General features: G+C 62.2%; 57 protein-coding genes (2 of these 57 cut by a window edge). 34 read left to right on the top strand and 23 right to left on the bottom strand.

Going from position 1 to position 56797, the window contains the following annotated elements:
* Nucleotides 1–378: the 3' portion of an agmatine deiminase family protein gene (locus AC3WQS_RS22175; RefSeq protein WP_042953257.1), read on the top strand. The gene continues 738 nt to the left of window position 1, outside the view; only the last 378 of its 1116 coding nucleotides appear in the window; its start codon lies off the left edge, out of view; the stop codon is at nt 376–378.
* A gap of 36 nt (nt 379–414) precedes the next feature.
* On the top strand, nt 415–987 hold the full coding sequence (locus tag AC3WQS_RS22180; RefSeq protein WP_046379538.1) for a TetR/AcrR family transcriptional regulator: 573 nt from the start codon (nt 415–417) through the stop codon (nt 985–987).
* Nucleotides 988–990: 3 nt separating this feature from the next.
* Here AC3WQS_RS22180 and AC3WQS_RS22185 read toward each other — a convergent pair whose 3' ends face one another.
* Nucleotides 991–1647 (bottom strand): TetR/AcrR family transcriptional regulator, encoded by a 657-nt coding sequence (locus tag AC3WQS_RS22185; protein ID WP_070795473.1) that lies wholly within the window; start codon nt 1645–1647, stop codon nt 991–993.
* 167 nt (nt 1648–1814) lie between these two features.
* Here AC3WQS_RS22185 and AC3WQS_RS22190 point away from each other — a divergent pair, with 167 nt between their 5' ends.
* Genes AC3WQS_RS22190 through AC3WQS_RS22215 form a run of 6 tightly spaced genes read left to right on the top strand, consistent with a single transcriptional unit; the run spans nt 1815 to nt 9592 of the window.
* On the top strand, nt 1815–3203 hold the full coding sequence (locus tag AC3WQS_RS22190; protein WP_492711812.1) for a flavin-containing monooxygenase: 1389 nt from the start codon (nt 1815–1817) through the stop codon (nt 3201–3203).
* Complete coding sequence (locus AC3WQS_RS22195) at nt 3200–4354, top strand: serine hydrolase domain-containing protein (protein WP_492711813.1); 1155 nt, start codon at nt 3200–3202, stop codon at nt 4352–4354. Before AC3WQS_RS22190 ends, AC3WQS_RS22195 begins: the two co-directional genes overlap by 4 nt.
* Nucleotides 4351–5391 (top strand): NAD(P)-dependent alcohol dehydrogenase, encoded by a 1041-nt coding sequence (locus tag AC3WQS_RS22200; protein ID WP_492711815.1) that lies wholly within the window; start codon nt 4351–4353, stop codon nt 5389–5391. The genes AC3WQS_RS22195 and AC3WQS_RS22200 overlap by 4 nt, the downstream gene beginning before the upstream one ends.
* A gap of 19 nt (nt 5392–5410) precedes the next feature.
* Nucleotides 5411–7072: a steroid-24-oyl-CoA synthetase gene (gene casG, locus AC3WQS_RS22205; protein ID WP_492711816.1), complete on the top strand. Its 1662-nt coding sequence runs from the start codon at nt 5411–5413 to the stop codon at nt 7070–7072.
* Entirely contained in the window at nt 7069–8814 is a 1746-nt protein-coding gene (locus AC3WQS_RS22210; RefSeq protein WP_428691157.1) for an N-acyl-D-amino-acid deacylase family protein, read from the top strand. The genes casG and AC3WQS_RS22210 overlap by 4 nt, the downstream gene beginning before the upstream one ends.
* On the top strand, nt 8804–9592 hold the full coding sequence (locus AC3WQS_RS22215) for an SDR family NAD(P)-dependent oxidoreductase (protein WP_492711818.1): 789 nt from the start codon (nt 8804–8806) through the stop codon (nt 9590–9592). Before AC3WQS_RS22210 ends, AC3WQS_RS22215 begins: the two co-directional genes overlap by 11 nt.
* A 2-nt stretch (nt 9593–9594) precedes the next feature.
* On the opposite strand, the gene AC3WQS_RS22220 is transcribed toward AC3WQS_RS22215, so the two are convergent.
* The 3 genes from AC3WQS_RS22220 to AC3WQS_RS22230 form a co-directional block, all read right to left on the bottom strand.
* The gene (locus AC3WQS_RS22220; RefSeq protein ID WP_046379544.1) at nt 9595–10074 is read right to left on the bottom strand and encodes a carboxymuconolactone decarboxylase family protein; all 480 of its coding nucleotides are present in this window, start codon (nt 10072–10074) and stop codon (nt 9595–9597) included.
* Nucleotides 10071–11195 (bottom strand): NAD(P)H-dependent amine dehydrogenase family protein, encoded by a 1125-nt coding sequence (locus tag AC3WQS_RS22225; protein ID WP_492711820.1) that lies wholly within the window; start codon nt 11193–11195, stop codon nt 10071–10073. Before AC3WQS_RS22225 ends, AC3WQS_RS22220 begins: the two co-directional genes overlap by 4 nt.
* Nucleotides 11196–11256: 61 nt before the next feature.
* Nucleotides 11257–11937 (bottom strand): NUDIX hydrolase, encoded by a 681-nt coding sequence (locus AC3WQS_RS22230; RefSeq protein ID WP_492711822.1) that lies wholly within the window; start codon nt 11935–11937, stop codon nt 11257–11259.
* A gap of 78 nt (nt 11938–12015) precedes the next feature.
* On the opposite strand from AC3WQS_RS22230, the gene AC3WQS_RS22235 reads away from it, so the two are divergent.
* The 6 genes from AC3WQS_RS22235 (at nt 12016) to AC3WQS_RS22260 (ending at nt 22064) form a co-directional block, all read left to right on the top strand.
* Nucleotides 12016–13953, top strand: a complete 1938-nt coding sequence (locus AC3WQS_RS22235; RefSeq protein ID WP_492711824.1) for an O-acetyl-ADP-ribose deacetylase — start codon at nt 12016–12018, stop codon at nt 13951–13953.
* Between the two features lie 270 nt (nt 13954–14223).
* Nucleotides 14224–15366, top strand: a complete 1143-nt coding sequence (locus AC3WQS_RS22240) for an Ig-like domain-containing protein (protein ID WP_182261584.1) — start codon at nt 14224–14226, stop codon at nt 15364–15366.
* A gap of 29 nt (nt 15367–15395) precedes the next feature.
* Complete coding sequence (locus AC3WQS_RS22245; RefSeq protein WP_153212914.1) at nt 15396–17141, top strand: Ig-like domain-containing protein; 1746 nt, start codon at nt 15396–15398, stop codon at nt 17139–17141.
* 104 nt (nt 17142–17245) lie between these two features.
* Nucleotides 17246–19369, top strand: coding sequence for a phosphocholine-specific phospholipase C (locus tag AC3WQS_RS22250; protein WP_492711826.1), 2124 nt, complete (start codon nt 17246–17248; stop codon nt 19367–19369).
* A gap of 80 nt (nt 19370–19449) precedes the next feature.
* Nucleotides 19450–20919 carry a cellulase family glycosylhydrolase gene (locus AC3WQS_RS22255; RefSeq protein WP_172933167.1) on the top strand — a complete coding sequence of 490 codons (1470 nt, stop codon included), beginning with the start codon at nt 19450–19452 and terminating at the stop codon, nt 20917–20919.
* Nucleotides 20920–21002: 83 nt separating this feature from the next.
* Complete coding sequence (locus AC3WQS_RS22260; protein WP_492711829.1) at nt 21003–22064, top strand: alpha/beta hydrolase; 1062 nt, start codon at nt 21003–21005, stop codon at nt 22062–22064.
* Nucleotides 22065–22071: 7 nt separating this feature from the next.
* On the opposite strand, the gene AC3WQS_RS22265 is transcribed toward AC3WQS_RS22260, so the two are convergent.
* Nucleotides 22072–22398: a winged helix-turn-helix transcriptional regulator gene (locus tag AC3WQS_RS22265; protein WP_019745900.1), complete on the bottom strand. Its 327-nt coding sequence runs from the start codon at nt 22396–22398 to the stop codon at nt 22072–22074.
* Nucleotides 22399–22454: 56 nt separating this feature from the next.
* Here AC3WQS_RS22265 and AC3WQS_RS22270 point away from each other — a divergent pair, with 56 nt between their 5' ends.
* On the top strand, nt 22455–23339 hold the full coding sequence (locus AC3WQS_RS22270; RefSeq protein ID WP_492711831.1) for an SDR family oxidoreductase: 885 nt from the start codon (nt 22455–22457) through the stop codon (nt 23337–23339).
* A 60-nt stretch (nt 23340–23399) separates the two neighbouring features.
* On the opposite strand, the gene AC3WQS_RS22275 is transcribed toward AC3WQS_RS22270, so the two are convergent.
* Together AC3WQS_RS22275 and AC3WQS_RS22280 are read right to left on the bottom strand one after the other, a co-directional pair.
* Nucleotides 23400–23528: a hypothetical protein gene (locus AC3WQS_RS22275; protein ID WP_003943237.1), complete on the bottom strand. Its 129-nt coding sequence runs from the start codon at nt 23526–23528 to the stop codon at nt 23400–23402.
* Nucleotides 23529–23707: 179 nt separating this feature from the next.
* The gene (locus AC3WQS_RS22280) at nt 23708–24280 is read right to left on the bottom strand and encodes a TetR/AcrR family transcriptional regulator (protein ID WP_021333326.1); all 573 of its coding nucleotides are present in this window, start codon (nt 24278–24280) and stop codon (nt 23708–23710) included.
* Nucleotides 24281–24333: 53 nt separating this feature from the next.
* Here AC3WQS_RS22280 and AC3WQS_RS22285 point away from each other — a divergent pair, with 53 nt between their 5' ends.
* Nucleotides 24334–24771 carry a DUF2867 domain-containing protein gene (locus AC3WQS_RS22285; protein ID WP_021333325.1) on the top strand — a complete coding sequence of 146 codons (438 nt, stop codon included), beginning with the start codon at nt 24334–24336 and terminating at the stop codon, nt 24769–24771.
* On the opposite strand, the gene AC3WQS_RS22290 is transcribed toward AC3WQS_RS22285, so the two are convergent.
* Genes AC3WQS_RS22290 through AC3WQS_RS22300 form a run of 3 tightly spaced genes read right to left on the bottom strand, consistent with a single transcriptional unit; the run spans nt 24772 to nt 28671 of the window.
* Nucleotides 24772–26400 (bottom strand): cation:proton antiporter, encoded by a 1629-nt coding sequence (locus AC3WQS_RS22290; protein WP_259118166.1) that lies wholly within the window; start codon nt 26398–26400, stop codon nt 24772–24774.
* Between the two features lie 37 nt (nt 26401–26437).
* The gene (locus AC3WQS_RS22295; protein ID WP_019745905.1) at nt 26438–27103 is read right to left on the bottom strand and encodes a YoaK family protein; all 666 of its coding nucleotides are present in this window, start codon (nt 27101–27103) and stop codon (nt 26438–26440) included.
* 14 nt (nt 27104–27117) lie between these two features.
* The gene (locus AC3WQS_RS22300) at nt 27118–28671 is read right to left on the bottom strand and encodes an MBL fold metallo-hydrolase (protein ID WP_021345977.1); all 1554 of its coding nucleotides are present in this window, start codon (nt 28669–28671) and stop codon (nt 27118–27120) included.
* Nucleotides 28672–28915: 244 nt separating this feature from the next.
* Here AC3WQS_RS22300 and AC3WQS_RS22305 point away from each other — a divergent pair, with 244 nt between their 5' ends.
* Entirely contained in the window at nt 28916–29893 is a 978-nt protein-coding gene (locus tag AC3WQS_RS22305) for an ABC transporter substrate-binding protein (protein ID WP_060937769.1), read from the top strand.
* A 2-nt stretch (nt 29894–29895) separates the two neighbouring features.
* Here AC3WQS_RS22305 and AC3WQS_RS22310 read toward each other — a convergent pair whose 3' ends face one another.
* Entirely contained in the window at nt 29896–30774 is an 879-nt protein-coding gene (locus tag AC3WQS_RS22310; RefSeq protein ID WP_153212912.1) for an alpha/beta fold hydrolase, read from the bottom strand.
* 100 nt (nt 30775–30874) lie between these two features.
* Here AC3WQS_RS22310 and AC3WQS_RS22315 point away from each other — a divergent pair, with 100 nt between their 5' ends.
* The gene (locus tag AC3WQS_RS22315) at nt 30875–32815 is read left to right on the top strand and encodes an AfsR/SARP family transcriptional regulator (protein WP_153212911.1); all 1941 of its coding nucleotides are present in this window, start codon (nt 30875–30877) and stop codon (nt 32813–32815) included.
* A gap of 10 nt (nt 32816–32825) precedes the next feature.
* Here AC3WQS_RS22315 and AC3WQS_RS22320 read toward each other — a convergent pair whose 3' ends face one another.
* Nucleotides 32826–34400, bottom strand: a complete 1575-nt coding sequence (locus AC3WQS_RS22320) for a carboxylesterase/lipase family protein (protein ID WP_492711835.1) — start codon at nt 34398–34400, stop codon at nt 32826–32828.
* A gap of 112 nt (nt 34401–34512) precedes the next feature.
* Nucleotides 34513–35841: a diacylglycerol/lipid kinase family protein gene (locus AC3WQS_RS22325; RefSeq protein ID WP_046379558.1), complete on the bottom strand. Its 1329-nt coding sequence runs from the start codon at nt 35839–35841 to the stop codon at nt 34513–34515.
* A gap of 154 nt (nt 35842–35995) precedes the next feature.
* Here AC3WQS_RS22325 and AC3WQS_RS22330 point away from each other — a divergent pair, with 154 nt between their 5' ends.
* Genes AC3WQS_RS22330 through AC3WQS_RS22345 form a run of 4 tightly spaced genes read left to right on the top strand, consistent with a single transcriptional unit; the run spans nt 35996 to nt 37971 of the window.
* On the top strand, nt 35996–36430 hold the full coding sequence (locus tag AC3WQS_RS22330; RefSeq protein ID WP_492711836.1) for a hypothetical protein: 435 nt from the start codon (nt 35996–35998) through the stop codon (nt 36428–36430).
* Nucleotides 36427–36690 (top strand): hypothetical protein, encoded by a 264-nt coding sequence (locus tag AC3WQS_RS22335; protein ID WP_019745914.1) that lies wholly within the window; start codon nt 36427–36429, stop codon nt 36688–36690. The genes AC3WQS_RS22330 and AC3WQS_RS22335 overlap by 4 nt, the downstream gene beginning before the upstream one ends.
* Entirely contained in the window at nt 36678–37322 is a 645-nt protein-coding gene (locus tag AC3WQS_RS22340; protein WP_020909606.1) for a TetR/AcrR family transcriptional regulator, read from the top strand. Before AC3WQS_RS22335 ends, AC3WQS_RS22340 begins: the two co-directional genes overlap by 13 nt.
* Before the next feature lie 10 nt (nt 37323–37332).
* On the top strand, nt 37333–37971 hold the full coding sequence (locus tag AC3WQS_RS22345; protein WP_113682776.1) for a DUF5701 family protein: 639 nt from the start codon (nt 37333–37335) through the stop codon (nt 37969–37971).
* Here the strand turns inward: AC3WQS_RS22345 and AC3WQS_RS22350 are convergent.
* Nucleotides 37968–39401, bottom strand: coding sequence for an amidase (locus AC3WQS_RS22350; RefSeq protein WP_492711839.1), 1434 nt, complete (start codon nt 39399–39401; stop codon nt 37968–37970). The two genes, AC3WQS_RS22345 and AC3WQS_RS22350, sit on opposite strands and share 4 nt — an antisense overlap.
* 68 nt (nt 39402–39469) lie before the next feature.
* Here AC3WQS_RS22350 and AC3WQS_RS22355 point away from each other — a divergent pair, with 68 nt between their 5' ends.
* From AC3WQS_RS22355 to AC3WQS_RS22365, 3 genes are read left to right on the top strand one after another with little or no spacing between them, the layout of a single operon-like run.
* On the top strand, nt 39470–40102 hold the full coding sequence (locus AC3WQS_RS22355; RefSeq protein ID WP_021345987.1) for a TetR/AcrR family transcriptional regulator: 633 nt from the start codon (nt 39470–39472) through the stop codon (nt 40100–40102).
* Entirely contained in the window at nt 40099–40953 is an 855-nt protein-coding gene (locus tag AC3WQS_RS22360; protein WP_492711841.1) for an alpha/beta fold hydrolase, read from the top strand. The genes AC3WQS_RS22355 and AC3WQS_RS22360 overlap by 4 nt, the downstream gene beginning before the upstream one ends.
* 50 nt (nt 40954–41003) lie before the next feature.
* Nucleotides 41004–42308 (top strand): HNH endonuclease signature motif containing protein, encoded by a 1305-nt coding sequence (locus tag AC3WQS_RS22365; RefSeq protein ID WP_492711843.1) that lies wholly within the window; start codon nt 41004–41006, stop codon nt 42306–42308.
* Nucleotides 42309–42408: 100 nt separating this feature from the next.
* Here the strand turns inward: AC3WQS_RS22365 and AC3WQS_RS22370 are convergent, their stop codons facing one another.
* The 4 genes from AC3WQS_RS22370 to AC3WQS_RS22385 all read right to left on the bottom strand — a co-directional run bounded on the left by AC3WQS_RS22370 (nt 42409) and on the right by AC3WQS_RS22385 (nt 45757).
* Nucleotides 42409–43107 (bottom strand): type 1 glutamine amidotransferase domain-containing protein, encoded by a 699-nt coding sequence (locus tag AC3WQS_RS22370; protein WP_492711845.1) that lies wholly within the window; start codon nt 43105–43107, stop codon nt 42409–42411.
* 153 nt (nt 43108–43260) lie between these two features.
* On the bottom strand, nt 43261–44694 hold the full coding sequence (locus tag AC3WQS_RS22375; RefSeq protein WP_492711847.1) for a lipase family protein: 1434 nt from the start codon (nt 44692–44694) through the stop codon (nt 43261–43263).
* Between the two features lie 144 nt (nt 44695–44838).
* Nucleotides 44839–45510, bottom strand: a complete 672-nt coding sequence (locus tag AC3WQS_RS22380; protein ID WP_081051136.1) for a TetR/AcrR family transcriptional regulator — start codon at nt 45508–45510, stop codon at nt 44839–44841.
* Nucleotides 45511–45586: 76 nt separating this feature from the next.
* Complete coding sequence (locus tag AC3WQS_RS22385) at nt 45587–45757, bottom strand: hypothetical protein (RefSeq protein WP_175470379.1); 171 nt, start codon at nt 45755–45757, stop codon at nt 45587–45589.
* Nucleotides 45758–45909: 152 nt separating this feature from the next.
* On the opposite strand from AC3WQS_RS22385, the gene AC3WQS_RS22390 reads away from it, so the two are divergent.
* On the top strand, nt 45910–46323 hold the full coding sequence (locus AC3WQS_RS22390) for a hypothetical protein (RefSeq protein ID WP_046379562.1): 414 nt from the start codon (nt 45910–45912) through the stop codon (nt 46321–46323).
* Between the two features lie 15 nt (nt 46324–46338).
* Here AC3WQS_RS22390 and AC3WQS_RS22395 read toward each other — a convergent pair whose 3' ends face one another.
* The 3 genes from AC3WQS_RS22395 to AC3WQS_RS22405 all read right to left on the bottom strand — a co-directional run bounded on the left by AC3WQS_RS22395 (nt 46339) and on the right by AC3WQS_RS22405 (nt 48798).
* On the bottom strand, nt 46339–47613 hold the full coding sequence (locus AC3WQS_RS22395) for an RNA polymerase sigma factor (RefSeq protein ID WP_492711850.1): 1275 nt from the start codon (nt 47611–47613) through the stop codon (nt 46339–46341).
* A 3-nt stretch (nt 47614–47616) separates the two neighbouring features.
* Nucleotides 47617–48045, bottom strand: a complete 429-nt coding sequence (locus tag AC3WQS_RS22400) for a YciI family protein (protein ID WP_007735729.1) — start codon at nt 48043–48045, stop codon at nt 47617–47619.
* A 159-nt stretch (nt 48046–48204) separates the two neighbouring features.
* Nucleotides 48205–48798: a hypothetical protein gene (locus tag AC3WQS_RS22405; RefSeq protein ID WP_336503869.1), complete on the bottom strand. Its 594-nt coding sequence runs from the start codon at nt 48796–48798 to the stop codon at nt 48205–48207.
* 93 nt (nt 48799–48891) lie between these two features.
* Here AC3WQS_RS22405 and AC3WQS_RS22410 point away from each other — a divergent pair, with 93 nt between their 5' ends.
* Nucleotides 48892–49863: an alpha/beta hydrolase gene (locus tag AC3WQS_RS22410; protein WP_492711854.1), complete on the top strand. Its 972-nt coding sequence runs from the start codon at nt 48892–48894 to the stop codon at nt 49861–49863.
* A gap of 9 nt (nt 49864–49872) precedes the next feature.
* Complete coding sequence (locus AC3WQS_RS22415; protein ID WP_223257964.1) at nt 49873–50952, top strand: helix-turn-helix domain-containing protein; 1080 nt, start codon at nt 49873–49875, stop codon at nt 50950–50952.
* A gap of 22 nt (nt 50953–50974) precedes the next feature.
* Here the strand turns inward: AC3WQS_RS22415 and AC3WQS_RS22420 are convergent, their stop codons facing one another.
* Nucleotides 50975–51874, bottom strand: a complete 900-nt coding sequence (locus tag AC3WQS_RS22420; RefSeq protein ID WP_046379565.1) for a LysR family transcriptional regulator — start codon at nt 51872–51874, stop codon at nt 50975–50977.
* Nucleotides 51875–52015: 141 nt separating this feature from the next.
* On the opposite strand from AC3WQS_RS22420, the gene AC3WQS_RS22425 reads away from it, so the two are divergent.
* Genes AC3WQS_RS22425 through AC3WQS_RS22440 form a run of 4 tightly spaced genes read left to right on the top strand, consistent with a single transcriptional unit; the run spans nt 52016 to nt 55130 of the window.
* A complete protein-coding gene (locus tag AC3WQS_RS22425; protein ID WP_141488170.1) occupies nt 52016–53431 on the top strand; it encodes an FAD-binding oxidoreductase in 1416 nt (471 codons plus the stop codon).
* A gap of 15 nt (nt 53432–53446) precedes the next feature.
* The gene (locus AC3WQS_RS22430; RefSeq protein WP_182261832.1) at nt 53447–54088 is read left to right on the top strand and encodes a histidine phosphatase family protein; all 642 of its coding nucleotides are present in this window, start codon (nt 53447–53449) and stop codon (nt 54086–54088) included.
* Entirely contained in the window at nt 54088–54480 is a 393-nt protein-coding gene (locus AC3WQS_RS22435) for a DNA glycosylase AlkZ-like family protein (RefSeq protein WP_492711859.1), read from the top strand. The genes AC3WQS_RS22430 and AC3WQS_RS22435 overlap by 1 nt, the downstream gene beginning before the upstream one ends.
* Entirely contained in the window at nt 54477–55130 is a 654-nt protein-coding gene (locus AC3WQS_RS22440) for a helix-turn-helix transcriptional regulator (RefSeq protein ID WP_492711861.1), read from the top strand. The genes AC3WQS_RS22435 and AC3WQS_RS22440 overlap by 4 nt, the downstream gene beginning before the upstream one ends.
* Here the strand turns inward: AC3WQS_RS22440 and AC3WQS_RS22445 are convergent.
* Nucleotides 55118–55495, bottom strand: a complete 378-nt coding sequence (locus AC3WQS_RS22445; protein ID WP_031331446.1) for a VOC family protein — start codon at nt 55493–55495, stop codon at nt 55118–55120. The two genes, AC3WQS_RS22440 and AC3WQS_RS22445, sit on opposite strands and share 13 nt — an antisense overlap.
* Before the next feature lie 97 nt (nt 55496–55592).
* Here AC3WQS_RS22445 and AC3WQS_RS22450 point away from each other — a divergent pair, with 97 nt between their 5' ends.
* Together AC3WQS_RS22450 and AC3WQS_RS22455 are read left to right on the top strand one after the other, a co-directional pair.
* Nucleotides 55593–56318 carry a TetR/AcrR family transcriptional regulator gene (locus tag AC3WQS_RS22450; protein WP_021333291.1) on the top strand — a complete coding sequence of 242 codons (726 nt, stop codon included), beginning with the start codon at nt 55593–55595 and terminating at the stop codon, nt 56316–56318.
* Between the two features lie 333 nt (nt 56319–56651).
* Nucleotides 56652–56797 carry the 5' portion of a hypothetical protein gene (locus AC3WQS_RS22455; protein WP_020971272.1) on the top strand. 91 nt of this gene lie beyond the right edge of the window, so 146 of the gene's 237 nt are visible here — the first part of the coding sequence; the start codon lies at nt 56652–56654; the stop codon falls past the right edge of the window.

Genomic DNA, 56797 nt, shown 5'->3' on the forward strand with positions numbered 1-56797 from the left:
CGACCAGGCGTCGTGGTCGCAGGCCTCGACACGGATCCGGAGTCCTTCGACCACGACGTGACCGCACGCCACCTCGAGATTCTCGAGAACGCGACCGACGCCCAGGGGCGGAAGCTGGAAGTGGTTGTTCTCGAGGCACCTGTTTCGATCAGGCCGCAGTTCGAATCAGATGATTTCGCAGCCGGATACATCAACTTTTACGTGTGCAACGGAGCAGTCATCGCCCCTGAATTCGGTGATCCCGAGGCCGACCAGGCTGCCAGAAGTGAATTGGAGCGCCTCTTCCCCGACCGTCGCGTCGTGCAGATCAACATCGACGCCATTGCCGCCGGTGGTGGCGGCATTCACTGCACCACCCAGCAGGAACCTGCGGACTAGAAGCCCGTCCCGACCACCCTCGTAGAATTCGGACTCGTGTCGAACCGTCAAACGGAAATCTTGGAAGCGGCAGTCCGCGTCATCGCCCAGCACGGCGTGCGCGGGCTGAGGGTGGAAACGCTCGCCGCCGAGGCGGGGGTGTCGACCGCGCTGATCTACTACCACTTCCAGAACCGCGCCGGTGTGCTGCGCCGGGCCCTCGATCACATCAACGATCGCGCCGCGCTGTACACCGAGGATGCCTTCACGGAAACAGACCCGCGCGCGCAGCTCGACCAGATGCTCCTGCTGGAGTTTCAGAACTCGCCGAAGATTCGCGAAAACAGCATTGCATGGGGCGAACTTCGGGCAAGCGCCGTCTTCGCAGACGAGCTACGCGAATCACTACGTACCACAACGCAGAAATGGGCAGACGACGTCGAATCCTTGATCCGGCAAGCTCAGGACGTCGGCCTCGCTGATCCGAAGGCAAGCCCGGCCGACGCCGCCGAACGACTCACTGCACTGGTCGAAGGCCTGAGTGAACGCTGGCTGAGCGGCTCGATTTCCATCGAACGAGCAAGAGAACTCCTCATCGGTGCGATCAGCGTGGAGATCGATCCGAGCTAGCCCCTACCGCTCGTCGCCGCCCCTGGATTCCGGCGACAGGGCCGGGAACCAGATGTCGGTCAGAACCTCGGCCGCCTGCATCCGAGTCACATCGATCGTCCCCTGCACGGCCCAGCGAGTGAAGAATCGCTCCAGCTGGCTCACGAGCAATTCGACGCGCAACCTCGCCTCGTCATGCTGTTCCACCGGCCACCGACCCAGATACTTGGGCATGGCATTCGGTAGTTCGGTCATACCGTCTCGCGCTGTCTCGCGGAACTCCGGTTCGAGTGCCACGGCCTCGTCCCACGCCGGCAGCAGGCGCTTGTTCTCGTCGAACCAGTCGAAGGCACGTTCCAGCCATGCGGTGAACTCCACGCGAGAGTTCGTGTCGAGGACCCGATCGAGATCGATGTAGAAAGCGAACGCACTCGCCGCCATCCCGGCCGCGCCGATCGTCTTGAGCATCTCCACCTTGCTGGCGAAATGCACGTAGAACGTGGCTCTACTGCATCCGACGACCGAGGAGATGTCGTCGACCGTGACAGCCGCGTATCCCCGTTCCTCGAACAGAGTGCGTGCGGCGTCCACGAGTTTGGCCCGCGTCGCGCGTTTCTGCTCGTCGCGAAGTGTTCCCCGCCTGTTCTTCGGGCCATCGGTAGTCGTGCTCACGTCGCCCACCTTGCTCGCATTTCGACTTCCTGGCAAATCACCGACTCACCGTCATCAAAAAACATTGCGTCATTCATTGACACATCGTCAGCGAATGGCGCACTATGACTCAAGTCACTTCTCGGGCTTCGATTCTTCTTCGCGCACGCCCGAGACAGAACAGAAAGCGATGGCGAATGAGCCCCTCCCCCTTGCCGAGCGTCTGCATCATCGGCGCCGGGCCTACCGGAATCACGACGGCCAAGCGAATGAAGGAATTCGGAATACCCTTCGACTGCTACGAAGCGTCCGACGAGGTCGGCGGAAACTGGTACTACAAGAACCCCAACGGAATGTCGGCCTGCTACCAGAGCCTGCATATCGACACGTCGAAGTGGCGCTTGGCATTCGAGGACTTCCCGGTCTCTGCCGACCTTCCCGATTTCCCCCACCATTCCGAACTCTTCCAGTACTTCAAGGACTACGTCGAGCATTTCGGCCTGCGTGAGTCGATCATCTTCAACACCAGTGTTGTTGCTGCAGAGCGTGATGCAAACGGACTGTGGACCGTCACGCGCTCGGACGGCGAAGTCCGTACCTACGACGTCCTGATGGTCTGCAATGGTCACCACTGGGATCCCAATATCCCGGATTACCCGGGTGAGTTCGACGGCGTCCTCATGCACAGCCACAGCTACAACGACCCGTTCGATCCGATCGACATGCGCGGCAAGAAAGTTGTCGTGGTCGGAATGGGGAACTCAGGCTTGGACATTGCTTCCGAACTGGGGCAGAGATACCTCGCCGACAAGCTCATCGTCTCGGCGCGCCGCGGCGTGTGGGTGTTGCCGAAATACCTGGGCGGCGTGCCGGGAGACAAACTGATCACCCCGCCCTGGATGCCTCGGGGGCTGCGCCTGTTCCTGAGTCGTCGATTCCTCGGCAAGAACCTGGGAACCATGGAGGGCTACGGACTACCCAAGCCGGACCACCGCCCCTTCGAGGCACATCCGTCAGCCAGTGGCGAGTTCTTGGGACGCGCCGGGTCCGGCGACATCACCTTCAGGCCGGCGATCACCAAACTCGACGGAAAGCAGGTTCATTTCGCCGACGGCACCGCCGAGGACGTCGACGTGGTCGTCTGCGCCACCGGCTACAACATCAGCTTCCCCTTCTTCGACGACCCGAACCTGCTGCCGGACAAAGACAACCGTTTCCCACTCTTCAAACGCATGATGAAGCCCGGAATCGACAACCTCTTCTTCATGGGACTGGCTCAGCCCATGCCGACGCTCGTCAACTTCGCCGAGCAGCAGAGCAAGCTCGTTGCCGCCTACCTGACCGGGAAATACCAACTGCCGTCCGCGAACGAGATGCAGGAGATCACCAAGGCCGACGAGGAGTACTTCCTCGCCCCCTATTACAAGTCACCGCGCCACACCATTCAGCTCGAGTTCGACCCGTACGTCCGCAACATGAACAAGGAAATTGCCAAGGGCACCAAGCGTGCCGCGGCCTCGGGGAACAAACTACCTGTTGCGGCGCGTGCAGCAGCACACGAACTCGAGAAGGCGGATCGCGCATGAGCACGGTGAACGGTCACTGCAACAACGAGTTCGAAGCCGTCCGCACCGCCTTCGAGGCGCAACTCGAATCCGGTGAGGAGTTGGGTGGCTCCATCGCCATCACCGTCGACGGAGAAGCCGTAGTAGACATCTGGGGCGGATACGCCGACGAATCCCGTACCACTCCTTGGGGTCCGGACACCATCGTCAACACCTTCTCCATCACCAAGACCATGACGGCTCTGTGTGCGCTCCTGCTGGTCGAACGCGGCCAATTGGACGTGTACCAGAAGGTTGCTCACTACTGGCCCGAATTTGCGGTAAACGGCAAGGAGGACATCGAAGTTCGCCACCTCCTGTCGCATACGTCTGGCGTCTCCGGTTGGGAGCGCCCGATCGAACTGACGGACATCTACGACCTCGAGACGTCCACCGCTCGCCTCGCTACCCAGAAGCCTTGGTGGGCCCCAGGTACGGCGTCGGGCTATCACGCGATCAACTACGGCCATCTCGTCGGTGAGGTCATTCGTCGCATCGACGGTCGGACCCTCGGCAGGTTCTTTGCCGAAGAGCTTGCCGGTCCACTGGGAGCCGACTTCCACATCGGCACGTCCGGAGAGCATTTCGGTCGAATAGCCACCATGGTTCCGCCGCCCGCGTTGGAGTTCGACCTGTCCACGCTCGACCAGGACAGCATCTTCATCAAGACCCTGACCTGCCCACTGCTCGACTACCCCGAGGTCAACACCGCGCCCTGGCGGGAGGCCGAGATCGGCGCAGTCAACGGCCACGGCAACGCACGTTCTATCGCTCGGATCCAATCCGTGATCTCGAACGGTGGTGTGCTCGACGGCCAGAAGCTGCTCTCGCAGAGCACCATCGACCTGATCTTCGAGATCCAAGCCGACGGTATCGACCTCGGGATCATGACTCCGCTCAAGTTCGGCATCGGATACGGACTGCCGCACCCGGATACCGCACCCCTGGTTCCCGACGGACGCGCCTGCTGGTGGGCCGGTATCGGCGGCTCGATGCTGGTCAACGATTTGGACCGTCGGATGACTTTCGCCTACGTCATGAACAAGATGGCACCCGGTCTGATCGGGTCCGACCGCAGCAACGCCTATCTGAGCGCTGCGTACAACTCCGAGATCAGCGAGGTCAGTTCATGAAGGCAGCTCAGCTCATGGGGCCTGGTCTCCTCGAGATCAACGACGTGCCGATCCCCGAGATCAGTCCATCGGAACTGCTGATTCGGGTGGGCGCAGCGGGAATCTGCCACTCCGATCTGCATCTCCTGCACTTTCCGTACAAGATGCGCGAAGAACCGCTGACCATCGGCCACGAAATTGCCGGAACGATCGAAGCCGTCGGGAGTGGCGTCGACGGCCGTTCCGTCGGAGAGCGTGGCGTCGTCTACCTGTGCTGGTCCTGTGGACAGTGCCGAGAATGCATGAGCGGCAACGAGAACATGTGCCTCGCCGCTGGACGCACCGCGATGCCGCCCTGCCCCGGGCTCGGTCCCGAAGGCGGAATGGCCGAGTACGTCAAGATCCCGGCTCGCTCATTCGTACCCATCGGAGACCTCGACTTCCTGCAGGCCGCACCGCTCGCCGATGCAGCACTGACGAGCTACCACGCCATTCGCGGCGCACGCGAACATCTCCAGCCCGGTGCCACCGCCGTCGTGATCGGCGTCGGCGGACTCGGTCACGTTGCAGTACAGATACTTCGCGCAACCAGTGCCGTGCGCATCATCGCCGTCGATGTCGGACAGGATCAACTCGATCTCGCCAAACGTTGCGGCGCCGACATCACGCTCGAATCGGGACCGGACACCGCGCAGCACATCCTCGACCTCACGTCGGCCAGAGGCGCAGAAGTCATCTTCGACTTCGTCGGTATCGACGCAACTGCACAGATGTCCGTTCAAGCGGTTGCGCCGAACGGCGCGTATCGCATGGTGGGTCTCGGAGGTGGAAACCCCGGAATCACTGCCGAAGCTGCCGGCGGACCTGGCTGGCCGTGGGGCGCATCGGTCCGGAAGTCCTATGGCGGCAACAGAAACGACCTCGTCGATTCCATCGCCCTGGCACAGGCCGGTCTGGTAACGGTAGAAGTAGCCCGCTTCGACCTCGCTGATGCCCGCGACGCACTCGACCGTCTCGAACACGGCAAGGTCACCGGACGCGCAGTGCTCGTACCCTAATCTTCGAAAGGCACTTCACGTGACTACTTCCGCTGATACACAAGCATTCATCGCGTCCGTCATGGCCGGGCTGACCGGCCCCGGTGGTCCTTTCGAGATGCAAGTCGAGGATGTACTCGGCAGCTCGATGCCCGTCATGAAGAACCGTGACAAGGCACTCGGCGACGTGCTCGCCTCATCCTTCGATTATGGATCACGCGACTACCTGGTGACCAAGGCCCGACGCTTCAGCTACCTCGAGCACGGCGAGGCCGTAGCAGCATTGGCCACGGCGCTGCGCGAGCGGTATGGCGTCCGCAAGGGCGATCGGGTGGGCATCCTCGCCGCCAATACGCCGGAATGGGTGATGACCTTCTGGGCGGCTCAGTCGCTTGGCGCCATCGCCGTCGGGTTCAACTCGTGGTGGGTGGCCCGTGAAGTGCAGTACGGCATCGATCACACCACTCCCACCGTGGTGATCGCCGACGCCAAACGCGCACAAGTTCTTTCCGAAGTGAACACCGATGTTCCCGTGCTCACGATGGAAGAAGATCTACCGGCCTTGATGGAGAAGTATTCGGGTTCGGCACTGCCCCGCACGTCCGTCGACGAGGACGATCCGGCCGTCATTCTTTACACGAGCGGAACCAGCGGCCGCCCCAAGGGAGCCGTTCACACTCATCGAAACGTGTTGGCCGTCATCGACTACCACCGCTACAGCGATCGCCTCGCTGCGGCGTTCACCGGCCGACCCAGTGACGGCCGACCCAGTGACTTGCGGTATCTGCTGACCGCGCCGCTGTTTCACATTGCAAGCCTGCATAACCTGGCGATCCCACGACTCGCAACGGGCGGAGCGGTGGTCATCCATCAGGGCGCCTTCGACGTCGACGAAGTCCTTTCCCTTGTCGAACGCGAGAAGGTCACCAACTGGGCGGTGGTCCCCACCATGGCAACCCGTCTCCTCGAACATGGCAGTCTCGAGAAGTACGACCTGACCTCACTGAGCGCCTTTGCACTCGCGTCTGCGCCGTCATCTCCGGCCTTGCAGGACCGCCTGCGCGCACGACTGCCTTTTGCGCAGCACACCTTGGTCGACAGTTACGGGCTCACCGAATCCTCCACCGGCATTTCGGTTGCCACGCCACCAGAACTCGCCGCGTTCCCCGGAACTCTCGGACGGCCCATCATCGGTGTGAGTGTGGAGGTCCGTGATCCATTCGGTGTTGCGGTTCCCGACGGCGAGGAGGGCGAAATCTGCGCTCGCAGTCCGTATGTGATGTCGGGATACTGGAACGACGAGACTGCAACTGCTGCCGCCATCGGTCCCGACCGATGGCTCCGAACCGGCGACTTCGGAGTTCTCGAAGACGGCCGACTCCGCCTGACGGGCCGCCGGTCCGATCTGATCCTGCGCGGCGGCGAGAACGTCTACCCTCTCGAAATCGAGCAGACTATCGACGAGCATCCCGCGGTACTCGAATGCGCTGTGATCGGCATTGATTCGGCAGACCTCGGTCAAGAAGTGGCGGCCGTTGTCGTTCTTCGCAGCGAGCGAGCGGCGACCGAAGAAGAACTACGCGACTATGTCGCCGAACGACTGGCCTACTTCAAGGTGCCGGTGAAGTGGAAACTGAGCACAACTCCTCTGCCTCGCAATGCAACCGGGAAGACGATACGCGCAAAGGTGGCTATCTCATGACCTACGACGCCGTGATCAACAACGGTCTGTGGTTCGACGGCACCGGGGCGAAACCAGCTGTCCGCAATCTGGGTATCAGCGGCGGGCTGGTCACTGCCATCTCCCTCGATCCACTCGACGAAACCGACTGTCCCCGTGTCATCGACGCGCGGCGCAAGTGGGTGATCCCGGGCATCGTGGACATCCACACTCACTACGACGTCGAGATCCTCGAAGGCCCGGCGCTGAGCGAATCTCTCAGACACGGGGTCACGTCGATCTTTGTCGGATCGTGTTCCCTGTCCACCATTCACGCCAGCCCGTCGGACGCCGGCGACCTTTTCGGCCGCGTCGAAGCTATTCCACGCAAGCACGTCGTCGAAGCACTCACGCGGGCCAAGACCTGGAACTCCGCGAGAGAGTATGTTGCTGCGCTCGAGGCGCTTCCGCTAGGTCCCAATGTTGCAGCCTTCATCGGACACTCCGACATGCGAGCCGCCGAGATGGGACTGGATCGTGCTACCAGGAAGGACGTGCACCCCACCGACACCGAACTCGCGTCGATGGAAGCACAGTTGACCGAAGCTCTCGACGCAGGATTCGTCGGGATGTCCAGTCAGCAATTGTTGTTCGACAAACTCGACGGTGAGACCTGCCGCTCACGCACGCTGCCGTCGACGTATGCAACCACGAAAGAACGACGCCGACTCAATGCGATCCTGCGCCGCCGAGGACGGGTATTTCAGGCCGGACCTGACCTCTCCAACCCGATGAGTACCGGAGCTATGGCGTTCTCCAGCGCGGGTATCTGGCGTAAGCGACTCAAGACGAGCATGCTTTCGGCGGCCGACATCAAGTCCAACAAGTTGGCCGTGGTGATCCTCGGCCCACTGGCACACTTGGTCAATCGACTCGGCGGCGACCTGCGCTGGCAGCACCTGCCAGTTCCCTTCGAGGTATATGCCGACGGCATCGACCTGGTTGTCTTCGAGGAGTTCGGATCCGGCGCTGCAGCACTGCATCTGACCGACGAGATGGAACGCAACGTCCTGATGCAGAGTGAGAAGTACCGTCGACAGTTCCGCAAGGACTACGATCAAAAATTCGGCGTCAAAGTCTGGCACCGCGACTTCTTCGACGCCGAAATCGTTTCCTGCCCCGATGAATCCCTTGTCGGCAAGAGCTTCGGGCAGGTCGGCGTCGAACGAGGCGGCCTCCACCCTGTCGATGCATTCCTGGATCTGGTCCTCGAACACGGCACGAAAGTGCGTTGGCGCACAACCATCTCGAACCACCGGCCGGAGATTCTGGACAAGTTCGCCCAGGACAACGGCGTCCAACTCGGGTTCTCCGACGCCGGAGCGCATTTGCGCAACATGGCGTTCTACAACTTCGGCTTACGACTACTACGACGTGTCTACGATGCCCAAAAGGTCGGCCGTCCCTTCATGACCGTCGAGGCAGCGGTGCATCGCCTCACCGGCGAACTCGCCGAGTGGTACGACGTCGATGCCGGGCACCTTCGATTAGGTGACCGCGCCGATCTGGTTGTGATCGATCCCGCCCATCTCGACGATTCACTCGAGACGTACGCCGAAAGTCCGGTCGCGGAGTACGACAACCTCTCCCGCATGGTCAATCGCAACGATCAGACCGTCACCGCAGTGTTCGTCGGCGGCGAGTACGTCTTCGGCGACGGAGAAGCAGCACCCGTTCTCGGCAACCGCCGAACCGGAAAGTTCTTGAAAGCAGGTGCCCATTAACACGTCCAGATTTGCCGGCAAAACCGCGGTTGTCACCGGCGCAGCATCAGGTATCGGTGCAGCCATCGCACTACGACTTATCGGCGAAGGCGCACAGGTAGCCGGAATAGACATCGATGCAGAGGGTTTGAAGGAGATAGCCTCCCAGCACGGCGCGTCTTTCCTCGCCGTTCCCGCTGACGTCACCAAGGAATCCGATGTTGCCGAGGCTATTGCCGCTGCGGCTGCGGAATTCGGCGGTATCGATCTGGCTTTCAACGTTGCCGGGGCGTCGAGGGTGGGGCAGATCGTCGACCTCGACGAGGCCGACTGGGACTTCACCATCGACCTGGTACAGAAGGGTGTCTTCCTCTGCACCAAACATGAAGCGCGGCATATCCGAGAGCACGGTCGCGGTGGTGCGATAGTCAACGTGTCCTCATTGAACGCGCACGTCCCGAGCCCCTACGGGAGCGCGTACGCGACCGGCAAAGCCGGGGTCGAGATGTTCAGCAAGAATGCCGCGATCGAACTCGCTGCGTCGGGGATCCGGGTCAATGCCGTTCTACCCGGCCTGGTCGACACGCCACTGGTCGCGCCGGTCATGAACTACGAACCCGCCCGCGACATGTTTCTCAGCCGAATCCCCATGTCCCGAGCGGCAACTCCCGAGGAGATCGCGGGCCCCTGCCTCTATCTCGCCAGCGACGACGCCTCGTACATCACCGGAACCAGTCTGGTCGTCGACGGCGGCTGGGAGGTCTCGAACTACCCGGATCTGACGACGCTGGGCAACTAGGTTCAGTTGCCGGGCAACACGCATTGAGTATCGAGGCCGAGGACGTGGTTGAGCCGGCCGAAAGCCAACCACGATCCGAGGCACATGCTCAATTCGACGATTTCTCGCTGGGAGTAGTGAGCTGTCATGCGTTCCCAGAACTCGTCGTCGAGCCCGTGGTGGTCGAGGGCGTATCTCTCGGCGTATTCGGCAGCGAGGCGCGTCCTGACGTCGAACGCATCTGTGGTGCGCCAGTCGGTGACAGCCTGATCGAAAGTCGACTCCACAGTCTCGCCGTCACGCTCGGTGCGCCAGTCCTGACAGAAGATGCACCCGTTGATCTGAGCGATCCGAAGCCTGGCCGCCTCGAACTCGCGGAGTCCGAGAGTGCCGTCCGTGTAAACCTTTTGGGAGAACCCGGCGGCCGCGGGCCCGATGCCGGGGACCATCTCTCCCCACACGTAGCCGATCGGGTTCTTACCTTCGGGTATGTCGATATTCATGTGAGTACCTCCGAGTTTCGGGCACCGAGCTTGCCGACGCCGGGTGTGAGCGGAACGTCCAGCGCGTCGTATAGGCCGGGTTCAGCCTGACGTAGCCACGGAATTGCGTTGACGAGACGTCCTACGGCCGTGGCATTTCCACCGGCCGCGCGGTTTCCACCTTCATCGGTGGCTTCGACGTTGATCTCGATTCGTGGTCGCCCTTCGACGATCACCTTGTGCGCGCCGTCGCCTCCGTCGGGCGGGAGCGGCCAGTCGCGGGCACAGGACGGATGAATACGCGTGACGTGTTCGATCACGATCAGGGGTTCCCCGCCGACGATTCCCTGAACCTCGAATCGCAGTGCGCCTTGGGTGCCGGCCGCGAACTCCCCCATATGTTCGGTCGACACGGTTTCCTCGAGCGGGCGGCGCAGCAAGGTCTCGCGGATCTCGTCGAGTTCCACCCCGAGCGCTCGGGCGATGAGCCGAATCTGCCCGCCCCAGACCATGGTGGGAACACTGGGCGCGACCATCGGAGGTTCGTAGTCCATCGGCTGACCCATCCCGATCAGGTAGCGGACAGAATCCGGCTGTTCGTAGGTCGTGTAGTCGAAGATTTCCTGACACCGGATCTGGTCGATTGTCCCCGCGAGCCCGCTGACGAGAATCGGCAGGATGTCGTTGCCCCAGCCTGGGTCGATACCGGAGACGAACAGAGCGCCGCCGCCCGTCTTGGCTGCAGCTTCGACGGGATCACGAAGTTCGGGAGGCGCAGATTTCGGGTCGTACAGCGCATATACCGACGGCGTGACCACTACAGCTCCGGCGGCCAGCGCCCGCGTGATGTCGGCAACCGCGTCATCGGGCCGGATGTCGCCGGACGCCGCGTAGACCACCGCGCCGGGGGACGCTGCGAGCACGGCATCGGCGTCGTCGGTAGCCGCGACGCCCAGGTGCACTCCCAGATCGGCGAGGTCACCGGCGTCTCGCCCGACCTTTGCGGGGTTGGCAACGATGACGCCGACAAGTTCGAGGACCGGATTGGCTGTCACAGCGCGAATCGATGCACGCCCGACGTTGCCGGTACCCCACACGACAGTCGGAATCTTGGACTCGGCTTCATTCGAAACTGCACCCATCAATCGGACATTACCCAGCTCAGCGCGTCAGGTCAGCAGAACTGCAAGAATTCGTTTCACTTCATCCGGTCAAAAATGCCATTGCCTGCGCAGCCAGTGCGCCGTCACCCCGCCTCCGGTACGTCTCGGCGGGTCGGCCGTTACCTGGTCTGCTCATCTCGCCGGTACTTTCGAGCGCGTCGAACACCTGTCGGCGGAAGCTGTCCTTCTGGAACGGACGATCGAAGATCACCTCGTACAGTCTCCGAAGTTCGGCGACGGTGAACGTCCCGCCCGACAATCCGTCCGGATCCACGTACGACGCGTACCTCGCGCGTAGGTCCGTGACCGCGAGTCGCACCATGTCGGCGTGATCGAACGCGAGTCCGCTCACTGCCTCGTCGTCGTACACATCGACGAGAAGCGCCGAATCGGGCAGCGCCGATTCCGGTAGGCAAGCTGTGTGTGCGACCGACAAAACCCATCCACGGTCGTCGCGGTCCGGTCGGTCGAAGATCGCCAACTGGTGAAAGCTCGTCTGGGCCAACTCGGCCTTGACCGACAGGGCACGATCGGCTGCGGCCGTGAGCAATTCGCGTTCGTGCAGAAAAGTTCCCGGTAGCGCCAGCGCACCGAGACGGTGCCGAACCACCAGAACTTTCAGAGATCCACCGCTGTACGTCAGCACCGCGACGTCCACTGCCACAGACGGACGCGGATAGTCCGTCAATCCCTTGCCGCTCGTGTCTGTCCATTTATTCACCCTTGCATGTTATCTCAAACATGATCTATGGTTAGCGCAAAGTTGATCAAACGATCATCGCGAACCGAAGAGGTGGCTATGAAACTCACCGCACAGCAGTCCGATCGAGCGGCCGGCGTTCTGCTCGGCACCGCAGCAGGAGACGCACTCGGCGCCGGCTACGAATTCACCTACCCGAAGGCCGAGGTCACGATCGACATGATCGGTGGCGGCCCGTTCGACTGGGCGCCGGGAGAATGGACCGACGACACCTCGATGGCAGTTGCGATCGCCGAGGTGGCCGCTACCGGAATCGACATCGGAAGCTCTGACGGTCTCGATGCCATTGCAGCACAGTTCATCCGGTGGTACGACTCGAAGCCCGCGGACATCGGCAACCAGACACGAGCAGTGTTGTCTGCCCGCTCCGAAAGCGCAGCGGCGATGACGGATCGTGCGCGGGCGATCAGCGGCCGCAAGGCCGGCAACGGCTCGCTCATGCGGACTGCTCCCGTCGCCCTCTCCTACTTGGACGATGCAGAAGGTGCCATGGCGGCCGCGCACCGGATCAGTTCACTCACGCATGACGACCCGCGTGCCGGACAGGCGTGTGAGTTGTGGACCCATGCCATCCGCCATGCCGTTGTCGCCGGCAACTTCGACGGCGTTCGAGGCTTCCTCTCCGTTGCCGATCAGGAGGTAGCCGAATACTGGGGCCCGCTGCTCGATCAGGCCGAAACCGGGAACCCGCAGGACTTCTCCAAGAACGGTTGGGTGGTGCATGCACTTCAGACTGCTTGGTGGGCCATCACTTCCACGGACAATGCCGACGCTCGCCACCTCCAGTACGCATTGGAAGCAGCCGTACGAGCCGGCGGGGACACCGACACGACTGCGGCTATCGCGGGTGGCCTTCTCGGCGCCCGTTGGGGAGCGTCGGCTGTTCCCGCCCGCTGGCGCCGAATCATGCAGGGCTGGCCGGGATACCGTTCCTCCGATCTGGTTCGCCTGGCGATCAAGACTGCTCGCGGCGGTACCGACGACAAGAACGGATGGCCGTCGACCGCAGAACTCGATTACTCGAGATTCCACGGAACCCACCACCTGACCACACATCCGCATGACGACGGCGTCACGCTCGGCGGCGTCGATGCGGTGTCCACTGCAGACTACGACGCCGTGGTCAGCCTGTGCCGCATGGGAACACGGCGGGTCAGCTCCGATCACGTCGAGTTCTGGTTGGTCGATGACGGTCACGATTCCAACGCCAACCTCGAGTTCGTTCTCGACGACGCAGCGCGCACCGTCCAGGCGTTGCGGGCCGAGGGAAAGCGCGTACTCCTTCATTGCGTTCAGGCGCACAGTCGCACACCGTCGGTTGCGGCGCGATACTCGATGTTGATCGGACGTGACCCCTACGACGTACGCTCGGCTATGCCGTGGGCTCGCCCGAAGCGTGAACTCTGGAACACGGCAGTCGGAAACACAGCCGTCGGAAACACAGCCGTCGGGTACACAGGAGGATCCATGCCCGCTATTACCGTCGTCGAAGGTGACATCACGACGCTGACCGTCGACGCCATCGTCAACGCGGCCAACTCCAGACTCCTCGGCGGTGGCGGTGTCGACGGCGCGATCCACCGGGCCGGAGGACCGGAGATCCTGAAGGCCTGCGAGGTATTGCGCAACACCAGCCTTCCCGACGGTCTCCCGGTGGGTGCGGCCGTGGCCACCACCGCGAGAAAGCTCCACGCCAAGGCCGTGATTCACACCGTCGGCCCGAGGTATTCGCGCTCCGAGGACCGATCCGGATTGCTTCGGTCGGCGTACACCCGCAGTCTCGCCGTTGCCGACTCGATCGGCGCACGAACCGTCGCCTTTCCGTTGATCTCGGCAGGGGTCTACGGCTGGCCGAAGGAAGATGCGGTCCGACAGGCCGTTTCAGCGATTCGCGCGGCGAAGACCGAGGTCGAGACGGTCACACTGGTCGCATTCAACAAGGAGACGGCAGAACTGATGCGCCGCGCGATCGCCTGACCGTTTACCGGGCCCACTTCACGCCACGTCAAAGCAGTGCAGAGCGGTCAGTGAAGTGGAGAAATTTCGCCGGTTGGACGTTTGTCCAACAATTTGTCCGAATCGCATATCTCGCGGCTCGCTCTGTGTTCTACTCCTCTCCAGGGTTTGAGCTGGTGGTGAGCAAACGACGAAGACGTATTCGCTTCTCTGTCAGCTCGAGGCCGGTTCCCGGACCCGGCTTCAAGCCGAGAGCTCGATCGTTTCGAGCGCTACTCAAGGAGAATGTGAATGGTGTCGACGTTGATGCGCCGAGGAGTAGGGGTGGCCGCATCCTTGACCGGATGCGTTGCCCTGGTCGTCGGCGGAGCGGGAGTTTCATCCGCCGCTGATGTGAACCTTCCGTTCACGGCATCGTGTCACGGGTGGCAGTTCCCCGGTCCGATCACACACAACGAGACGCGTGATTCCGGCGTCACGATCAGTGCCCCGACCGTGGTTCCGCCGAACTCGACATTCACCTACCGACTCGCCCCCAAGCCGATGACGGTCCCCAATGACGGCTACGACCTCAGGTCCGTCGTGAACTGGACGCGTCTCAAGTTCGATTTCGACATCCCTGCAGGCACCTCCTACGTGGGGGCGCAGATCGTGGCCGGCACCAGCTCGAATCTGGGTGGGGTCGCCCCGACGATCACGCGGGTGAACGATGCCGGTTCACCCGATCCGAATGGGACGCATCTTCGTATCTCCGGCAACAACATCACGGCGGGCAACGGACCCAACACCGACGACAACGGCGGCGGCGGAATCGAGGTCGGTGGAGGAAAGACGTTCCAGCTCCCGGCAGTCGACGTCACCGTCACGTCAGGGGCTGTGGGAACCCAGATCAAGCCCATGCTCCGCGTTTCCGACACCAACTCCGGTTCCTACGACAGTGCCGCCAACTACCTGACCTTCCTGCAACAGGAGACACTGCTCGGTGGCGTCAAATACTGGCTGACCACCAATTGCTCACCACGCGACAATCGTTCGGCCGGATTGAACGCAGGCGGCCAGCCGCTCGCCGTGATCAATGTCGACTCCAGCCTCGCTCAGACACAGACGCGAATCGACGCACCCGGTAAAGCTGTCGTCGGTGACTCCGTGGAACTGACGGCAACGGTCACTCCTTGGCCGTCGGGAGGAACAGTGCAGTTCCGTGACGGAGGGGTAGACCTCGGCGCTCCGGTGGCCGTCGTCAACGGCGTCGCGAAGGCCAACCGCACGATGACAACAGCGGGCGACCACAACATCACGGCGTACTACACGGGATCTGCCGGCTTCATGGAGTCGATATCGGGCGCCGTGACGATCAACGTGGTCGAACCGTCCGAGCCCGAGCCTGGCACCGGTAGCCTCGGCAGCCTTGGTACCCCCGGATTCGGGTCGTGAAAACTGTGAGCAGAAACCAGGATTCGTCGATGAACTCGAAACTGTTACGCGGCTCTGCGATTGCAACCGTCTCGGTACTGGCCGGCGGATTGTTCGCGATCGCCGGCGGCGGGACCGCCGCTGCTGCCCCCGAGACCAAGAGCGTGGCATTCACAACTGCATGCCATGTGCGCGAGATGGACGGTGCGGCAAGCCCGATCACGTTCAACGAGACGCTCGGCTCGGGGGTCACCATCACCGCACCGACCACCGCGGCACCAGGTGAGACCGTCACCTACCGCGTGCAGCCGAACGAGATGAAGGCAAACGGCGGCGGCCATGCCAGCCGTGGAGTCGTGCATTGGGCCCGGATCAAGTACGACTTCGACATCCCGTCGGGCGTCGAATTCGTGAGTTCCCAGCTTGTGGCGGACAGTGCGTACGGCCTCGGATCCGACAGTGCCACTCCAACAGTCACACAGATCGACGACGGCGGTAATCCATCGGCATCCGGTACGCACCTGCGCATCTCCGGATCGAATCGGACCATCGGAAACGGTCCGTCCTCCGCGGTTCGATCGAGTGACGGCATCATCGTCGGTGCCAACACCAAGTTCCGACTCCCCGCAGTCGACGTCACAGTCAAAGCCGGTGCGGCTGGTAGCGAGATCAAGCCTTCGCTGCGAGTTTCCGATCCCGGCTCCGCCAACTACGACGACGACCGAAATGCGCTCACATTCGTCCAGCGCGAGAAGGATGTCTTCACAGTCAACTACTGGGAGCGCTACAACTGCTCCCCGCGGGACAACAGGAACTCCGGCCTCAACGCCGGTGGGCAGGCCCTGACCACCATCTACGTCAGCCAACCGACAACCACCACAATCCAGATGCCCGACTCGATCCAAGCCAGCACACCGACAGAGCTTGTCGCAAAGGTGGATCCGGCTCCGGTCAACGGAAACGTGCAGTTCAGGGTGGACGGCGCTGACGTCGGTACACCTGTCACGCCCGGTGCCGACGGCACTGCCCGGCTACCGCATACCTTCTTCACCGCCGGAACCGCGCGGGTCTCCGCAACGTTCCAGGGAGTCAACGGATTCCAGAGTTCCAACTCGACAGAGACGATGGTCACGGTGACTGCCGCACCTGTCGTCAAGCAGACCGACACTGCCGTGAACGTTCCTACCGATGCAAAGACGGGCGTATCGGTGTCGCTGAGGGCGCAGGTCACGCCGACCCCCACTGGTGGCACTCTCCAGTTCAAGGATGGCGCTGCAAATATCGGTGCCCCGATCCCGGTGGGCGCTGACGGAAAAGCCACTCTGGAACACGCATTCACCTCGGCTGGATCTCACGCAGTGTCGGCCTACTACTCCGGCGCAACAGGATTCATGCCGTCGATGGCATCGGCCCAAACGGTCACCGTGTCTGATCCCGCGCCGTCCGATGTCACCACCTCGACCTCACTGGCAGCTCCCGCGACGGCCAAGCAGAATGTCGCGGCAGAACTTTCCGCAACGGTCAGTCCTAATCCGGGCGGGGGTTCGGTTCAGTTCTTCGACGGTGACCAACCCATCGGACAACCCGTTGTCGTCGGAGTCGATGGTGTGGCGCGACTGACGCACACTTTCGCATCGACGGGCGATCATCCGATCAAGGCGGCATACGCCGGGCGAAGCGGATTCACGCAGTCTGCGTCGGACGAATCCGTCGTAAAGGTTTCTGCTGCGCCTGATGATGGCGGAAACGGCGGCTCGGGCAGCCTCGGTTCGCTGGGCGGTCTCTTCGGTTCCTGATCGCATTTCTCTCGACACTGTTGCCGCTGCACCGATTCGGAGCAGCGGCAACAGCATGTCGCGGCCGTAGTCATAGCACTGATTGATTGATCGATGGAGCACAAGTGTCCAGGAATTCCTTTTCTCGACGGTCGTTTCTCGCCGCCGGGGTCGGTGCGACTGCAGTCGCCGCCGCTTCCCTTCTGCCGCCGTCGCTTCAACGTGCACTGGCGACACCCGCAAACTCCGGCGGGCTCGATTCGATCGAGCATGTTGTCCTCGTCATGCAGGAGAACAGATCTTTCGACCACTACTACGGCGCTCTGAGGGGTGTCCGCGGCTTCGGGGATCCGAATGCGTTGCGTCTACGCAGCGGCCAAAGCGTCTTCGAACAACCCGGACCTACCGGTCCTGTGCTCCCCTTCCCCATCCGCGATTCCGCTGCAGCACAACGCATGGACACCCAGAACGTCACCGGGCTGGATCACAGCTGGGCGGGCGGACATGCCGCACTCGCCGACGGCTGGCACGACGGTTGGATTGCGGCAAAAACCGGTACGACGATGGCGTACTACGACCGGCAAGACATTCCCTTTCATTACGAACTGGCGGACTCGTTCACAATCTGCGACGCCTACCACTGCTCCGTTCCGACGTCGACGAGCCCCAACCGGAACTATTGGGTCTCTGGATACACCGGATACGAGCCACTTTCGCCGAATCCGACCGAATCGGTCCTGCCTTCGGATCCGCCCGGCCCCGAGGGAAGAGCTGTAACCAATGCGGCCTACAACCCCTGGCACGCCGGCTACGGATGGACGACGGTTCCCGAGCGGTTGCAGTCCGCCGGCATTTCCTGGAAGACCTACCAAGAGTGGGACAACTTCGGAGACAACAACCTCGAATACTTCACTGCCTTCAAGAAAGTGGCGGCAGGGCTGCTTGGTCGGCCAAGCCTGCTCCCCTACGAACTGCAGACCTTGGCCGGGTTCTATCTCGCCCTGCCGTCGATGCCGGCGCCGGTCCAGGACGCAGCGGTACTGGCCCTCGAGAATGCTGCAGACCAACTGTCGCCTGCCGATCGCCAACTCTACGATCGCGCACTGTACCGATCCCGGCCCGGCACACTGGCCGCCGAGTTCAGGAAGGACGTCGAGTCGGGCCGACTGCCACAAGTCAGTTATCTCGTTCCGTCCGAAATGGATTCGGAGCACCCATCGGGATCGTCACCTGCGGCGAGCGCAACACTGCTATATCAAGTGCTCGACGCCGTCGCCTCCGATCCCGATCTGTGGGCGAAGACGGCCGTGATCGTCAACTTCGACGAGAACGACGGGTACTTCGACCATGTACCGCCACCTCGACCACCGCGCTCGGTCGAAACCGAATGGGTCGGCAATCAGCCGCTCGGCCTCGGCCCGAGGGTGCCGATGACGATCATCTCGCCGTGGACTGTTGGCGGTTTCGTTTGTTCACAAGTGTTCGACCACACGTCCGTCACGCAATTCCTGGAGAAGCGGTTCGGAATCACGCAGCCGGAAATCGACCCGTGGCGACGCACGGTGAGTGGCGACCTGACGTCAGCGTTCGACTTCGTCAACCCGCGTAGCCGACCGACTTTGGCGCGCCCGCAGCCCACTCCGCCTCTGGAACCGCGGTGGACACCGACCCCACCCACCGAACAGAGAATGCCCCTGCAGGAAAGCGGCACTCGACCAGCACGGGCCCTTCCCTATCAGCCCGACGCCTACACGACGGTGAACCCGGAAACCGGCTCGTTGACGGTCCATCTGGTCAATGCCGGTGCCGCATCAACTCACCTGGCCTTGTACCCGTACGCAGGTGAGTTCGACGAGCCACGGCATTACGACCTCCTGGGCGAGGTCGATGACACCGTTGCGCTCAGTGATCGCATCTACAGCCTGACCCTGTTGGGTCCCAATGGTTTCAGGCGCGAGTTCAGTGGAGCTACAGACAGTGCGGCAGCCTCGCTCGACGTCTCGACAACCATCGACGCAGGGTCGTGCGCGCTTGTACTGACCGCGAACAATTCCGGAAGTCGTGCACTCTCCGTCGACGTCGACGGGGACCGACGGAAGCTCGCTGCCGGCGCACGCGGCCGGTGGGCGGTGGCGTCGGCGGACGGCTGGTATCAGGCCACCGTGACGGTCGACGAAGATCCTGAATTCAAGCGCGTGCTCGTCGGACACATCGAAAACGGGCGTACCAGCGTAAGCCAACCGACGTGAATCGACACCGAGTGATCAAGACCAGATCTGAATCCTCAGTCGGACAAGTCAATCCATCCACACATCCAGGAGGAGTTTCCGTGCGCCGTATCCCACTCTCAGCATTGATAGTCGCGGGCTCACTGATACTGGGCGGCGGAATCGCCGCTGCCGAAGGTAGCCTGCCCACGTCGGGGAGCGCCGGTGGCACTTCGATGTCGCCGTCGTACCTGACCGACGACGCCGGCCGCTCCTTGATCCTGCGAGGGTTCAACACGGCGTCGAGCGCAAAAAGCGCACCCGACGGCATGCCGAAGTTCACCGAAGCCGACCTCGAACGCGAACATGCAGACATGGGAACAAATTTCGTGCGGTTCCTGATCTCCTGGCGTTCGGTCGAACCGGAACCAGGACAGTACGACCAGGAGTATCTCGACCGCGTCGAGGACCGGGTCAGCTGGTATGCCGAGCGCGGCTACAAGGTCATGCTCGACATGCATCAAGACGTCTATTCCGGCGCGATCACACCAGAGGGCAACAGCGGCAACGGCGCAGGCAACATCGGCAACGGCGCACCGGCCTGGGCGACATACATGGACGGCCTTCCGGTCAGCCCTCAAGACCGCTGGGAGCTGTACTACATCCAACCCGGCGTGATGCGCGCATTCGACAACTTCTGGAACACCACCGGCCAACACCCCGAACTGGTCGAGCACTACGCGAACGCATGGCAGGCGGTGGCCGAACGTTTTGCAGGCAATGACACCGTCGTGGCCTACGACCTGATGAACGAGCCGTGGGGCGGTTCCCTCCAAGGCCCCGCATTCGAAGGTGGGCCCCTCGCTGCCCTGTATCAGCGAACCACCAACGCCATCAGGGAAGTCGATCAGGACAGCTGGGTGTGCGTGGCCCCGCAGGCCGTCGGCGTCAACCAAGGTGTCCCCAGCGGACTGACGAAGATCAACGACCCACGAGCCGGCGAACAGCGAATCGCCTACTGCCCACACCTGTACCCACTGCCCCTCGACCTCGGTGACGGATACTCCGGCCTCTCACGCACACTCACCGACGCGACCATCGACACCTGGCGCGACAGCGTCGAACACATAGCCGGAAACGTACTCGGCGGCGTCCCGGTCATTCTCGGCGAATTCGGGCTCGACACAACACTGCCCGGCGCAACCGACTACATCGACCGCGTCTACACGACCGCCCGAGAACTCGGCGCGGGCGTCTCCTACTGGTCCAGTGATCCCGGGCCTTGGGGCCCGTACCTGCCGGACGGAACACAGACACTCCTCGTCGACACCCTGAACAAGCCGTATCCGCGCGCCGTCGCTGGCACACCCACCGAATGGTCCTCGACCGTCGACCGCCTTCAGCTGACGTTCACCCCGAACCCCGCGGTGACGGCACCGACCGAGATCTACTTACCCGAGAGCGGCTTTCCCGGCGGCGTCGACGTCGCAGGCGCCGACATCGTGAACTGGAACCCCCAAAGCCGTCTTCTCACAGTGGAAACCGCGGACGACGCGGGCCCCGTCACAGTCACGGTGACGCCGGCAAGCTGATCGCGAGCGTCGAAGTTCCTGGATATTTGTCCAGTTCTTTCGTAACGTACAAGCGACGGGTGATCAGCCGACGGAAGGCGAGTATGTCCACGGAGAAGATGTCTGTCCAAGATCGTGTTGCGCGGGTGGTGCTCGATGTCGTTGGCGCCTTACCGACCGGCGCGCAGCGCATTCTCGGTGGCAAGCCGAAGGAGATCGACGGACAGACTCTGCACCCCGAGATCCAGCTTGCACTGCGATTGCTCTCGGCAGTGGAAGGTACGAGCTTCGAGCATCTTCCGGTCGAAGAGGGACGAGCTCAGATCGACGCCGAATCGCGACTGTTCGGCGGTACGCCCATCGACATCGAAACGGTTCGCGACCTCGAGATCCCGGCCGGAGACCACGCGATTTCCGCTCGGCTGTATCGCCCGGCCGGGGTCTTTACGCCCGCTCCACTTTTGGTGTACTTCCACGGCGGCGGGTTCGTCCTCGGCAGCCTCGAGAGCGGCGACAGTGTGTGCCGCTTCCTGGCCCGCCACGGCGAAGTCAGTGTGCTGTCGGTGGACTACCGGCTGGCACCGGAGTTCCCCTTTCCCGCCGGGATCGACGACGCCGTCGCCGCATTCCGGTACTGCGTCGAACATGCCGCGGAACTGGGCGCCGATCCGAAATCCATTGCAGTGGGCGGAGACAGCGCCGGCGGGAACCTGGCTGCCGTCGTCGCGCAGTCCACGACCGAAGACGACGTCAAACCCGCATTTCAACTGCTCTTCTTTCCCTGGGTGGACCTTTCGTCGAAGCGCCCGTCGCACAAGATGTTCGGCACCGACTTCTTTCTCACCGACGCCCAACTCGACTGGTATGCAGCCCATTACCTGTCGGGCGGCACTTCGGCTCTCGACCCGCGAGTCTCACCGCTGCTCACTCCGGACCTGGCCGGCCTACCGCCCGCGTACGTTGCGGTCGCCGGTTTCGACCCACTACGCGACGAGGGCGAAGCGTATGCGAACCGGCTGCGAGAGGCCGGAGTCCCGGTCGCACTGAGGCGCCACAGCGGTTTGATCCATGCCTTCGTCAACACCACCGGCGTCGGCCACACCGGACAAGACGCGATGTTCGAGGCCTGTGGCGCTCTGCGAGTTGGACTTTCGGACCCGCACTGAGGGCACGTCAGGAAACGGGGAGTGCCAGATCCGCCCACTCGACCATCGCTTCGAGCACGGAGCGCAGTTCCATCCCCGTCGCGGTGAGTTCGTACTCCACTCGCGGCGGCACCTCGGCGTAGGCAGTCCGGGTCACCAGGTCGAACTCCTCGAAACGTTTGAGCCTGGCCGACAGTGTCCTTGGACTGATGCCGGGCAAAGCGCGTCGTAGTTCCGTGAAGCGCATGGGGCCGTGCGTGAGCTCACGAACGATCAGCGTTGCCCACGGCCCGTCCAGGACCAGCAGGAAGCGCGCGACGCCGCACTCCGGAAGCACGTGACCTGATTCACTCATCGATTCCCCATTAGTTCACTTGCAGTAACTGGTTCCCGATGTGAACTATAGGCGTCATGACTTACACAGTGCATGGCGCCACCGGCGCACAGGGCTCTCCCGTTCTCGCAGGATTGGTCGCGGCTCTCGCCGGATCGGCAGGGGCCGAAGTCCGAGCAATTACCCGTAACCCTGACCAGACGTTCGAGGGTGCGAACACCGTCGTCGCGGACAATGCGTCAGTCGACTCTCTCGCCGACGCTTATCGCGGGGCGGACGGGGTGTTCTTTCACCTGCCACTCGCCGGCGACACCGAGACGCTAGCTGGTTATGCCCACAACGTTCTGGCAGCAGCGAGAGCGGCACGCCCTTCGCGGTTCGTGATCTCTACCAGCGGCACGGTGATCGGCGACGCTACTTCGCCGCTTGCCGGTCCCAACACACCCGTTCTCTCCGAGCTCGTCGACGGACTTCGCGCCGAAGGCATCGCGGTGACCGTTCTGACCCCACGTTTGTTCCTCGAGAATCTTCTTCTGCCCACTGTGCTGTCGGGAGTGAAAGACGAAGGCGTCCTGCGTTACCCACTGCGTGCCGATCTCGCGGTCGCATGGAGTTCACATCTCGACGTCGCTGATGCAGCCGTCGCGGCCCTGACTCTCGACATAGCACCGGACGCGGTCGACATCGGACAGATTCCGGCGATCACCGGTATCGAATTGGCCGAGGCATTCGCCGAACACTTCTCGCGCGCGGTAACTTTCGAAGCCGTGACACCCGATGCCTTCGGTGCATCGATTGCGCCGATCATCGGAGCGGGTGCAGCAGCCGGGGTTTCCCAGCTCTACACGGGACTCGAATCTGCCGACAGCGTCGCGTTCAACTCCGCGACGGGTTCTACTGCTGCCTTGGGTATCACTGCCCGCAGCACGCTGGCCTGGCTGACAGATCTCGGGGTGAACTGACCGGACAACGCAAAAGGCCGGCTCCGCGAAGTGTCGCGTGGAGCCGGCCGATTTCCGGGGTTACCGGTGCGTGCGGGTCTTCAACTGGCGGTTCAGCTGCCGACTCCCGAAGTCCAGACCGGCACCGTCACTGGTGGCCAGCACGGTGAGTCCAGCGGCGACCAGCAACGAAATAAGCACAACGCTCATGGTGAGTCACCTTTCTTCCTGTCGTGAAACGGTTTTGCGCCTCCGGGAAATGCCGACATATCCGGCACCCCACTTCAGCTGACCTCAAAGTATCTGTAACTATGGGTTACGCGCAATGTGTGGTCCCTCACCTGAAAGCGCAGGGTGATGCGCAGATCACGCTGCATTCGATGGCGGACTTACCCGGCCAGAACCATGCTCACGAACTCGTCGGCGAGCGCGTGAGCGTCCGCACCGCTGCCAGGAACCACATCTGGCGCACTGTGCACCAATTGCATCTGCCCCAGGTACATCGAATAGGCAAGTACGCCACGATGTTCCGCTTTCTGCCTGTCCATCCCCAGATCGACCAACAACGTCACGATGTAGGCGACTCGACGCTCGGTGACACGTCGAACCGCCGCCGAAACCACAGGATGGTCGATCCCGGCAAGCAGTTCCAACTCCGCACGGCGACCGGCCAGTCCGGTTGTGACCGCGTCGACCAGGCGACGCAACCTCACCTCTGCCGGTTCGCCGGAGGCCTCGACGGAAGAGATCAGTCGCTCGGTTGCCAGAACTTCCCATCGATCGAGCGCAGCCTGCAGCAATTCGTCACGGTTCGCAAAGTGCCAATAGAATGAACCCTTGGTCGATCCCAGCGTGCGTGCCACCTTCTCCACAGCGACGGCACCTGGCCCGTGGCTGGTCAGAGCCTCGAAAGCAGCATCGATCCATTGATCGCGGGAGAGTCGGGCGCGGGCATTCGTCACCTCCGTACGGTACCGTATGGGTAAGTTCCATACGGCACCGTACGGAGGATGAAATGACACTCGCATTCAAGGCAATGCCTGCACCGGACTGGGCTGAAGCCACCACGATCACCATCCCGTCTGTTCCGACCCATACATCCGAGGAGTGGGCGCAGGCAGTCTTCGACGTCAGGAATGTCCCCGCACCAGTCCTCGCGATGTTCTGGCTCAGGGAGCGGGTAGTCGGACTGCTCGGCATCGCCAAGGGACGCCCGGACACCTTTGCCGTCGACAAGATCGCCGACGGCGAAGCCCTCATCGAAGCGGACGAGAAACACCTACGATTCGTCGCCTCGGTTCAGGCCGACAACGACGCCGGTCTCCTGCACGTCGTCACTGCCGTGGAGCTGAAGAACCGCGCGGGCCGAATCTACTTCGCACCAGTTCAGGTACTGCACGGCGTGATCACGCGGGCGATGATGACGTCTGCTCGAAAGAGACTGTGCACGTGATCAACCGTCCGGACCGCCCTTGAGTTCGAGGCTGATCTGATCGGCATCCAGCGCGGCCAGTGCCGATCCGAGCATCCGTGCGTCGAACAGGCCGTCGTCCCGCGCGTCGAGTAGCGCTTGACGCTGCGCGTCGATCACGTCGAGCCGAGTCTTCTTCTTCGACTGCCCCTCGGGTGGAACGAAACTCGCGGAAGCATCCTCGAGTAGAGCGAGCAAACGTCGATGTTCGTCGAGTTCGGAATCAGTGAGGTCCTGCGCTGCCGGACCGACCGCCACTACGACGCGCTTCAACGTCCCACCCTGAAGGATCAACGAGCCGGCTGCGACCAGGAACGCCACCAAGATCAGAAGCGATCGACTCGGAGTGTCTTCCGGAAGAGTCTGCGCGGCAGCCAGAGTGACCGCTCCGCGCATACCGGCCCAGATGACGATCGTCCCTTCACGCCATCCCAACGGTGCGGCTAGGTAGTAGTCGATATCGGCAACCGTCCGACGCACCCGAATCTTGAACCGTTCCATCTGATTCGCCGAAGGCGCCCGGCGCCTACTACGCCGCCCTTCGTCCGGTGGGTAATCCTCTGGGTTGTCGAGACGATTCGCGATGTCGGAGAGTCTGGGTTTCATGCGTTCGCGAAAGTTTGCCCTCGCCTGGAGTGCTCGCAGTAGGGGCGCGACGTACAGAGCCCGAACCAAGATCGTGAGGAACAGCGCACCCGCAGCGACGAAGACTGCGGTGGGTATTCCCTCGTGGTCGACCCGGACATCGTCGACTATCGACGAGAGTTCGAGGCCCATCACCAGGAAGATCGCACCTTCGAGGACCAGTTCGACTGTGCGCCAGTTCTGGGAGTCCGACAACCGATGACGCGGCGAGAGCTTCCGAGGAGCGTCGTAGCCGGTGACGAGCCCGGCCACGACGGCAGCAACCAACCCCGATGCACCCAACTCTTCGGCGGGGATCGCGGCCAGAAACGGCACCGTGAACGAGATGACCGTGTTGACCGTCGAGTCGGTGACACGGGCACGAACCATCAGGTTGACCTTGCCGACGACAACACCGATGACCGCGGCCACGACGACGGCAAAAGCGAACTTGCCCAACACACTCCACAGCGATACCGACGCGGCCGCTCCGGCGATGGCAGTACGCAACAGGACCAGAGCGGTGGCGTCGTTGAGCAGGCTTTCACCTTCGAGGATCGACACCACCCGCGGCGAGACCGGGAGTTTCTTGACGATGGACGTCGCGACGGCATCCGTCGGGCTCACGATCGCGCCGAGTGCAATGCCCCACCAGATGCCGAGCCCTGGTATCACCCAGGAGAAGAACACACCGAGAACAAGCGCACTCACCACCACGAGGAGAACTGAGAGCCCACCGATAGCACCGAATTCACGCCGAAACTCCATCGACGGCATCGAGACCGAAGCTGAGTACAGCAGCGGCGGAAGCACACCCGCGAGAATCCATTCCGGATCGATGTCCACTGCTGGGACAAAGGGGAGGAGGCTGACAACGATCCCGGCCATCACCAGAATCAGCGGCGCCGCGACTCCGATCCGCGCCCCCAGCGTCGAGGCGGCGACGATTCCGAGTAGTCCCAGCACAACGATGATCAGAGCATCCACAGTTCCCCCGCACTCCGGCTTGTGTACCCCGCTCTTTTTACACCTGTGCCGGCGCCGGGGGCGAGACCCGCCACGCGACGGCGATCAGAAGAACCGTGAATGCCGAAGCAGGCCACAGAGCGTGAAGGCCGATCCACCGATGAACGAGCGCACCGACTACCGCGCCCGCGATCAACCCCGCGCACATCCCGAAGTGCTGCAGCCACGCCCACTTCGGGCCGCCCAGAAAGGCTCCGGTGAGACGCTGGCCCATCTTGACCAGCGCACCGGTCATGTACGTGACACCGATCGTCACCTCACCGTCGCGCTGGAACACCGAGTTGACGGCTCCCATCGCCAGGGCCATCGCCGAGATCGCGCCTGGGGTGACGTCGAGGCTGCTCATCACCGAACCGATGGCCAGCAGTCCAGCCACAACCGCAAGCACTGTGACCTTGCGCGTCCGGACGGAGTACCGCTCCGTGAAGTGGGTGACGACGGTTCCCAGCGCGATTCCCAGGAGGAAGAGCACGATGATGCCGCCTGCCACCCGCGCGGTCGACCACACCCCGTCGGCAAATGCGACGCTCGCCTGCGTCATGTTGCCGCTCATGAACGAAACGAAAGGCCCACCGAGCGTGATGAATCCGAGCGCGTCGACGTAACCGGCCAACCCGGCGAGCGCTGTCGCCAGGCCGATCAGCGACCTGCTGTATCCCGTCACCCGACGAGCTCGGTTCAGCTCAGCTTGCTGGTGCGCAGCTCGTGGCCCTTGGACGTCTTGCAGCGGCCGGTCTCGAGATCCCACTGCCAGCCGTGCAGATCGCAGGTGAGGTTGGTGCCGTCGACGACACCGAACTTCGACAGGTCAGCCTTGAGGTGGGGGCAACGACGCTGAATCTCGTAGCCACCCAACTCGATAGACGCGCTGTCGTCGTGCGCCTCGGCGAACCAGCCGTCGGCGTATGCGATGCGTTCGTCGGTGAGGCACTTGAAAAACGTGTAGAGGAACTCGTTGTACCCACCGATGCGCCACGCCGTGAAGCGTGTCGACAGGAAAATGGTGTTGACCCAGTCTGGCTCGTCGTCACGCAGAACGGTGCGAACCAGTTCGGGAGCAATGCGGAAGCCGTAGCGGTACTTACCTTCTCCGTCGATGGGCTCGCGAACGATCCGCTTCGGGAAGTCGAGGACGACCGTCTCCTCTCCCATCACGAGTCCGACGGGGTAGCCGATACCGTCGCAGATCAGATCGGACTGCGCCATGATCGGCTCGAACTTGGCCTTCAGACCGTCGAGCAGCGGCTCGCCTTCGGCCGGAGCCCACGTAGCCTTCTGCGCGGCGATGACCGGTGCCATCTTCTGCGCCATCTTCTCGATGTACTCGGCCTTGTTCGAGAAGATCTTGTCGACGTCCGCGTCCGGGATGGGATGCGTCAGGGCAACCTTCTCGCTTCCCCGAAGTTCGACGGTCGAGCCGGGAATCATCAGCAGACCACGATCGTTGCCGTTGATGCGCATCTGCTCGAGGAACGTGATCTGGTCGGGGAAGATGTTTCCCTCGTCGCCGTGATCGTCGTTGAGGTAACGCAGGTCGTCGTCGAGGAAGACCGGCGGGCCGGCCGACGGGACAACCCAGGCAGCGTCGACCTGCGAGATGTAGTTGCGGCAGCGGTCCATGCCGCGCTGACGCTTCTGCTTGCCGAAGTTGCGCTTGGTGCCCTTCGGGATGTCGTAGACCATCGGGTACCAGATCGCGCCCGAGTACTGCAGCAGATGGATGTCGACCTTCCCGAAGGCGTCGGTCAGCGGGTCGAGGTCGACGGGCCTGGCGTCGTTCATGTTGAAACAGGTGGTCTCCCCGTCCGAGACGACCAGGCCTGAGTCACCGATCGGACCGTCCGCGGGAGCGCGCAAAGCGATGATCATGATGTCGAGATCGCCCTTGGGACCGCTGACTGTGTGCTTGACGGAGTCTTCCGTCTCGAAGAACTTGTGGAAGCCGAGCTTCTCGAGCTCACGCTTGAGGTCCGGCACCGGGTAATCGGGGAGCAGGACGGTGGCGTCCTTGTTGACGTGCGCGATCAGGTTCTTCGGATCGAAGTGGTCCTTGTGCAGGTGCGAGACGTAGAGGTAGTCGCAATTGCCCAGCGCGTCCCAGTCCAACTCGGTGTTGTCGGGGAACGGCACCCAAGACGCGAAATACGTCGGGGTCACCCATGGATCACACAGGATGGATCCGGCCTCGGTCTGGATGTGAAATCCTGCGTGGCCGACGCTGGTGATCTGCATTGCAACCTCCGAAATCGTACTGCTGGTGCACCCAGCATAGTCGGCGCCATCAGGGCCAAATCGCGATCGAGGAGGCGGCCGGTTGTGACGTCATGCACGTCAAAGGTCGAAAGTGGGTTGTGATTCAGGCGGGCCGGTGACGCCGACAACACTCTGCGCGCTGGCGTGTTCGCCGTATTTCTTGGCGCTCATGGGAGCTGTTTCGCCATTCCCGAAGGCAGCCCCTAAGGCTAACCTAACAAACATGACTCGACTTCTTTCTCCCTCCACGACCGATCGCGACTACTGGGCGATCGTGGACAACCTGACGCGGCGCGGTTTCTTCGGCGTCGGCGCGGGCGTCGCTGCGGCCGCGTTTCTCGCCGCCTGCAGCAGCACGGAGAGTTCGACGCCCGATAACGCGGAGACCTTCGAGTTCACACGCGGCGACGAGAAGCTGATCATTCCGACGGACCCCCAGAACGTCGTTGCCCTCGATCCACGCGACGGCCTCGAATTGTCGATCCTCGCCGGATACCCGGTGACCGCCTACCCGACCGGCGCCGCCGAACACCTGCGCCGCGAGGTCCCGGATGCCACCGGTGTCGAGATTTTCGCCGAAGGTGCTTCGGATCCCAACTTCGAATACATCTCGACCCTCGGCGCAGACCTTCTCGTCCTCAGCGCCGGCTGGTGGGACACCGGGTCGTACGGCAACGACCGGATGCAGCAGATTGCACCGGTCCTGCCCGTCGGCAAGGACTTCACCCCGGAGTGGCGCAAAGTCATGTCGGACTTCCTCACCGGCATCGGGCGCAGCGATCGCGCCGAAGAAGTACTCGCCGAGTACGACGCCCATGTAGCTCAGGTCCGCCCGACCGTCGAACCGCTGATGGCCGGCAAGAAGGTTGCCTTCGTCGCCGCCGCCGAGGATCAGATCGCGTGGTTCCAGAACGATTTCCGCACCGCCGTCGCCGAGGACCTCGGGTTCGAGGTGCTCCGTGAAGGCCCCGACCTTCGCGTGATGCTCGGGTCGGAGCAGTTCAACCGTCTCGAAGAAGCTGACGTCATCTTCGCCTTGGATCGCAGCGCCTCCGGCAGCGTGTACACCTCGCCGACGTGGCAGCGCCTGCCCGCCGCACAGGCCGGTCGCGTGATTCCGTTCGACTACTACAAGGCCGCGGGATACGCCTTGACCGCCAAGGTCCTGGTCGACGACTTGGCGGCCGGGGTCAAGCGCTAGAACTACCTTTTCAGCAGAGTGCGGATCGCCTCGACCACTTCGGCAGGCGCCTCTTCTGCCATGAAGTGACCTGCGGACAGCGTGCGGTGCTCGAGATCTGGCGCCCACGCTTTCCACAGGGCCTCGGCGTCGTAACCGAGCATCGAACCCCAGTCCTGCTGAATGACCGTGACCGGCATGTGCAGTTGGTTGCCCGCCTCCCGATCGACCCGATCGTGTTCGATGTCGATGCCTGCCGACGCCCGGTAATCGGCAACGATCGACGGCACCGCCTCCCGTGAGGCGCGCAGGTATTCCGCCCGCACGTCTACCGGAATCGCTTCGCGGTTCTGCGTCCACACGTCGAGAAAGTACTCGAAGAACGCGTCGGCGCTGGCGCTGATCATCTGCTCGGGAAGACCAGGTGGCTGAGCCATGAGATAGAGATGGAACGCCACAGCAGCATTCGATCCATGCAGGATGTCCCACATATCCAGGGTGGGGAGCACGTCCAGCGAGCCGAGTTGCGTGATCACATTCGGATGATCCAGCCCCGCTCTGACGGCAACCAGTGCGCCACGATCGTGGCCGACGAGGGCAAACTTCTCGTGTCCCAATTTCCTGGCCACCTCGACGATGTCGGCAGCCATTGTTCGTTTGGAGTAGGTGTCCGGGTTTTCCTCGACCGGTTTGTCGCTGGCTCCGTATCCGCGGAGATCCGGGCAGATGACGGTGTGATCCGACGCCAACGCAGTGGCGACGTGACGCCACATGAGGTGCGTCTGGGGGAAACCGTGAAGAAGGACGAGTGGTGTTCCGCTTCCGCCGACCGCGACGTTGAGCCGCACCCCGTCTGTTGTGGAAATCTGCTGATAGTCGAAGCCTGGAATGGTGATCGTCATCGGTCGCTCTCGTTCGTCGGGGTGATGGCAATAGTTGGGGTGATGCCAATCAGCCTCGCCGTGGTCGATGAGCATTCGATGAGCGCGATAACGTGGGGAAATGCGAGACCACACATTTTTCGGAGTTCTCGGACCCGTGGTCGCGTGGAACGATTCGTCAGGGTTGATCGATCTGAAGGGCCCGCGACACCGAGCGGTTCTCGCTCGTCTGCTCATTGCCCGAGGACGTGTTGTTCCGGTGGACGTGATTGTCGACGACTTCTGGGTCGATCCTCCGGCCGGGGCGACCAGTGCAATACGTACGTTCGTTTCCGCACTGAGGCGCGCACTCGAACCGGATCGTGCCCCGCGAACGAAGCCGAAAGTCATTGTCACCGAAGGGCCTGGCTACGCCTTTCGCGCTGCACCCGACGCGGTCGACGCTTGGGAATTCGAAAGACTGGTACGTGAAGCCGCCGATTCGACGCCGGCGCAATCACTCGAACTGCTCCGAACCGCGCTCCAACTGTGGAGAGGGCCGGCCTACGCGGAGTTCGCCGAAGAACCGTGGGCTCGATCGGAGCGGTCACGCCTCGAGGAACTGCGTCTGACTGCCGTCGAGCGCTTCGCATCCGCGCAACTCGATCTCGGGCGAACTGCCGAAGCGATTCCCGATCTGGACGCCCACGTCACGGAACACCCTTGGCGCGAAGATGGTTGGCGACTACTCGCTCTCGCGCTGTACCGGTCCAACCGTCAAGGCGATGCTCTGGCAGTCCTACGTCGCGCACGCGAGCTACTCGCCGAAGAGTTGGGCATCGACCCCGGGCCACGACTGACCGACCTCGAGTCCGACATTCTCCGCCGCGAAAACCACCTGGATCCTGTAGCGGCAGAACAGATCTTCACTCAGGTTTCGGCAGCGTACGACCGGACCGTAGCGGCAGGATCGAAATCGAGATTGGAGTCAACCGTCGGCCTCCTCCGAAGTTTGGCAGTTACGGGCGGAAGCGGACTCGAGACTGCCCGAAACCAACGACTGACAATCATCGGTGCCGCTGAACAATTGGACGATGTCGAACTCACCGCACGGATCATCGGCAACTACGACGTGCCCGGAATCTGGACACGATCCGACGACCCTCGGCAGGCTGCACAGATCGTCGCGGCCGCTCAGCGCACCCTCGATCGACTTCCGGTCGGCAACGAACCCGCTCGGGCCAGACTGTTGGCGACAATTGCACTCGAATCGCGCGGACTGTCCGGTCATCGTGGGCTCGAATGTGCCCGCGCTGCAGTGCAGATCAGTCGTTCTCTCGACGATCCAGGTCTCCTGGCTTTCGCTCTGAACGGATTGTTCATGCAGACGTTCTGGACTACCGGTCTGGCCTCCGAGCGCGACGGCATCGGCCGTGAACTGGTCGACCTCTCCGCTCGACACGGACTGTCCACCTTCGAGATTCTCGGACATCTCATCCGTATGCAAGCCCTCAGCGCACTGGGGCAATTCGACGCAGCCGAGCTACACGCCGAGACAGTTGATCGATTGGCCGGACGTCACGAACGGCCGTTGGCAGCGGTGTTCACCACCTGGTTTCGCGCTATGCGAACGGCCACTACCGGCGCAGAAGCGGCGCACTGCGAGAAGCTGTACGAAGCTGCGGCGGTGAACCTTTCCGGTTCCGGCATGCCGGGTCTCGAGGACGGCATACTCCCTCTCGCAATTCTCGCCCTCCGTGTGTGGCGGGGACTGCCGGCAATTTTCGACCCGGCTACGCAGTGGGGCCCGTACGAACCCTGGGCCCGACCACACCTGCTCATCGCACAGGGGCAGGCGAACGAAGCTGCGAAGGCCGTCGAGGCATTGCCGGACCCGCCCAAAGACCTACTCTCCGAGGCACTGTGGTGCTTGACTGCCGCGGCGGCCACTGCAGTCGGCGACAGTCGAGTCAAGGAGCGTGCTCGAGCGGCGCTCTTACCTGCCGCCGCCGAAATTGCCGGCGCCGGAAGCGGAATGCTCACAGCGGGACCCGTCTCGCACTATCTCGCCACACTGCAGTAGACCGGAACCATCAGGTGAATGCAATCACCGTGTCGCCCCACGCCTCCCGGATTTCGCAATCCAGATCAGCGACGACGGCATCGTGCTTGTCGATCAACAGTGTCGAGCGTGTGTCGGTGTCGTAAGTTGGCCATCCCGGGTCCGCACCCAGTTCACGATCGGCCCCGGTGCCGTAATCACCTGCAGCTCTGGCGAAATCCAGCCACCTCGCCTGCATGCGCTCTGACACGTGACGCGCCGCGCTCAGCCCACCCAATTTGTAGGTGATGTCCCGCGCTCCGTGATTGATGTTGCCGAAGACGTAGGCAAGTTCGGTCCCGTGGGTCGCACCAATTTTCAGCGCCTTGAGCATCGGCGGCGCGTAGTCGAATCGGTACAACCAGGTCGGTGCAATCTTGCTGTGCGCCTCGGCAATCCACAGCGTGGGCAAACGAAATCCGAAGTCACGGGTCAGCCCGAGACCAGCGCCCAGCTTGGACAGCCCCGAATACGCGCCTTCGATCTGCGAATGATCGGGTAGCTCGAGCCCAGGGTGCTCGTCGGCGATCTCCGCGAACATCGACGTGATCACGACGGGATCGATCGGCATCAACGGCGATTTCATCATCCGGAAGAGCGAAGATTCGTCTTTGTTGGTTCCGATGATCAGCGGAATCGGGTGTGCGTTGCCGTGACGGAACGAGCGCACCGGGTAATCAGGGAGCAGATCACCGTCGACGATCGGCGCGAACGCCAAAGTGCCGGGCGTCTCCTGAGGGACGCGAGCAAACAGTTCGTCTGACGGCCCGATCAAGTCTTCGGCAGACGTGGACCGCAATAGACCCAGATCGCCCCCGCCGCTGAAGATCTCGAGGAAGAGCTTCGCGACGATCTCGCCACGTTCACTCCCGTACACCGAAGTGGCGGGGGAACTCTCGGCGATAGCGCGATGAAACAGGCCACGGGCGGACGGCACGGTCATCAGCGTCGTCACAGCGCCGCCACCTGCCGACTCGCCGAACAACGTCACCCGATTCGGATCACCACCGAAGGCCGCGATGTTGCCTTGAACCCATTGCAGCGCTGCAATCATGTCGCGGAGAGCGACATTGGGCTCGAAGGTGTGTTCTTCCGAGTTGAAGGACGAGAAATCGACGAAGCCGAACACACCGATGCGGTAGTTGATCGAGACGACGACAACGTCACCGTTCTCAGCCAATGTGGTTGCGTCGAAAAGTGGTTGGCTGGATGCTCCGCGAAAGTACGCACCGCCGTGAATCCAGACCATGACCGGTTTACCCGGCGCATCAGAGCCGACGGGGCCCGGCGCCCATACGTTGAGAAACAGGCAGTCTTCATCCATCGGAACGTTCTCACCGAGCGGGATCATCGCAAGTCGACTTTGCGGTTCACACGGACCGAATTCTGTTGCGTCTTGAATCTCGGTCCACGGCTGTGGCGGAACGGGTGCGCGGAAACGCAACGACCCGACCGGAGGTGCCGCGTAGCGGATCCCCTTCCAACTCGATACCGCACCTTCCGTGGATCCACGAACCGGCCCGTACGTTGTCTCGACTACCGGCGCTTCGCTGGGTGTGATCGTCATTCGATTGCTCCTCGAGGATCCGTACCGGCCCTCAATGCTGCCAGCATCCGGTGCAAATCGGACATGTTTGCCGGATTCACTCTGCTGGCAGTCATGCAAGGCTATCGCCAGGTCATGCGCCGGATTTCGTGAACTTAGCCAACTCTCGCAATCGGACCAGATCCCAGGCATGCCTGGGCTTACGGACGCCCGGACGGTCTCGGGGGACTCTGACTCTCAGTGCCTGCGGGCTGACCGTGCACCTGACGGGAGTCGGCATCACCAGAGCCTCACCGTCGACGCCGACCGGAATCTCGTCGGTGTCGGCGTCGATGATCACCTCGAATCCGGTGCCCTGAGCCAGGCCTCGTTGATGCGCCCGATGGAGTAACCCGACGGCCTGACGGGCGCTGCCGACGGAGATCGCCACGATCCCGAGAGTGCCCCGGTCCAATCGCGGGCGATGACCGAGCCCCGCCAGGTCGTTCATCTCGTACGGTCCGTTGCTGACCAGAACCGCCTGTGGACCCACCGCGGACACGCTCGGGGAGCGCGCGGTCAGCACCGCTCCGGCGCGTCCGGCGAGCAGATCCGGGAGTTTCTGCAGGAATGTGCTGGTCTTGGCGTCGCGGTACTCCGGACTCTGGACAACTTCGGCGTATGCCCCGAACGATGCGTTGTTGACGAAGGTTCGACCGCCGACATTACCCAGATCCACCGTCACCTCGACGCCGTCGACAAGCGCGTCGAGGCACCGTGACGGATCGTCGAGGTCGAGACCCAGATCCGCGGCGAAGTGATTGCGCGTCCCGGCGCTGACGACCAGGAAGGGCAGGTCGTGTTCGGCCGCGACAGCGGCAACCAACGCCTGAGTTCCGTCGCCACCGGCAACACCGAGTAGGTCGGCGCCGTCCGCGACCGCCTGCCTGGCCAAGGCCGTCACGTCGATCTTCTCCGGCCCCTCGAGTAGTGCGACCGTGGCCCCCCGTTCCTCGGCCTTGCGTTTCAAGTCGAACTTCTCGACCTTGCCACCGCCGGAGTTCGGATTCATCACGAAGAACGGTTTGGCGGGCGGCGGCGCCGGTCGCTCGACCACCGGCAGTTCCTTCTCCTCCCCCTCCAAAGCGGCGCGGGCGCAGATACCGGCTATGACGAACAATCCGATCGAGAGCAGCACCACCCACAAGAGGCGTTCTCGGATCAGGAAGGCGAGCACCACGATCGGCGTCAGAACCGCCACAGCCAACGAGATCCAGCGGAGGAATCCGCGGGTGGTCAGAAACCAGTACACCGCTACGACGCACACGACCACCCCACCGATCCCCAGGATCAGCATGGTCAAGGTTTTCAGTCCGGCGAAAATCAGGAGCACCACGACGGCAAGAACCAGCGCAGCAAATGCCGCGCGCGCCAACCAACTCTGTTTCGACGAGGGCCGATCCGTGCGGACAGGGGTCGTCATCGAGCCACCTCCCGCAGTTCGCCTCGTCGGATATTCAACTGTTGATATTGCCGTGTCTGTCTCCTCAGGACTAGCCAATTACCTACCCTCGGAAACCCACTTTTCCAGCGCTGATACTTTATGACGACACCTCGTCATAAAAAGGAGAAGGCCCGTGACAACACCGACGTCCGCAGCATGGGGATCTTCGGAGGAGCGTCTGACCGTGGTGCGGAAAGCCGGTCTTCACGGACTGCGGTGGACGGCCTGGCTGGCCGGCGCGACAGGCCTCGCACAATTGGTGTCGATCGGGCTGAACCTAACCGACACCGTCCACGGAATCGTCCCGACCACGTACCCGCCTGTAGACGTGGCCTGCAGCGTTGTCGCGCTCGTTCTCCTGGTCAGCCTGCTTGTCGGCCGACCCAACGGCCCCGCGATGTTGTCGGGTCTCGCCCTCCTCATGGCCATGCTGATGGCGCCGACCCTCCACAAACATGCACCCGAGTCGCTCTGGCTGGCGGCGGCACACGCCGTTTCGGTCGTCGCCGTCATCATGCTGTCCGTGATGACTTCGAGGTTCTCCAGTGCCGAGTTGGATCGGCCGTGACACCGGATTCACCCCTCTCGCTTGCGGCCGAAGAATGGATCACCGATCTGACTGCCGCGGAGATGGAGCGATTGCGCAAACGCACGACGCTCACCGCCGCCGAAGCGCAGGAAGTCTGCCGATCCGTACGCTCGATCGCGCAGCAGATGATGCTTGTACCCGTCTCGATGTGGCAGGGTGATCCACGCCTTGTTGCGGATCTGTTCGACCTCCCCGTGACCATGAATCAGACACAGGAGGATCGACCATGCCGAAGCTGACCGGTGGCGCGACAACCGCAGAACACAAGATCGCGACCCGAGAAGCCATGTTGGACGCGTTCATTCGCGAACTTCACGAGCAGGGCTGGCAAAACGTGAAGCTGCAGACTGTGGCCCAGGCAGCCGGTGTCTCACGGACAGCGGTGTACAACTACTTCCCCGACAAATCTGCGTTACTGCTTGCCTGGTCCACCCGCGAGATGGACAGATTCCTGCTCCTGGCCGAGCGTGAACTCGCGGATCGCGAGAATCCTGTCGACCGAATCGAAATCCTCGTCAAACTGACGCTCGTCGAGTTCTCACTGCAGCGATTCACGGGAATCGCGTTGGTCGAATTGCTGTCCGCGCAGGATCGCGAAAGCTTCCTCGAACATATTGTCCCGCTGTCGGTTCTGGTAGAACAGCTCGTCCAGGAAGGTGTCGACGCCGGCGTCTTTGTCGATTCCGATGCTGCCGCGTCCGCGCAACTCATCCTCGCCTGCGTGGAAAGCCGTCGCCCGATGCTCATGGCCGGCGACCGAGTGGACACTGTCGTGGCGACCACCGTCCCGTTCATCATGCGCGCGTTGGGCGTCTCGTGGCCGACTTCCCTCACCGCCGATCCCACCGATCGGCCTGCTCACGATCGGTAGGATCGCAGGTATGCACTTCGACCTCCCGCCCATCGATCAGCAGGCCGAACGATTGATCGAACTCGGGGTACACGAGATGGCCGGGCTTTCTGCCGGCGACGTCAGGGCAGCCGCCGCAGCCGGACAAGGTGAGGTGGGACTGCTTACCGTGCACGAAAAACTCGCTCCAGCTTCCATTTTGACTCCCCTGCTCGAGCACAAGAACAGGAGGGGCTTCGTTGTCGTCGACATGGCCGACGTCGATCTGTTCGCTCCTACCGAGCCGGCCGCATTGCCAGACGCCGCGATGTATCTGCTCGGTGAAGTCGACCGCGGGGATCACCTGGCCAATTGGAGCCCGGACGAAGCACTTCCCGCGATCGTTGATGCCGACCGTACGCCGCTGACCCTCACCGAAGGCATTCACTGGCTGTTGCAGCGCCCCGACGTCCTCGAACGCGGAAAGTGCTTCATGACCATCGGCTCCCGATTGCGTAAGCCTGACGGAACTTTCGACACCAGAACCCCGGCTGTGTGGATCAGCAACGGAACCGGCCGGGACGGCAAAGACAACCGCAACGCCCCGAAAGTCGGGTGGTGTTGGTGGGGTAACCGCCACACGTGGTTGGGGTTTGCATCGGCCGGCGGGCGGACGTCGCTCCCGGGTTAGAGCACGGTTGCGCGGTCGAATCGGTATCGATCCTTCCACGGCATCGCGTTCTCCAGCGTTGCAGCGGCAGAGAGCAATTCTGCGTCGCAACCCCATTTCGCCGAGATCATCACGCCGAGTGGAACACCGTCTTCCGTCCAACCGAGTGGCAAGCTGATCGACGGAAATCCAGTTGCGTTGGCGACGATGGTGTTTCCCGTGAAAGCGACCATGTCGATCAGTTCGGTCGCGGGGTCTTCGTCATTACGTAGCTCACCGACTGCCAACGGCGGTGTTGTCACCGTCGGGGTGACAACAAGATCGGCGTCGGCGTAATCCAGGCTCCACCGCCGCGCCCATGCCTGAACAACTCCGATTGCCGCGGCCAGATCGCCCGACGGCACTTCGTTCGCTCGAACACGTAAGTGCTGCACTATCGGACGGAGAAGGTGTTCGTACTCTTCTGGAATGGGCTTGGTGCCGGCCAAGGACGAGAACATCGTGGTGAAGGCATCGACGAAGGCGTCGTCTCGGGCCTGAGGACGTTCGAACACGTTGTGTCCCAGGCTCTCGAGAACGACGCCCACCCTCGATACCGCCTCGGAGACTCGTGGGTCCACCGTGCCACCGGATACCGAGCCATGAGCGAGGGCGACGGTCAGGGGGCGAGAGTGCGATCCTTCTGCCTGGACGACAAACTCTTCGAACGACTTCGGCCGGGGCGGGTGAATCGTCCCGGCGCCAGGTCGCGTCGCCAGAACATCCAGCAGTGCAGCGGTATCGCGAACCGTTCGGGCGATCGGCCCCTTGCTCGCAAAACCGAAGTTGTCGTGACCGGCCACCCCCATCGTGATCAGACCGCGACTCGGCTTGAGGCCCACGACTCCGCACGTACTTGCCGGTGAACGCAACGACCCGGCGGTGTCACTTCCCTGAGCAAACGGCACCAGACCAGCGCCGACGGCGGCCGCGGCGCCACCACTGCTACCAGCAGCACTTCGTGTGTGATCGAACGGACTGCGCGCGGGCGGAGCAACTTCCGGCTCGGTGTAACACGCTGCCCCGAACTCGGGCACCGTCGTCTTGCCGATGTCGATCAGACCACCTTCTCGGATCGCCTCGACGATCTCGTCATCGGCGTCCGGCACGAAGTCCCGAAAGAGCGCCGATCCGAAGGTCGTGCGGATGCCGCGAGTCGCGTCGAGGTCCTTGATAGCCGTCGGGACGCCGAACAGGCGCGGAAGCGGTCCGGCGTCCCGCGCGTCCAACCTTCGCTGGGCCTGCTCGGCGAGTTCGATCGCATGTTCCCCGGCGATCGTCGTGAATGCACCCACGTCATCGGAAGTGGTCGCACGATCGACGAAGTACCGGGCCACCTCGGGGATCGAGACCTGCTTCGCGGCGATCACACCGGCGAGTTCGACAGCGGACAATTGATGGAGATCAGTCATCGGGCAGCACTCCTTGTAGGTCAATCGACACTTGTAATTTCGATACGCGTATCGCTATTGTTGTCAGCATGGTATCCGAATCCGCCGGCTCTGCAAGGGCCGGTCGACCAAAAGCATTGAGTCACAGACAGATACTCGATGCTGCGGCCGAGATCGCCGATACGGACGGCCTGGACGCGGTCTCATTTCGAGTGCTCGCCGAGCGACTGGGCATATCGCCGATGTCCGTCCACCGCACTACCGGCGGCATCGACGCGTTGAGGCGAGACCTGATTTCCACCCTCGTGGGAGAAGCCGTCTCGTCGATCGACTGGCCGACCGACTGGCGCGGGGTTGCCCGCACGTTCGCCTACGGTTTACATGACCTTCTGATGAGGCATCCTCTCGTTCTGGAAGCCCATCGGCAGGCATCACTGGAAGCACCCGGCGCCGACGATACCGCCCACCGAGTCGTGCGAGCGCTTTCGCAGGCCGGCCTCGATGACGAACAGGCCACTTACGCGTACGGCGCCGTGCATGATTTCGTGACCGGACACGTCGCAATTCAATTGGGACGCGGAGCTTTCGACAGTGCACCCGCCGATCGACGCGAGGCATCGGTGTTCGCGCTTCATCACGATCCCGCCCGAAGGTTCGAATTCGGAGTCACGCTCATTCTGGATGGCGTGGCGTCGATCGCGCAGCGAGGAAGCACAACATGACAAGTAGCGTGACGACAACCGAAATTCGTGGCACCTCGGGGCGCCGTATCGCGTTCTGCGAGTACGGCGATCCGACTGGCCGGCCGGTAGTCGTGGTTCATGGATCACCTGGCAGCCGATACGAGGGGCTCTCGCTCGACAACGCGGCTGCGACGGCGGGTCTACGGCTGATCGTCCCCGATCGCCCCGGCTTCGGTCGCACAGATCCACACACGGACAAGGGATTTCATTCCTGGGACGACGACTACGTCACTCTGATCGATCATCTCGAGTTGGACTCGGCCACACTGATGGGTTTCTCCGGAGGCGGCGGTTACGCGCTCGCAGTCGCTGCGGCCGTACCCGAACGAGTCTCGAAATTGGTGCTGGCGTGCGCCATGATTCCCGGAGCCCCACGAGATACTTTGCGGCGCAGGATAAAACTGGTATCCGCGCTGTACTTTGCCGCCAACTGGGCTCCCCGCATGGCTGGTGCAATGCTTGCGGGAACCGGAGTGTTCTCCAAGTTGCGCAGCGACTCCGTCTCGATCTGGCCGGCCGCCGATCAGGCCGTCATGACCGACGAGTCGCATCGCCCTGCTCTCCAATTGGATTCATCCGAAGGGATCGCACAGGGCGGATCCGCAGGGGTTGTCGATTTGGCTCGGTACCGCCGCGAGATGCCAGGGTTGTTTCAATCCATCTCGGTACCAACGGTTTTCCTGCACGGAACCGACGACAGGAACGTACCCATCGAAGTTGCCCGCTGGGCCCACTCGATGATCCCCCACTCTCGCTTCGAAGAGGTCAGCGGGGGCGGTCATCTGTTCGTAGTCGCAGACCCCACTCCACTCATTCGCGGCCTCACATAACCTCTTGACTCGAACTGATGTTCGAGTATTGTTGGGGATCGGGGGATTCAATGAGTGTTCTGTTGTCGGATGTGGTGTCGGGTTCTGCGGTGGCGTTGCGTGGACGCCTGTGGCAGTTGTCTGCTTCTGAGTTGCGTGCTGCTGCGGTGTCGGCGAGCGCGGAGATTCTTCGTCTCGAGGCTGTGCGTGTGGCGGTGGTGGACGAGTTGTCGATGCGTCCCGATGATCAGGTGATCGCCAGCCGCGGAGTGGGTGCGTGGTTGGCGGCCAACACGATGCTGCAAATCCGGGACGGGAAGAAGATCGCCGCCCTCGGTGCTGCACTACGGCCGTTTCCCGCGGTGGCTGCCCGGTTCGATGGCGGGGACTGCTCGTTCGAGCACGCGGTGTTGATCGTGGCGTTCTGCGAGTCACCACCGAAGGGGATGCCGGAGGAGGCGCTCCCTCGCTGTATCGACTTGCTGCTGGCTGCCGCTTCCGGTGTCGAGGCCACGACCACGAAGGTCCGCAACGTCATCGCGACCTTGGAGCGAGTGTTCGAATCCGATGAGATTCCGCCCGCCGAAGACATCGACCTCAACGAGCTCCGGGTCGCGTCGACGCTGAATGGTCGGGTGGTGGTGCGCGGAGATTTCGATGCTCTCACCGGTGAAATGCTGCTCTCCGCCCTGTCGAATCTGACGATGCCCACCCCGGCACCCGACGGAACCCCGGACGCCCGGTCGGCAGCGAAACGCACGGCGGACGGGTTCACCGAACTGATCCGCCGGTATCTGGACTGCGCCAAAACTGGCACCGATGGGGGCCAACGCCCGCACGTGAACGTCCACATCAACGCCCGCGATCTGGCGGAGCACCGCGATTGCGCCGCCGCACCCTCGCCCGATGGTGGTGGAGTGGCTGTGTCGGATATCGATGTCGGGCACATGCCGTGGATCGGACCACTGTCCGTATCGCAGACCAGACTCCTCGGCTGCGACTGCTTCCTCTCGACCGTTCTGCTCGACAGCCACGGCGCACCGTTGGATGCGAGACCCGGGAAACGGTTGGTCACCGCGGAGCAGCGAGTGGCGCTGATCGCGAGAGACAAAGGCTGCGCATTCCCCGGCTGCACATGCGTGCCCGCCTGGACGGATGCACACCATATCCGGCACTGGGCCAACGGTGGCCCCACGGTGATGAACAACCTTGTCCTGCTGTGCCGTTCACATCATCGGTTGATGCACCGGAAAACCGGATTCGTCGGGAAATGGGAAATCCGCATCGGCGCCGACAACAAACCCTGGTTCATCCCGCCGACCTCGATCGACCCGCAGCAGCACCCGCGGCCGGCGAACACCACCTTCAAAACCTGAGGTAGTACTCCTCGGGCACAACAGAACACGGCCCAGCACCGCATCGAAGGAGTCCTCGATGCGGTGCCGAAAGCCGTGCTCAGGCCTAGCCGGTGATCGTTCAGCCCAAGTCGGCGACGATCCGCTCGGCGAGCGGCTTCGACGAAGCCGGATTCTGGCCGGTGTAGAGCTTCCGGTCCACCACGACATAAGGCGACCAGGCGTCAGCCTTCGAGAATTTGCCGCCCAACTCGCGTAGCCGAGTTTCGAGCAGCCACGGAGCCTTGTCCGCCAGACCAGCCTGCGTCTCCTCTTCATTGGTGAACGCCGTCAACTGATAGCCGTCGAACAGCCAGCTTCCATCGGATCTCTGGGCGGGCAGAAGTGCCGCCGGTGCGTGACAGACCGCCGAAACCACCTTGTCGGCGTCCAAGAACTTCACCAGAAGCTCACCGAAGGATGCCGACACCGCAAGATCTTCCATCGGTCCATGTCCACCTGGCACAAAGACCACGTCGTAGTCGGCAGCATCGGCGTTTTCCAGAATCTCCGGCGAATCCAGCGCTGGCTGCAGATCGGCGATGTACTTGCGCATACGATCAGCGCCTTCTTGCCCGCCGTTGACCTCGGGCGCCAGGCTTCCCTCATCCACAACGGGGGCTTTACCGCCTGGCGTCGCGATCACGATGTCGTAGCCTGCCTCGACGAAAACGCGATGCGCCTCGACCAGTTCTTCCGCCCAGTATCCAGTTGGGTGGGCTGTCCCGTCGTTCAGCGTCCAGTGATCTGCAGAAGTGACTGCAAACAACAGCTTTGTCATCGCGCAACCTTTCGTCGGTGACAGGAACCCAATTGTGACAAGAAGCCAGTTGTGACAAGACTCCATTGTCAAGGCCCGATCAGTGAAACAACGTCCAGTCAGTGCAACACCTTGCCCCTGGGAGAATTCCTCACCACAACATCACGTCCCCCGCTAGTTTCCGATCGGCTTGCCGAACAGGCCTGCGACAAGTTCGCCCACTGCGTCTTCCCAGACCGGCCACGTTCTCTGATCAAGCGCCATCGATCCAGCATCGAAGGTGCTGCACCCCTGTTGGGCCGGGACGCCGGCGAACCGATCACGAAGCCACAGCAGAGCACTCGGCAATGCGACGACTTCCATGCTGACATGCTCACTGAAGTGGTCTCTGGTGTAAACGACACTCGCAGAAGGATCTTGGCAATAGGTATCGACAAGTTTGTTCACCGGGCCCACAGGCACCAACCAGTCGGGATTCGACTGGTAGATGTACATCGGCACGTCAGGAACGGACTTACCCATGGCAGCTCGAGAGAGCGCGGCTCTCACCGTGGGATGTTGGACGGGATCTCCCGGTACATCGAGGAAACCTTTGATGTTGAGGAAGGGCACAGCAGCCGACGTCCAGAGCATGCACAGGTTGTCTTTGGCAGCGAAAAGCGCTCGGCCGGCGGGGCTTATGTGCTGATCTATGAAGCCTGCGAGTTCAGAATCTTCTCGGCTCACTCCGATGACACCGGCAGCGACGATCCCGGCCCCTAGAGCGTTGTTGGCATTGTCGAGCAAAGCACCGAGATCGGCTGCAACACCGCCTTCGGCGACTCCGACGACATTCAGTTCCGGGGCATAGGTGCGCCGTATTTCAGCCGCGTGACCAGTAGGAATCGACCCGCCCGAGTACCCGAGCAGCCCTACTCGAGTCGACCGACCTTGCAGATCCATGGGTTCGAAGTTCTCGGCCGCACGAATACCGTCGAGCGTGATCCGCGCGGCTACCGGGCCGGACGCGAAAGAAGAATTCGGCCCCTGATGATCGGGCACCGATAGTGCCCAGCCCTGCGCCAGCGCCGCTTGCACTTCGAGGAACTGCGCCCCACCAGTGGCAGCGCCCGTCACCAGCCACGGCAATGCGCCCTGCTGCATGACATACGAAGGTGCGCAGTAACTTCCGAGCGAGTCTTCGGCCATCTGAAAGGACAGCAGCGGACGCGGCCCGCCGTCGCGAGTGTCGCCGCGAGGCTTGATCACTGTGGTGACAGCCGGAATCGCCTCACCCGCAGCGTTATTGGAACGATAGGAGATCTGCCACGCATCAACATTGGTCGGAATCAGATTGAGAGTACCGAGATTCACTGTACGCGCGGCAATGATCTCACCCGGCTCCTTGGATTCGACGACCCCGGCGGGCGGTTCATAAAAGGCCTGGTCCAGCGCAGGCAATAGCGGCGCAACCGCAGGCGGCAGGGCAGGCTGGACCTGAACTTGGGTAGGAACACCTCCGTCCGGTGCCGCTGAGGCAGGTGCCGAAAGTGCGATCTGCCCGATTACTGCAATCACGGCAATCGCGAAGCCCCCGCGTTGTCGGTCAGTTGTCCAGCGTCGTCCCATACCAATTCCTCCCCGAAAAAGCACAGATTGCCTTGTGTTGCCGCAGTTCTCATCACGGGCGCACAAGTTAGATGCGAGTGTCTAACATATTGAGGACGAGAGTAGAGCGTTGTGGGCTGGATTACAATCCCCGGTGTTCGTGACCTATTCGCCGGCACGAAGGGGCGCGTCGTCAATCAACGCGTTCAGGAGCACCGTCATCAGATCCACCAGTACCGACACAGGGGGACGAGGCTCCGTAGTGCTCCACTGGTGCACCAGCGCGGTAAGCGCACCGATGAAGGCAGTGGACGCCCACCGGTAACCACCCGGCGGTTCGTAATCGTCGCCCACAATCCCTTTGATGATCGACTCGAAAAATGTTGCCCAAACCGAACGTTGGTCCACACGATGCTTTTCCACTCGAGGACTGACACCCACGACGTCGATGAAGGCAACGTGTGCACGTCGCGGGTCACTTCCGACCGACTCGACGAAGGCAGCCATGGCCGTTGCTGCCTTGTCCCGCAGATTGACCGAAGGCTCCGCGTCGAGTGCGTCGACCATTGCAATTCTGGCGTCGAGTTGAATCTGGTCATACAGCGCCAGGAGTAGATCCTCGCGGCTACCGAACTCGTCGTAGAACTGCCTTCTGGCCAAACTCGCGGACGCACAGATATCCGCCACCGAACTTCCGGCATACCCCTTGTCGGCAAACACACTGAGAGCAGCATTCAAGAAGAGGGAACGGCGCTCGGCCTTGCGTGCCGCGACCGACCTTCCTCCATAGTTCCTGTCTGTTTCAGCAATTGCCACGCCTGCCAGGGTATGCGGCATCGCGCTGCAGACAAAACGTACCTGACCTGCTGCGCAGTTCAGTCGCCGACGCTGGCGCGCTCACGCCGAAGTGCGATCAGGCCAGTACGAAGGCCACGGCAAAAAGTGTCCAGGCGGCAGCAAGAACCGTCGACGCCGCAGTAACTGCCCCGGTCACGGCAGGTCGAGTGCTGCAGTTGCGCGCCGCGATGATCCCGACGGTCATCAAGGTCAGCGCCATCAGGAATGACAGAACCACGATCTTCACCAGCAACCCCTTCGACGTCGGCCAACAGAACCGAAGGCCATTTAGATAGTACACAAATAGATCGTGCATTAATCAAATGGAATCAGTCAGGTACCTCTTGACAACATTCGATTGAAACTGTCAAGCTAAACCTGACGAATGGGGAATTTCTTATGCAAGATCTGATCGAGACCGCCCTGACCGCAAAGATCGAGACCGCCGCAACTTCGACGGTCAACGCCGGAATCGCCGAGGCCGGCGCGCAGGCGGACAAGATTGTCGGAACGGATCCATTACCTGGTAGCCCCGAATGGGAGGCAGAACAGGACACCGACATCCCGGCGCAGCGTCAGATGGCTTGGCAGTTGGCAAGTTTCCGGATCCAGCTCGCCGCAGGCATCGATTCGACGGCAAGCGTCATGAGCCTGCGAAGATTCGGCGCAACATGGGCAACCATCGGCCGCGCTGCCGGAATGACCCGTCAGTCCGCGCATGAACGGTGGGGTCGACGTGTATCGGACATGCTCGATCCTTACGGGGTCGGGATGCCGCCCATGGTGCCGAACGATGATCCGACTCAGCCCTGACTACCAATCGTGTGACTACTGATCCGACAGCAGCGCATCTGCTTTCGCGACCAATACTGCACGCTCACGCTCGTTCCCGGCCAGCCTCGCTGCTTCGAGGAGTTCGGTTCTAGCCTCCTCGGATCGGCCGAGCTGACTGAGCAACTCCCCCCGAACACTGGGAAGCAGGTGGTAGTCGGCCAATTCACCTGAAGCGACAAGCTTGTCGACGAATTCGAGCGCAGGGCCAGGACCGTATGCCATGGATACCGCCGCCGCATGATTGAGGTCGACCACGGGCGATGGGGCCAGTTGCGCCAACGCCTCGTAGAGGATGACTATCTTCTTCCAATCGGTGTCATCGAAAGTTGCTGCTCGCGCATGACATTCGGCTACCGCTGCCTGCAAACCGTACGGGCCACGTCCACGCCCGACGGCGTCAGCTCGTTCCAGCGCCGCAAGCCCACGCGAGATCTGTAGGCGGTCCCACCTAGTCCGGTCCTGGTCCGCCAGCAGGATGGGCTCACCTGTCGAGGTTGTCCGAGCGCCGAATCTCGAGGCTGTCAGCTCCATCAACGCGACAAGGCCGTGTACCTCGGATTCCCCGGGGACCAATTCGGCGAGTATTCGCGCGAGCCGCAGAGCTTCAGCACTGAGGTCCGCCCGCATCCACTCGTCCCCCGAGCTGGCTGCATAACCTTCGTTGAACACCAGATACAGGACTCCGAGGACGGCGCTCAACCTGCTCGAAAACTCTTCTCGTCCTGGAACTTCGAAAACCGCTTTCGAAGCGGTCAACGCCTTCTTCGCACGCACTATCCGCTGCTGAACTGTCGCGGTCGGCGTCAGGAATGCCTTCGCAATCTCTTCGGTGGTCAACCCGCCCACAACCCGAAGAGTCAAGGCCACCTGCGCTTTTCGATTCAACACCGGGTGACAGGCGATGAACATCAGCCGGAGGACGTCGTCGTCGATCCGATCCGGATCCCAGCTGACGTCGTCGAAATGCGAAGCGTCGTTCTCGAGTTCACGCGCAAAGTGGGCGTAGCGCTCGTCCAGCCTCTCACGTCGTCGCCACCCGTCGATTGCTCGACGCGTCGCAACGGACGTCAGCCAGGCAGCGGGATTTCGGGGAACGCCGGTGGCAGGCCACTGCTCAACAGCTTCGAGCAGAGCCTGCGCTGCCAGGTCTTCGGCGAGATCAAGATCTCCGACGGTGCGAGTCAACGTGGCGACGATCTTCGCGGATTCGATTCGCCAGACCGCGTCGACAGCCTTTCTCGTTTCTTCTCGCACCGCCTCGTCGGTCATGGTTCAGCCTGCGACCGGACGATCGGTACCGAGCTCTTCGCGCCAGCCGGCTTCCTTCTGGATGTACTCGTTGTCCTGATCGAAGTCCGACATCTCGCTCACGCGGCGCACCTCGAGCTTGCTTCCCGGCCCGAGCGGGCAGCGCTTCGCCCATTCCAAGGCTTCGTCTTTGGTCGACGTCTGAATGATCCAGAATCCCGAGAACAACTCCTTCGTCTCGCCGTACGGGCCGTCGGAGACCAGCGGCGGATCGGACTCGAAATCGACGATGAATCCCTCCTCCATCGCCAATCCCTCACCTGCCAGCAAGACACCGGCCTTGATCAAGGATTCGTTGTATTGCCCCATCGCGGCGATGATCTCGTCGAAGTCCATGTCCTTGGATGCTTCGATGGCTTCGTCGGTGGAACGCATGATCAGCATGTACTTCATGAGAATCTCCTTCGTTTGTGGACCGCTCATTCGGTCCCTCTGCCTACACGTCGAACGGCAAAGACGCCGATCGACAAACTTCCGAAACTAATTTTCGAAGGACAAATCCGCCGGTCGAATACGTTGCCCACGGTATCGGCAGAAGGGTCGTCTGGCAGCTCAGAAATCGAGAAATCCTGGCACGACTTCATCGGCGAGCCCGGCCGCGTCAGCGCTCCCGTAGAAATACACCGAGCCGTAGCCAAACAGGTATTCCTCGACGAACTCGGGTTGCGGCTCGGCAACCACCGGCCATCCCTCTTCATTGATCTGGAACAGGAAGCGATGCCCGTCCGCCTCGACGGCATCGGCGTAGGACGGTTCATTTTGTATGAGTACCGGTTGCGGCGCGATCAACACCAACGGCATCACTTCGTCGTCTGCGGGAAGATTGATCAACGCCGCGCTCCCCAGGCCCTCGTGAGTGCCGGCGGATTCCGTACCTCGTGATGACGGCGGGTGCAGGACTGCCCTGAACCCGATGTCCGGGTATTCGAGGTCATCGTCGCCGATGGAGAATCCCCGACGGATGAAGACGGAAAGCTCTCGCGCACCGAGCCACGGAGCCGTGTGCGCCTCGAGCGTCAAGAGATACTCATGCGTCTGCAAAATCGGCTGACCAGCGAAAACCTGCGGCGGGCGTCCACCAATCCTGGACCCAGCTTCCGAATCGCTCGAACCCACCCCGAGATGTACTCTGTCCACCGGCGTCATCCTAGGGAGATCCGACGGGCGTCGGAAGAAGGCTCTCCGATTTCCTACAAACCACTGGTGACGTAGGCCACATTCAGGCTCGATGATGAGTGCATGACAACATTCCCCACTCTCGACCCCGAACTCGCCGCAGCACTCACCATGCTCCCGAAGGTGGACTTCGCTGACCTCCCCAACGCGCGGGCCACCTACAACGCTCTGATCGGCGCCATGTTGGCCGACCTGCCATTCGACGGAGTCTCGCTTCGTGAACTGTCCGCTCCTGGCCTGGACGGCGATCCGGAAGTCACGATTCGTTTCTTCACCCCGGACAACACCGCCGGCCCTGTCCCCGTTCTGCTCTGGATCCACGGCGGCGGATTTGCAATCGGCACCGCTGAGTCCAGCGATCCATTTTGTGTCGAGGTAGCGCGCGAACTCGGATTCGCCGTTGCAAACGTGGAGTACCGCCTCGCCCCCGAAACCTCCTTTCCCGGCCCCGTCAACGACTGCTACGCCGCACTCGTCTACATCCACGCCCATGCCGAGGAACTGGGGGTCGATCCCAGCCGCATCGCAGTGGGCGGGCAGAGTGCAGGCGGCGGATTGGCCGCAGGCACTGTCCTCAAAGCCCGCGACGAGGGCGTTGTGCCCGTGGCATTCCAATTCCTCGAAATTCCTGAACTCGACGACCGTCTGGCGACTGTCTCGATGACGAACTTCGTCGACACACCGTTGTGGCACCGCCCCAACGCCATCCTGTCGTGGAAGTACTACCTCGGCGAGTCGTATTCAGGACCCGAAGATCCTGACGTCTCCATTTACGCTGCGCCGTCCCGGGCGACCGACCTCACCGGTCTGCCGCCGACCTACCTGTCCACCATGGAACTCGACCCTCTTCGCGACGAAGGAATCGAATACGCCCTTCGACTGCTGCATGCGGGAGTCAGCGTCGAATTGCACTCCTTCCCCGGAACCTTTCACGGGTCGGCACTAGTGGCGACCGCAGCAGTCAGCGAAAGAAGTGCCGCCGAAGCCCTCACTGCGCTCCGGAGAGGGTTGCGTTCGCTGTCGCCTGTCTCGTAGCGTTGCGAGATGCAAGGACTGATGTACCGGCTTGCCGAGCTCGATGCAGACTCGGCAGGCCTGGTACGTGTCATCGATTACTTCGACACGCTCGTGCGGCACGGCTCCGACACCGCATCTCTGCTTCGCGCGAGCGCGCAGTTGGCGGACTGCGTTGTAGGTATCGAGATCGTGGAACACGGTAGAAGCAAGAAGAATTTGCGCCGATGTGACCCACGCGGCCGATGGTCACCCGAACCCCAGTTCCCTCCGAGCATGGCCAGGGACATCGCTGTAGACGACGAGGTTCTCGGGAAGGTATGGATCGAGCGTCCTGGTGCGCACTTGCCGCTCGACGAAATGCTCGTCGACCGAATGGCCCTGACCGCAGCGATAATCCTGCAACCCCGACGCTTGCCTACCGAAGCCGAGCACACTCGAAATCTGTTGTTCCCGATGGATGAACTCGCGGTGCTCACCTCCTGCGCCGGTCTCGGTATCGAACCCCAAACCCCAGTCCGCGTCATGGCAATCAAGGCAGTCTCAGACACGGCCGGCGGCACTGCACACCTTGTTATTTCGCAAGATTGCACACCTGGCAAAGCCGTTGGGATAGAAGCTGATGGCGAGTATCTGAATCTCGTGGCGGGTTCGTTCGCACCGACACCCGAGCTGTCCGAGTCAGCACTGTCGTCATCCATTCGCGCCGGAATATCTTTGGCTGCTTCCGCTTCCGAAGTGAATACAATACTCACCACTGCACGATTCGCTCGTGCACAGGCGTCAGCAACAACACCGATCGTGAACGCCGACGATCTCGGCGCCCTCAACCTCCTGGCACCGGGATCACACATCGATCACTCGCGAATACCGGATCTGGTTCTTGCCGAAGAGATCGGCGATACCAAACAGGGATTAGAACTACTCGAAACCTTGAGGGCATACCTGCAATCCGGAACATTGAGGGCCGCAGCCGATTCCATGCATCTTCATCACAGCAGCGTTGCGCACCGATTGGCGAAGCTGTCCCAGCACGTCGGATTCCACGTCGACACCATCGAGAACCGGGCACGCGCAACGGCCATGATGCTGGTCCTCGATGGCGGATAGGGCCCACCGCGCATCACTTGTGCTACACAGTGGTTGACGATCTTTCGCGTTCGGCGAGCGCAACGAAGGGTGCAAGCGCGGGATTCGGGTTGTCCGGACGGTAGGTCACGGCAACTTCGAGAGTCGGCTGCATACCGGCGATCTCACACAGATGAATACCCGGGATTCGGAGCATCCGGGCCCGCCCCTGCGGGATCGGCGCAATTCCCACCCCGTCCGAGACGGCGTGCAAAACCTGCTCGTCGTCAGCCTCGAATCGAACGATATTGGGAGTGCTGTCGGGCCAAAGTTGTTCGAGCGTACGCGAATACATCCCGGGCGCATTCGCCTCGGGCCAGAATACGACGGGGATGTCCACCAGATCTCCGAGTTCGAGTGTCGTTCGATCCCCGAACGGATGATCCACGGGAACGGCGACCAGGATAGGTTCGGTGTCGAGGACGATCAGGGGAAGTTCACGATCGTCGTCATCGAGCGGCGGTCGCACAACCGCGATGTCGACGGCTCCGGTTCGGACGAGGTCGACAGTCTGCGCCGAAGTGCCCCGGTGCACGACAACTTCGACGCCTGGATAGAGCTTGCGATAAGTGCTGACCAGATCCCCGACGGCGCCACCCGCCCACGACCGGGTGTACGCGATGCGCAGTTCCCCGTCCACACCGCGTGCAGCCAATCGAATTCGTTCGACCGCCCGGTCTGCGCACCCGAGCAAGAAGCGTGCCTCTCGTACCGCTACCCGCCCCGCGTCGGTGAAAGTGAACTGCGGACCTCGGCGGTCCACCAGAGGAACTCCGAGTTCGCGCTCGAGAACCTTGATCTGCTGACTGAGTGCAGATTGCGCCACGTGGACGTTCGCGGCGGCGCGAGTGAAGCTGCCGTGATCCGACAGAGCAATCAGATAGCGTGCGCGCTGCAGGTTCATACGGCGATTATAAGAAGAACAGATGGTGGTGTCACTACTTGGTCTTGGACAGCGCATCACCTGAGGTCGGAGGATCGAGTGCAGGTTGTTCCACCGCTCGCCTCCCGAAAAACTGTCCCCCGAACGATCACAAGGTTGAACATGAGCCCCCGAACACTCGTCGAAGCACGCGAACCTGCAACGGACGCGAGGTTCCTCGACGCCCTCGCAGAGATCGTCGGCGAAGCGCACGTCCTCACCGATCCAGAGCTGATCGAGGGTTACACACGCGACTGGACGGGACGTTGGATCGGTGACGCAATAGCTGTGGTCCGTCCGGCCGACACCGCCGAAGTGTCCGCCGTCGTCACGACCTGCTTCGAGGCCGGGATTCCCATCACCCCACAAGGTGGAAATACCGGACTGGTCGGTGGCGGAATACCGTCGGCTGGATCAGTGGTGCTGAGCACCAGGCGCTTGGATTCGATCGAGACCGTCGACCCCATCGGCCGGACAATCGCGGCCGGTGCGGGCGTGACCGTCGCTCGCGCCGACCTGGCGGCCTCCGCACACGGCCTCCGATTCGGAATCGATTTGGCATCAAAGGAATCCGCGACCCTCGGCGGCATCGTCGCAACCAACGCCGGCGGTACCCGAATGGTCCGATACGGAAATACACGGGCACAGATACTCGGGATCGAGGCAGTACTTGCCGATGGTTCGGTACTGAGTAGATGGACTCCACTCGTCAAAGACAATGTCGGATACGACATCCCAGGGCTTCTTGCGGGCAGTGAGGGAACGCTCGCGATTGTCACCAAGGTCCTGATGAAGTTGGTCACCCCGGCGACCGACACCCAGGTCGTGCTCGCGGGTGTGCGCGACGTCGATCAAGCGCTGCAGCTGTGTAATCGAGTGCGCCAGAGCGGGTTGACCGTCGAAGCCGCCGAAATCATGACCGACGACGGCATCTCCCTCGTCTGCGCACACACCGATGCCCGTCGCCCGTTCGGAACACCGTCACCGATGTACACCCTGATCGAGGTGTCATCGCCGCGCGAGACGGAAGAGTCACTCCTCGAAGTTCTCTCCGCCTCTGCCGATCTCATCGAGGACGCGACAGTCGAGCCTGGCCCCGCTCGAAAACTGTGGACTCTGCGAGAAAGCCATACCGAAAGCATCAGCGCTTCATCGACGACTCCGGTGGTCAAACTCGACATCTCCGTCCCCTTGTCCGTGATGGGCATGTTCATCGAGAGCCTCCGCGAAGTACTCACCGAACGATTCGTCCATGTGCGTCCAATGTTGTTCGGACACTTCGCCGACGGGAATATCCATGTGAATCTTCTTGACGCCGAACCGAGCATCGCCCACGAACTGACCGATACGGTCTTCGAACTCGTCTCCGCCCATCACGGAAGTATCAGCGCCGAGCACGGGATCGGTCGCGCGAAGTCACCGTGGATAGCGCTGGGGCGCACGGAAACCGACATCGCCGCCATGAAGCTGATCAAATCGTCCTGGGATCCGCGTGGAATCCTCAATCCTGGAATACTGTTGCCCGAAACGGTCGGGTAAACAAAAAGGGGTCTCGTGCAGGATCTTTACGTCGTCACTCATCCTCATGCCGAACACACAGCACAGGACATCGTCGGAGGTTGGCACAATTCGGTTCTCACGCCCGCAGGCAGGCGCGATGCAGAATTGATCGCCGAAGAGTTGAAACGTCGACGGACAGGAACTTCGCGCCCGATCCGCATCACCTCTTCCGACCTCGAACGGTGCGCCGAGACATCCGCGATCATCGCCCGGACACTTAATGTTCCGGCGACAACAGACTCTCGATTGCGCGAAATCAGCTTCGGAGAAGCCGAAGGGCGCCCGAACTCGTGGCTGACCCAGCGGCAGGTTCCGGCTCCTGACGACAACCGCCTCGATCACCGTGGCCCCGTTGCCGGTGCCGAAACCCGCCGCGACATCGCATCAAGGGTCGGTGAGTGCATTCGCGAACTGATGACCGAACTCGATCACGATCACATCGTCGTAACACACGGATTTGCACACACATTCGTCGTCTCCGCCTGGCTGCAGATCCCCGTCGAAGCCACAGGGTTTGCGAACTTCGCGACCACGCCCGGGGCCATCACACATCTCCAACACGACGACTACTGGCGCAATCGAACTCTCGCGCAACTAGCCGATACGACGCACTTGGCCTGTGGCACGATGGCCTGATGCGCCATGTCTCCGACGACGAACGCCGTGCACGCATAGGAGTACGTCATGCGCTGGCGCCTTCGTTCCGCGTCGATTATCCGGAAGCTGCCACGCGGGCGATGACGGTACTGCACGCCACCGAGTCAGCGACGGTCTATCTGTCTTGCTGGGCGAGGGTTCGGTCATTGGACGCCGCCGACGTCGACAACGCGTTGTACGTCCAACGCAGTCTCGTGAAGCAATTGGCTATGCGCCGCACGCTCTTCACGTTCCCCCGAGACTTGCTGCCGGCCGCGTGGTCGAGTGCGTCCGCCCGCGTCGCGAACACCGAGCGCGCACGAATGGCCAAGGATGTCGTCAAGGCCGGAATCGCCGTCGACGGCAACGACTGCGCACCGGCGAGGCCATGATTCTGCCTGCAGGCGTCCTCAATACCGTTACGGTTCCGACGGGTTCACTGCTTCTGCCGCTCGGCTTCCGCTCCTCGAACGGATCGACCGTATCTGCCGACGCCCTCGAGACCGTGCAGTTCTCCCCCGATGACGAATTGGCATTGCTGCACACTTTCGTCGCCGCCTACACACCCTTGCGCCCGCGTGGCCACGACAGCGCCGCAGCATTCGACATCATCGCCACCGGCCCTCTCGCACAATCGGTTTCGAACGGGTCTGCCGCCGATTCGATTGCCACACGACTGGCAGCGACAATCTCCGCCCGACCGGCTGACCCTCGCACTCTGGACGAGTGGGCGCAAGAGTTCGGTACCGACGCGGCCAGGCTGCGCCGGGAGTTCCGTATCGAGACCGGCACTACGTATCCGCAATGGCGATCGCTTTCACGGATGACCCAGGCACGCACCCAACTCCAACTCGGGGTTGCACCCGGAACGGTGTCGAGGAACCTGGGTTACGCGCACCTGCCCGCATTCAGCCGAGCGTTTCGCACTGCGCACGGGATCTCACCGCAGCGCTTCCAAGCTCAGTCCGTCGAACGCGCCCTCTGGTTACGTTCTGTGCCGCGCGCCGCCGAGCCGAGCGCTCGGGTTCTTCACACCCACTGAACGAGCTGCCACACAATGCCGTTGGGATCGACGAACTGGCAGTAGCGCTCGCCCCACGGTTCGGTCTCCGGCTCTGTGACGACGGAGGCACCTTCGGCAGCGATGCGGGCGAACTCGGCGTCGATGTCATCGACCACGAATGCGATGAGCATGCCTTGCCCGGCCGAACCTGCGACGAAGTCCGGCTTGAACGTACCGAGACCGGTGCGCAGGAAGACCACGTTGACCCCGGCATCCGGATGATTCAGAGAAACGAATCCATCGTCGGACATGGCCTCGGTGAAGCCGAAATGGGTTTTCGCGAAGTGGGCCGACGCGTCCGTGTCGGCAACGTTCAAGGACAGAGCAGTGCTGGTGATTTTCATCGTGGCCTCCATGATCATAAACCTTGTGCAGTGCATACAGTATGCACCGTATAAGGTATACCACTGTTAAGGTATTCCCGATTTCTGGAGACGGCTGATGGCACGCGAACTGATCGACCTACTGTGGCGCGATCACCCCCTCGCACCGAAGGGTGGAGCCCGCGGCCCTCGCGCGAAGGTCACCACCTCACAGGCGGTCGACGTCGCTCTCGCCCTCGCGGACGTGGAAGGGCTGGACGCGGTGACGGTGCGCCGATTGGCCGCCGAGCTCGGAATCTCGGGCATGGCGGTGTACACCCACGTCGGGTCCCGTGACGATCTCCTGGTGCTCATGGTCGACACCGTGCGCAGCAACAGTCCGCGCCTGTCGTACGGGAACATGACGTGGCGCAAGCGCGTGCGCCGGGTAGCCGAGGAGGAACTTGCCCTCTACTCGGAGCACTGGTGGCTCCTGGACATCACCGATCAGCGCTCCGCGTTGGGTCCGGGAACTATCGCGAAGTACGACCACGAACTACATGCGTTCGACGGCACCGGGCTGAGCGACATCGAGCGGGATTCCGCGCTGACGTTTGTCGCCGACTTCGCACGGTCCTCGGCGCAAGCACGGCGCCCCGACCCCCGAGCGGCCGACATGGCCGAGGTGTGGTCGTCCTGGAACCAGCGTCTGGCTGCCTATCTCGGCGACAACTTCCCGCTGGCGCAGCGAGTCGGAGGAGCGGCCGGCGAAGCCAAGAACACCCCGTACAGCCCCGAGGCAGCGTGGAAATTCGGGCTGGACCGGGTCCTCGACGCCCTGGAAGGTCTTGTTCACATCGAATGACATTCCTGCAATTCGAAACCGCGAGAGCTGTTGCACGCCTATGAGAATCAATCGACCGAGAGGTACGGGGTTCCAGTGAGCTTCTGATCGAGATTCCGCTGCGCGACGCAACCAGCTAGCCCCGACTTCAGCGGCATATATCCACGGAGAAGGGGTAGACGAGTAGATACCGGCGGCACATCGACTCAACTCCAGGCGTGGTGGACAATGTTTCTCAGCGACCAGTCAATTCGTCATCACACCCGCCGTTTCGGTGCAGCTCTGTCGCCTTCTCACAAATGGCCTCCCCCGACCGAAACACAGCGCGTCGCACGCTGGAGTGAGAGGTCGGAGATGCTCGGCGCGCTGTCAGTACTCCTGTTCTGGGCTTTCGGCTTCGGCATCCTTCTGGGTGCGGGCGCGATTACAACAGGAATCTTTGCGCTCCGACGTCGCCCGAAGAAGTCTGGCGGGCATCTGCTCTCGAATGCCCGCCAGCT

Source organism: Rhodococcus sp. FW305-130 (assembly GCF_058788335.1).

Coding starts and splice junctions, on each gene's coding strand:
- AC3WQS_RS22405 (WP_336503869.1), bottom strand. CDS start 48,798: ATGACGCCGGTGGACAGAGTACATCTCGGGGTGGGTTCGAGCGATTCG.
- AC3WQS_RS22400 (WP_007735729.1), bottom strand. CDS start 48,045: ATGAAGTACATGCTGATCATGCGTTCCACCGACGAAGCCATCGAAGCA.
- AC3WQS_RS22245 (WP_153212914.1), top strand. CDS start 15,396: ATGAACTCGAAACTGTTACGCGGCTCTGCGATTGCAACCGTCTCGGTA.
- AC3WQS_RS22410 (WP_492711854.1), top strand. CDS start 48,892: ATGACAACATTCCCCACTCTCGACCCCGAACTCGCCGCAGCACTCACC.
- AC3WQS_RS22275 (WP_003943237.1), bottom strand. CDS start 23,528: ATGAGCGTTGTGCTTATTTCGTTGCTGGTCGCCGCTGGACTCACCGTG.
- AC3WQS_RS22370 (WP_492711845.1), bottom strand. CDS start 43,107: ATGACAAAGCTGTTGTTTGCAGTCACTTCTGCAGATCACTGGACGCTG.
- AC3WQS_RS22415 (WP_223257964.1), top strand. CDS start 49,873: ATGCAAGGACTGATGTACCGGCTTGCCGAGCTCGATGCAGACTCGGCA.
- AC3WQS_RS22310 (WP_153212912.1), bottom strand. CDS start 30,774: ATGACGATCACCATTCCAGGCTTCGACTATCAGCAGATTTCCACAACA.
- AC3WQS_RS22390 (WP_046379562.1), top strand. CDS start 45,910: ATGCAAGATCTGATCGAGACCGCCCTGACCGCAAAGATCGAGACCGCC.
- AC3WQS_RS22210 (WP_428691157.1), top strand. CDS start 7,069: ATGACCTACGACGCCGTGATCAACAACGGTCTGTGGTTCGACGGCACC.
- AC3WQS_RS22260 (WP_492711829.1), top strand. CDS start 21,003: ATGTCCACGGAGAAGATGTCTGTCCAAGATCGTGTTGCGCGGGTGGTG.
- AC3WQS_RS22240 (WP_182261584.1), top strand. CDS start 14,224: ATGGTGTCGACGTTGATGCGCCGAGGAGTAGGGGTGGCCGCATCCTTG.
- AC3WQS_RS22435 (WP_492711859.1), top strand. CDS start 54,088: ATGCGCCATGTCTCCGACGACGAACGCCGTGCACGCATAGGAGTACGT.
- AC3WQS_RS22300 (WP_021345977.1), bottom strand. CDS start 28,671: ATGCAGATCACCAGCGTCGGCCACGCAGGATTTCACATCCAGACCGAG.
- AC3WQS_RS22380 (WP_081051136.1), bottom strand. CDS start 45,510: ATGCCGCATACCCTGGCAGGCGTGGCAATTGCTGAAACAGACAGGAAC.
- AC3WQS_RS22225 (WP_492711820.1), bottom strand. CDS start 11,195: ATGGGTGCAGTTTCGAATGAAGCCGAGTCCAAGATTCCGACTGTCGTG.
- AC3WQS_RS22235 (WP_492711824.1), top strand. CDS start 12,016: ATGAAACTCACCGCACAGCAGTCCGATCGAGCGGCCGGCGTTCTGCTC.
- AC3WQS_RS22265 (WP_019745900.1), bottom strand. CDS start 22,398: ATGAGTGAATCAGGTCACGTGCTTCCGGAGTGCGGCGTCGCGCGCTTC.
- AC3WQS_RS22320 (WP_492711835.1), bottom strand. CDS start 34,400: ATGACGATCACACCCAGCGAAGCGCCGGTAGTCGAGACAACGTACGGG.
- AC3WQS_RS22285 (WP_021333325.1), top strand. CDS start 24,334: ATGACACTCGCATTCAAGGCAATGCCTGCACCGGACTGGGCTGAAGCC.
- AC3WQS_RS22220 (WP_046379544.1), bottom strand. CDS start 10,074: ATGAATATCGACATACCCGAAGGTAAGAACCCGATCGGCTACGTGTGG.
- AC3WQS_RS22200 (WP_492711815.1), top strand. CDS start 4,351: ATGAAGGCAGCTCAGCTCATGGGGCCTGGTCTCCTCGAGATCAACGAC.
- AC3WQS_RS22305 (WP_060937769.1), top strand. CDS start 28,916: ATGACTCGACTTCTTTCTCCCTCCACGACCGATCGCGACTACTGGGCG.
- AC3WQS_RS22340 (WP_020909606.1), top strand. CDS start 36,678: ATGCCGAAGCTGACCGGTGGCGCGACAACCGCAGAACACAAGATCGCG.
- AC3WQS_RS22425 (WP_141488170.1), top strand. CDS start 52,016: ATGAGCCCCCGAACACTCGTCGAAGCACGCGAACCTGCAACGGACGCG.
- AC3WQS_RS22440 (WP_492711861.1), top strand. CDS start 54,477: ATGATTCTGCCTGCAGGCGTCCTCAATACCGTTACGGTTCCGACGGGT.
- AC3WQS_RS22395 (WP_492711850.1), bottom strand. CDS start 47,613: ATGACCGACGAGGCGGTGCGAGAAGAAACGAGAAAGGCTGTCGACGCG.
- AC3WQS_RS22450 (WP_021333291.1), top strand. CDS start 55,593: ATGGCACGCGAACTGATCGACCTACTGTGGCGCGATCACCCCCTCGCA.
- AC3WQS_RS22355 (WP_021345987.1), top strand. CDS start 39,470: ATGGTATCCGAATCCGCCGGCTCTGCAAGGGCCGGTCGACCAAAAGCA.
- AC3WQS_RS22190 (WP_492711812.1), top strand. CDS start 1,815: ATGAGCCCCTCCCCCTTGCCGAGCGTCTGCATCATCGGCGCCGGGCCT.
- AC3WQS_RS22420 (WP_046379565.1), bottom strand. CDS start 51,874: ATGAACCTGCAGCGCGCACGCTATCTGATTGCTCTGTCGGATCACGGC.
- AC3WQS_RS22350 (WP_492711839.1), bottom strand. CDS start 39,401: ATGACTGATCTCCATCAATTGTCCGCTGTCGAACTCGCCGGTGTGATC.
- AC3WQS_RS22195 (WP_492711813.1), top strand. CDS start 3,200: ATGAGCACGGTGAACGGTCACTGCAACAACGAGTTCGAAGCCGTCCGC.
- AC3WQS_RS22375 (WP_492711847.1), bottom strand. CDS start 44,694: ATGGGACGACGCTGGACAACTGACCGACAACGCGGGGGCTTCGCGATT.
- AC3WQS_RS22325 (WP_046379558.1), bottom strand. CDS start 35,841: ATGACGACCCCTGTCCGCACGGATCGGCCCTCGTCGAAACAGAGTTGG.
- AC3WQS_RS22345 (WP_113682776.1), top strand. CDS start 37,333: ATGCACTTCGACCTCCCGCCCATCGATCAGCAGGCCGAACGATTGATC.
- AC3WQS_RS22360 (WP_492711841.1), top strand. CDS start 40,099: ATGACAAGTAGCGTGACGACAACCGAAATTCGTGGCACCTCGGGGCGC.
- AC3WQS_RS22270 (WP_492711831.1), top strand. CDS start 22,455: ATGACTTACACAGTGCATGGCGCCACCGGCGCACAGGGCTCTCCCGTT.
- AC3WQS_RS22315 (WP_153212911.1), top strand. CDS start 30,875: ATGCGAGACCACACATTTTTCGGAGTTCTCGGACCCGTGGTCGCGTGG.
- AC3WQS_RS22365 (WP_492711843.1), top strand. CDS start 41,004: ATGAGTGTTCTGTTGTCGGATGTGGTGTCGGGTTCTGCGGTGGCGTTG.
- AC3WQS_RS22445 (WP_031331446.1), bottom strand. CDS start 55,495: ATGAAAATCACCAGCACTGCTCTGTCCTTGAACGTTGCCGACACGGAC.